The organism is Azospirillum humicireducens (assembly GCF_001639105.2).
GTDB classification, from domain to species: Bacteria; Pseudomonadota; Alphaproteobacteria; order Azospirillales; family Azospirillaceae; genus Azospirillum; species Azospirillum humicireducens.
This window is the reverse complement of sequence record NZ_CP028902.1, coordinates 657,959-702,691: the sequence shown is the minus strand read 5'-3', so window position 1 is coordinate 702,691 and position 44,733 is coordinate 657,959. Positions and strand designations below refer to the sequence as shown.

Below are 44,733 nucleotides of genomic sequence, written 5' to 3'. Positions count from 1 at the left end.
ATACCGTTGCCGGCGATCAGGTTCTTGCCGCCATAGCCGCTGTCGGCGGCCATCTTGTCGATCTGGTCGCGCAGAGTGTTGAACTGGGCGGCCAGAGCCTTGCGGGTTGCGACCGAGGCGGCGTCGGTGCCGAGCGCAGCGTAGGCGGCAGTGGCCAACCCCTTGGCTTGGTCGACATAATCGGAGATCTTGGTCAGGCCCTTGTCGGCGCTCTTGATCGTGCTGATCGACTGTCCCATTGCGTCTTTCAACGAGGACAGGTCGCCGGCCCGCTGCGACAGGCCCTTGGCCGCGAAGAACTCAGTCGGCCCGTCGAGCGCGCTGTTGATCTTGTTGCCGGTCGCTAGGACCTGCTGCTTCTGGGCAATCGTCTTTTGAACGTTTTGCAGCTGAAGCAGGTTTGTCCTCATCGAGGCGCTCAGAGAGACTTCGTTTGCCATGTCTTCACCTCATTTAAGGCGTCGCAATCCAACAACGGTCATTCGTTGTTGCAGGGGGTGAAATTCACCAAGTTAACCTCATCGGTCCGACAGCAAGACGGCGCCTGTTCGTAGCGTATTTTCTGAATTCGACAGAAAACTGGCGATTTCAAAGAGTAACGCGCGACGATCATTCCAAGCGATTTCCCGATGTACTTGGGTATCTGGTCGTTCTCTTCCTTGGCGAGAGGACGGCGGCGCATCGGATGAGAGGCGCCATCTTGATCCGAGAAATAAAAATTGATGCAAATTAAATTTAAATACGCGCAAAATCGTTGTTTTTCAGAACCAGCGCCTGGAGCTTCGAAGAAGCAATAGATCGGCGCTTCCAGCAAGACATCACGCCTCACTCTGGATTATTTTGTCGCCAAACATCAACTTTCGTTGATACCCCATCAATCAGCCGCGCATTTATCTCCGATTCCGTTGTGATGATTGCCAATTCCGATGGGGAATAGCATTTACCGCTTCTGTCAATTTTGTATCGAGGGACTGTGGATGTTCTGTAGAGACCGACGAAACAGGCCACCAGCGAGAATGCTCCACGACAGCGCCGTCAGATGAATGAGTGCCGCCGCCTGCTTGATCCAGGACGCGGTCGGCCGGTAAATCCAGTCGCCGTACATATGCGTTCCCACCGCAAGGCACAGACACATGGCAAGCAAGGCCTGCCTTTCATGGCCGGGGATTCTGATGGCAACGGCGGCCTGACTGCCGACAAGAAGGGCGAGCATGACGTAGGACCCCTCTTCGACGCGGGGATTCCACAGCAGGAGGTAACAACAACCCAGATGGAGGCAGCAGACCACGGCGGTCCGTGTATCGAACCGGCGTGCCGCCAGCAGCGCCAGGATCAGGGTGGACAGGGCGGCGACAAGGCGCAGTCCGAAGAGAGGCTCCGTCGGTCCGATCAGTCCCAATCGCTTGAGCAGCGCACCGATGTCGAACCAGGTTCCGCTGTCCGGGGCCGCGGCGAAGCGCAGCTTGTCGATCATCGCCACCCATTGCGCCATCGCGTAATCAGGATGGGGATGGAGCATGCCGGCCGCCACACCGATCAGCAGGCCCGCGGCAAAGCTCGGGCCGGCTGCGGGAAGCGCCACGATGATCAGCATGGCCGGGACAAGCGCCAGAGGCTTCACGAAGACAGCCAAGGCCAGCCAGAAGCCGGCCCGTCGATGGTTGCCGTCCGCCGCGGCGACCAGCAGGATTGCGGCCATCAGCAAGGTCATCTGCCCGCGCAGCAGGTCGATCACCGCCGCGGGAATGGCGAGCGCCAGGATCATCCCGGCGACTGCGGCGCCGGCACCGGGAGCCAGCATATTGGCGTAGCGCCGCACCGCGAGAACCAGGCTGGCCGAGAGGAAGAGGCGCCATGCATGGCTGTCGAGCGGCTGGGGGAGCAGGGCGAACGGCCCATACACCAGAGTGCCGGTGGGAAAATACAGGAACCCGTGCAGTCCGGGCGCGTAAAGCGGGGATGCCGTTGCCCAGGCTTCGGCTGCCTGCCGATAGATCCAGGAAATGCAGCGGTGCGGTTGAATGACCGCGATGATCGAGATCACCGCGGTCATCATCGCCCACAGCCAGAGCCCGAGCCCGAGGCGGGGCGTGGTGCGATCGGCTGCGACGGGCGGGTCCAGGGTATCGGGATCGGACAAGCACAAGGGCAGCTGTAAAGGTTGTAGCGAGGCGAACCGTTTCAGCATGATGGTCGTCGAGGCTTCCCGGCCGGGAAGAGGCTTTGCCCCGCCCCCTGCATCGGGCGGAACCGAAGCCGAGATCCCGGGCGTTCGATTGGTGAAGGGTGGTCGTGAGCGGTTGCGCCGCGGGGATCAGGCCGCAGACGGATCCATCGCGCTTGCCAGGATGAAGACGCCCAGGGCGATGACGGCGATGCCGAGCAGCGCAGACGGAGCCAGGACTTCGCCGAACAGCCACCAGCCGCCGATGGCGGCACCGGCCATGCCGAACCCTGCCCAGACCGAATAGACGAGCGAGATGGGGAAACGTTGGAGGGACACGGACAAAAGCCAGAAGGACAGGGCATAGCCGATGGCAACGATCACCATCGGGCCGATCCGCGTCATCCCTTCCGCGGCTTTCAGCGCGATCGTGGCGGTGATTTCCGCCAGGATCGCGAGGCCGAGAACCCCATAAGCGCCGGCCGCGGTCATGCCGCCACCGAAGCCGGCTGAACCGAAAGCTCCTGCACCGCAGGGGCTTCGTCGAACATGCCGAGATCGTCGGCGAACTGGTCGAGAATCGAGAGGTTGGCAGGAGCCGAGAGGCAGGCGGGCAGATAGTCCGAAAGCGTCGGCGGCAGGGAAAAGCCCTCCGCGGTCAGCCGCTCGTTGGCGAAGACGACGCCGAGCGTGCTGAACTGGTAATAGGCGCGCATCGCCCGCAGCATCGCCAGCTTGATCGGCTGGTCGAGGCCGAAGACCGCCTGGAACCGTGCCCGCAGCGTCTTCCAATCGCCATCGTCGAACCGGCTGTAGCAACGGGGGCCGCCCTGGGGATCGCACCGCTCGAACGCGACGGCCAGGCTGTCCCAGGTCGTGCGTTTCGCCTCGCCGGCCGAAAGATGATAGACGTCATGGGCCAGCGTCGGCTTGGCCAGAAGCCCGACCAGGACCTCGGCGGTCCAATCGACCGGAACCACGTCGATGCCGCCCGCCAGCTCGCCCGTCACCAGACGCAGCCGGTCGCCGGCACGGAACATCCAGAAGATGCTGCTGCTGGGGATGCAGCCGAGCGTCCGGTGCCCGGTGACGATCGACGGGCGCACCATCACGACGGGCAGGTCGGCAAACTCGTGCCTGAGCATCGCCTCGGCGGCGACCTTGGTGCGGGTGTAGGGAACGAGATGCTGGGCCGCTTCGGCCGGCGCGTCGGATTCCGTGACCACGGGCGGTGGGTTGCCGCCGCAGATCATCGCCGTTCCGCCATAGAGGAAGCGCTGCAGATGCGGCATGCGCCGCGCCCGCAAGGCCAGCGCCCTGGTGCCCTCGACATTGATCAGATGGCAAAGCTCCTGGGCACGGAAGGAGGTGTCGGCGGCGAGATGCAGGATGTGGGTCACGGCATCCAGACGCCCGTCTTCGAGGCTTGCCGGATCGGTGATGTCGCCGACGACGATCTCGACCCGCCGAATGGCCTTGCGGGCCGCATCGACGCCCAAGAAGCGGCCCAGGTTCTCGGCAAGCCGGGCACGGGCCTGCTCCTCCCCTTTGCCCCGCACAAGACAGATCCAATGCCAATCCAGATCGTGGGAGAGGCCGTGAGCGAGAACGGCGCCGCCGATGAAGCCAGTCGCGCCGGTCAAAAGAACAGTGGTCATCTGTATCGAGTCCTTGAGGGAAAGAAGCTGCGTCGCACCGCGGCGACCGTGGCTTGCCCAAAACCTTCCATCGCTCTGTGCAGATTTCATGGAGCTTCGATCAAGGCCCGGTCGGCTCCCGCATTTCACCCGCCGTTCCGCCGCCTCTGCACAATCTCGACAATCGATGGATGGTCCCTCCACGACTGGATGGCACTTGGTTCGGGCACAAAGCCCTGGGGACATTTCATGGTTTCGCTTGCTCGACAAAATCTTGTGCATGAATGGAGGCGGTTCGCCGCGGCGATCCTGACGCTGGCCTTCTCCGGTCTGTTGATCCTGGTCCAGGTCGGCTTGCTGCTGGGCCAGCTCGACGCCTTCACCCTCCCGCTCACGCGGTCCAAGGCCGATTTGTGGATCACCGCCCCGAACATTCAGAGTTGGGACCAGTCGACGGTCGTTCCGGCCCGTGTCGAAGGGCTGTTCTGGTCGCACCCCGCTGTTCTGGACGTTCACGAGATGAGCCTCGGATACACCGACTGGCGGACCGGGGATGGCGCGCGGCAGAACGTCATGATCGTCGGCGTCAACATCCGGCCGGGCGCGCTCAGCGGGCTTGACGGCATTACGGCGGACACGCTGGCGGTTCTGTCCAATCCCGAGACGGTGCTGGTGGACCAGGCCGACGCGGCCAAGCTGGGGGCAACCATCGGCGGCACCGCGGAGATCGCCGGCAGGCGGGTGACGGTCGGCGGTTTCGTTCACGGATTCCGCAGCAATCTCATGCCGCTCATCTTCACCTCAGCCGAGTCGCTCCGGCGGATCAACGCGGACTGGACCAGCAGCGGGCCCCCGTACTTCCTGTTGAAGCTCGACCCCCGCTTCGATGTCGAACAGGTCCGGCACGACCTGGAAACCGCCGGCGGGGTGCAGACCTATGGCGTCGCGACGCCGGAGGAGCTGACCACCAAGTCCGCTCTGTTCTGGCTGGAGGAGTCGGGGGCGGGAACCTCGTTCGGCTTCTCCATGCTGCTGGCGCTTCTGGTCGGCGTCGGCGTAACGGGCCAGACCCTGCGCGGAGCGGTGATCGCCTCGCTGAAGGAATATGCGACTCTGCGCGCCCTCGGCGTCACTGTCGGCCAGCTGCGCGCCATCGTTGTCGAACAATCCCTGTGGGTCGCTCTTGTCGGCAACCTCCTGATGTTCGTCATCGCCGCCCTCCTCAGCGGGCTGGCCTGGTTCTTGGGAATCCCGCTGGTGCTGACCTGGTGGCTCGGCGGCATCACCACCCTGTTCGTCACCGCCATCGCCTGTCTGTCGGGACTGGTCGCCCTGTCGGTGCTGTACCGCAGCGAACCGGCCGATCTGCTGCGATAGGAGAACAACGATGCTCGTTTCCTCGGACACGCCGGCGCTCTCCGCCCGGAGCCTTTACAAATCCTACAGCAGCGGCGGCAGCCGGATGGACATCCTGAAGGGGATCGACCTGTCGGCCCAGTGCGGCGAGCTGACCCTGCTGATGGGACCGTCCGGCTCCGGCAAATCCACGCTGATGGCCGTGCTGGCCGGCCTGTCACGTCCCGACCGCGGCACGGTCAGCATTCTGGGCCAACCGATCGCCGATCTCGGCGAGGCCGACCTGACTGCCGTGCGCCTGCGGCATTGCGGCTTCATCTTCCAGAGTCCAAACCTCTTCGGCGCTCTCAGCGCCCTGGATCAGGTGCGGCTGGTTCTTCAGCTGACCGGCGCCCCGGCGGCGGACATCGACAGCCGCGCATGGGAGAGCCTGAAGGAGGTCGGGTTGAGCGACCGGGCCCATCTCAAGCCATCGGCCATGTCCGGCGGCGAGAAGCAGCGGGTGGCCATCGCCCGTGCCCTGGTCAAGCAGCCGACCCTGCTGTTCGCCGATGAACCGACCTCCGCCCTGGATCGCACCAACGGCGATCTGGTGATCCGCATCCTCCGCAGGATCGCCCACCGCAATGGGGCGGCGGTCCTCTGTGTAACCCACGACAGCCGCCTGATCGGCCACGCCGACCGGATCGTCACCATCGATGACGGGCGGATCGTGAGCGACGAACGGCCCGAAACCCATGACACCTTCCATCAACGGGACATTGAAAATGCCGCGTCCTAAGCGCCTGATGCTGAGCGGATTGGCGGTGATCGCCATTGCATCCTCCATCGGGCTGGCCGTCTCCACCGCAATGACGGACGAGCTGTCCGGTGCCGGTTCGGGAGACCGCGAGATTCTGTCGGTGGAGGCGCCGGTCGCTGCGGCCGGGCGCGGCCGGATCGACGTCGAAGGCGGCATGATCCAGATCGCCGCCCAGCGGGACGGTGTGATCTCCGCGATCTTCGTGTCGGAAGGCGCCGATGTGCGCGCCGGCGATCTGCTGGCGCGGCAGGACGACCGGGCGGCCCGCGCCGCGCTGGACGAAGCCCGTGCAGCACTGGCCGAAACGCAGGCCCGCGGTGCCGTTCTGCGGGTCCGTGCCGCCGCCGCCCGCCGTGAACACAACCGGCTCGACCGCCTGCGCCGGGACGGGGCCGAAGCGGTCAAGCTGATCGACGAGGCTCAAAGCCGCCTGGAGGAAACCGAGGCGGACCTGAAGGCCCACGACGCGGCGATCCGCCTCGCCCAGGCGCGTCTGGCGACCGCCGAGATGGAGATCGCCCAGCGCGAGATCCGGGCCCCGGTCGATGGACGGATCGTGCGGCTTCAGGCCCGGCCGGGCAGCGGCGCCTCGACCCTCAGCGTCTCCACCCTGTTCACGCTGGTGCCCAACGAGCGCTTCATCTTCCGCGTCGACGTCGAGGAACGGCTGATGCGGCAGGTCCATTCCGGCCAGCCGGTGACGGTCACGCTGGACAGCACGCCCGAGCCGCTGTCCGGCGAGGTTCTGCGCATCGGCGAGATCCTCGGGCAGCGGAAGATCGACCCGAGCGATGCCACGCAGCGCGTCGACGAGCGCGTGGTGGAGGCGGTCGTCGCCCTTTCCCCCCGCAACGGCCAGCGCTTCCTGATCGGCCAGCGTGGACTTGCGAAGTTCCTCACCATCCAGCAACGTCCCGGTGAAGCATCGCCGGAAACGTCGTCGCCCCAGTTTCCGAAGGAGTCCCGGGGATGACCGCCCGGTCGAAGACTCATCGCCGGCCGGCGACCTTCGCCGCCGTCTGTGCCATTGCCCTGTTGTCTGGCTGTTCGCTGGCCCCCCTCTACGAGCGGCCCGCCGCGCCGATCCCCGCCGGCTATCCGGTCGCCACCACATCGCTTGCCGATCTGCGGACAGTGGGGGGAGAGGCCGCACCCGCCATCCGGAGCACGGCGTGGTGCACGCAATTTCCCGACCCCGCGCTGAGGCGCCTTGTCGCGGCGGCGCTGGAGCACAACCGCGATCTGAAGCTGGCGGCGGCACGGGTCGAGGAGGCGCGTGCCCTGCACGGAGTACAGTCGGCATCCCGCCTTCCCACCGTCGCCCTCGAAGGCACGACCACCCATCCGGCGAGAAACAACGAGTCCGCCCATCAGGCGGGAGTCTCCCTGGCTGCGTATGAGCTGGATTTCTTCGGCAAGGCCAAGAACCTGTCCGATGCGGCCCTGCACGAGTATCTGGCGACGGAGCAGGCGCAGAGGGCGGCGAGGATCAGCGTGGTGGCCGAAGTGGTGAGGGGCTATGTGCTGGAGCGCGCGGCGGCGGCCCGTGTCGACCTTGCGCGGCGTGCCGTCGCCTCGCGGACGGCCGCCGTCGCCTTGCTGAACCGGCGCGTCGCGGCCGGCGTTTCCTCCCCGCTGGAGATGGAACAGGCCAGATCGCTGGTCGGGTCGGCCGACACCGACCTGATCGAGCAGAAACTGGTCCACGCGCGCGCCGAACATGCCCTGGCCCTGCTGACCGGCTACGGCGACAGGGCGGGAACGAAGGATGCGCCGCCCTTCACCTCCCCCGCCTTCGGTTCGGGATGGGGGGTGGCACGCGCCGGCCTGCCGTCCGAACTGCTGACGGCGCGTCCCGACATCGTCGCGGCGGAGCAGCGGCTCCAGGCCGCCAATGCCCAGATCGGCGCCGCCCGCGCCGCCTTCTTTCCGTCGATCCGGTTGACGGCAATGGGGGGTGTCGCCTCCGGTGAACTCGGCAAACTCTTCACCCCCGGCAGCGGTGCGTTGCAATTCGTTCCCCAGGTGAGCCTGCCGATCTTCGATGGCGGGCGGAACCAAGCCAATCTGGATCTGGCGCGGGCGCGCGAAAACTCGGCCGTCATCGAGTATGAACGGGCCATTCAAACGGCGTTCCGCGAGGTGTCCGATGCCCTGGCCGGGCAGGCCTCGCTGGAGCGCGATGTCGCGGCCCGGACCGCCCTGCGCGAGGTGGAGGCGCGCCGTCGGACGATGACGATGAACCGGTATCTGGCCGGTGCGGTCGGCTATCTGGAGGTTCTGGACGTCGAACGCAGCCTGTTCGCCGCCGACCAGGCACTGCTGGACGCCAGGAGGGCAAGGCTGGAGAATGCCGCCGCCCTCTATCGNTCAGGATCAAGAGCCGCTGGTATAAGGCCGGCCCGTCATTCCGCTGACGGCGCGACAGTCTCTGCACGTTCTCCATGGAACGTCCATAAAGCGGCGTTACCATGAGCCTCGTGGCCGAAATCTGGAGTTGGAAATGAGCGTGTTGGTGTTGGTTGTGGAGGACGAGCCCGATGTCGCCCGGATCATCACGGGGTATCTCGACCGTGAGGGGCTGCGGACGGTCCGTGCCGAGAACGGGCAGATCGCCCTCGATCTGCATCATCAGCTGCAGCCCGACATCGTGCTCCTCGATGTCAAGATCCCCAAGCTCGACGGCTACGAGGTTCTGTCGGCGATTCGACGGCGCGGCGATACCCCGGTCATCATGGTCACGGCGCTCGACGAGGATCTCGACAAACTCCAGGCGCTGCGAATCGGCGCCGACGACTACATCGTCAAGCCGTTCAACCCGCTTGAGGTGGTTGCCAGGGTGAAGGCGGTCCTGCGTCGCGCCATGGGCCGGAGCGACATCGCGGTGCTGCGGGTCGGCCCGCTGGAGATCGACCTGACGGCCCATGCCGTCGTCGTCGAAGGTTCCAACGGCCGGACCCGCATCGACCTGACGGCGACGGAGTTCCGCATCCTGTCGCATATGGCGCGGCAACCGACCCGCGTTTTCAGCCGCGCCGACCTGATCGACGCCTGCCTGCCGGAAGGCAACACGCTGGAACGGACCATCGACACCCACGCCAGCAACATCCGGCGCAAACTCCATGCCGCCGGAAACGTGACTCTTTTCGAAAGCATCAGGGGCGTCGGCTATCGGCTGTCGACCGTTCCATGAAGTCGGCCAAGTCACTGAACCGGCAGCTGGTTGCGTCCATGGCGGGGGTGACCGGGCTGGCGCTCTTCATCATGTGCGCCGGGTTCTTCCTGTTCTACGAGTTCGTCTATTTCCGGTTTTGGGCACCCGAGGGGTTGGAGGGCCTTCCCGAACCGGACAGCTACTGGCCGACGCCGCCGGAATGGATCGCCTACCTCGTGCTGTGGACCATGGGACTGGGAGGGGCGATCGTTGCGGCGACACGTTTCGCCCGCCGGCTCATCCAGCCGCTGGAGGCGGTCGCGACGGCAGCGCGACGGGTTGCAGCCGGCGATCTGAGCGCGCGCGCCGCGCCGACGAAAGCGTCCTTCGCCGAAACCCGCCAGTTGATCGAGGATTTCAACCACATGGCCGGGCAGCTGAACCGGGCGGAAACGGAAATGCGGGCGTGGCACGCCGCCATCGCCCATGAGTTGCGCACGCCCCTGACCATTCTGCGCGGCCAGATCCAGGGCTACGTCGATGGCGTGTTCACACCCGACACCCCGTCGCTTCAGGGGCTCCTTGTCCAGGTCGAGGGGCTGAGCCGGATCGTCGACGATCTGAAGGTCCTGACCCTGGCGCAGAACGGGCGTCTCGAGCTGAGGCTGGAGACCATCGACCTTGCCCGGGAAGTCGCCTCGGTGGTGGCCGTCACCACGCCCATGCTGCAACTGGCCGGCGTGTCGATCCATATGGACCTGGGGTCCGTGGTGATCCGCGGCGATGGCGCCCGCATGCGGCAGGTCCTGACCGCCCTGCTCGACAACGTCCGGCGCTACGCCGCTCCGTGTGACGTTCGCATCGAAACCCGTGTGACGCGCGACCATGCCATTCTGCGGGTCTGCGATCACGGTCCCGGATTGCCGAAGGGGGCCGAGGCTAAGGTCTTCGACGCCTTCTGGCGGAGCGACGCGTCCCGGTCGCGGGAGAGCGGCGGCAGTGGCCTGGGCCTGGCGGTGGTGCAGGCCATCGCGCAAGCCCATGGCGGGATCGCGGTGGCGATGGCGTCGGAACCCCAGGGCGTGACGTTCGAAATCCGCTTGCCGAAACTCTGACCATCAACCCGCAAGCATGCTGCCCGGCCATCGGCAGGTCCGATATCGGATGACCTGCCTTACGCCCGTGCGCACCGCCTTCGGGTCAAGCATTCGCGGTCTGGAAAGACGTTGCGATGGCGCTCCTCTTTGCAGCGGCCATCATCGTTCGGCTCGGCGCCAGGCAAAACCCATCGTTCGATCAGAGATGACCTATGGTGAATGAAAACGGGGAATTCAAGGATTCCTCTTACGACGAGCTTGCCGAGAAGCACGTTTCTGTGCGTCGCGTGCTCGGTCTGTTCAAGGCCTATGCCACCCGCCTGGTCTTGCTGCTCATCCTGATCGTTGCATCATCGGCTTTGGGCGTCGCCTCGCCTTTCCTGTTGCGCGCCATCATCGATGATGCGCTGCCGAACGGCAATCTTGGGCTTCTGGCACGTCTCGCTGGCAGCCTGATCGTTCTTGCCTGCCTTGGGGCCGCAATGGGCGCCCTTCAGGTGGCGATCACGTCAAGGGTCGGACAGGCGATCATGCATGACTTGCGGGTGAGTGTTTACGCACATCTGCAAACCCTGTCCCTCGGCTTTTTCACGACGACCCGGACGGGCGAGGTGCAGTCCCGCATCGCCAGCGACATCGGCGGCCTGCAGGCGCTCGTCACCCACACCGCAAGCGAGCTGACGCGCAACGTCAGTACGGTCGTGATGACGATGGTCGCTATGCTGGCGCTGGACTGGCGACTGGCCCTGTTCTCATTTCTGGTTCTGCCGGTCGCGATCTGGATCAGCCATCGTGTCGGGATATTGCGCGAGGAGATCACCTACGAGCAGCAGCTCCGGATCGCCGACATGTCGTCCATGGTGCAGGAATCCCTGTCGATCTCCGGCATCATCCTCGCACGCACGATGGGGCGCACCGACCATCTGACGCGGCGGTTCGTCCGCAGCTCCGAGGGAGTGGCGGCGCTCGAGGTACGATCCCACACCGCCGGTCAGTGGCAATGGGCGGTGATCGACCTGGTGCTGCAGGCACTGCCGGCGTCAACCTTGCTGCTCGGCGGCATTCTCATGGGCCAGGGGACATCGGTGGTGACCATCGGCACGCTGGTCGCCATGATCGCCCTGCAGGAGCAACTGCTCTGGCCGCTGGAGGAGGTTCTGAGGTCCAGCGTCGAGATCAGAACGACGCGTGCCCTGTTTGCGCGCATCTTCGATTATCTCGACCGGCCGGTCGAGATCCGTGAACGGCCCGACCCAACCATTCCCGATCAGGACAGCATCCGCGGCGCGATCCGCCTCCATGAGGTCAGCTTCGCCTACGCCGGGTCTCAGCGGCCGACGATAGACGGGGTCTCGATCGATATTCCTGCCGGATCGCATGTGGCGATCGTGGGCGCGACCGGATCCGGGAAGACAACGCTCGGCCACCTTCTTGCCCGGCTCTACGATGTGGACGCGGGCTCGATCAGCTACGACGGCGTCGATGTTCGCGATCTGAGTTTGCAGTCGTTGACGGACCTGCTCGGTGTCGTCACCCAGGAACCCTACCTGCTCAACGCGACCATCGCCGACAATCTCCGTTTTGCCAAACCGGATGCCTCGGATGACGATCTGGTCGCGGCCGCGAAGGTCGCGCAGGTCCACGATATGATATCGGCGCTTCCCAACGGCTACGACACGCTGGTCGGTGAGCGTGGCTATCGCTTTTCCGGCGGCGAGAAGCAGCGCATCGCACTGGCGCGCACCATACTGCGGCGTCCCCGTGTGCTGCTGATGGATGAAGCGACCAGCGCGTTGGATCCCGTCACGGAGCGGGCGATGTCGCAGGCGCTTGAATCGATTGCCAGGGAGTGCACCACGATCACCATCGCCCACCGGCTCTCCACGGTCCGGCATGCCGATCGGATCGTTGTGATGGACAAAGGGCAGATCGTCGAGCAAGGCAGACATGATGAATTGGTTGCACGCGGCGGGGTCTATGCCGAAATGGTCCGCTCGACGCTCTGACCGGCCACATGGATTGTTGCGGCACGGACCATGCGGCCGTCGGCGCGGACCTTGCCGTTGCGGGCGAACAGGTCCTCTATGGGCATGGTCTTCAGCTGGTTGACCACGGTCAGGACCTTGTCGGTGCCGCTGGCGTCGATGGCCTTCAGGTGGCTCAGGACCGCCGAATAGACGCCGGCCTGCACCATGCAAGGCCTCCTGATGGAGCTATCCCATGACCGTCCTTTTCATCGCCATCGCCTTGTCGCTCCTCGGCATAGCACTGCTGGTCGGAGTCGGCTTCCGCATCGATCCGCCCTCCGAAATGGTGGGGGGGAACGGCCGTTCGCTGTTCCGGCAGACGGCTCGGCGAAGACATCATGGGATAGCGGTGGGGCGGAATTGGCCTCCGGCGCCCTTCCGGCTGGCCGGGACGGCCCAGAGGGATATGGCCGCCGAACTGCTTCAGCTTCTCCTGGGTGGCGCCGCCGCTGATCTGCAACGGGGGCCAGATCGGGCCGGGGGCCACGCCGTTGACCCGGATGCCCCTGACCAGTCCAACAGGCCGCGAAACCCCGTCGTTGTCAAGTCAGTTTGTTTGCCATTCGTTCTCTTCGTGCGGGAGCGCAAAACGGCGCGACCGTCAAGCCGCGCCGTTCGGAACCGCCTTATGAGCTATTGAAGCTAACGGCAGGCATCGTCAGATTTTAGCTGGCGTTCCTCAGCAATCATTCATACCAACACATCGTAAAACAAAATGCCTTCACCCGCACATGCCGCCGCAACAGGAGCCGTTGCGCCGCGCCAGCAGCCGCTCATAGGCGATGCTGACCGTGCCGGCCGGCGGGATCACGCCCTGCAGCAGCGACAGCACGTCGGCCTGCAGCGTGCCCGGCGGGCAGTCCGTCACCTCGCAGACCGAGGCGCCGCTGCCGTCCGGCCCCAGTCGCGCATCGTCGGCTGCGACAGCCACGTCACCGTTGCGGGCGATGCGCACGCGCAGGCTGGTCGCCGCCGCCCCTTCCGGACGGGCGATGCGAACCTGCCAGACCTCGGGACCCTGCTGCAGATACTCCCAGGAGAAGCCGGCGCCGAACAGGCTGAGGAGCTGGTGGTGCAGCGGGCGCGGGTCATGGTCGTTGACCAGCGAGAAGCCGTCGCCTGGGTTCAGATCCTGCACCGACTGGAAGATCAGCTGGTGGCGCTGGTAGGGCGGAATGGCGCGAAGGTCCAGGACCGGTTCGGCCTGCGTGGTCCGGGTGCCATGGAGGGTGGTGGTCGGCATCGTCGTCCGTCTGGCTGAGGGGGGAGGGGCAGGATCGCCATGCACCGCTGTACCCCGGATCGCCGCCGCCTTCTTTGCTCCAGGACAAACGCCGAAGACGCGGGGGTGGAAGACGGGCAGACCGGCGGTGCATGCAACGGGCGCGGCCCGATGACGGCTTTCGCTCAGGTTCCCGCCATCGCCCCGGCGAAGGTGCGGTCGTCGTCCGCCGGCAGCAGGGCGTCGAGCCGGTCCAGCAGGTCGAGCACGCGGTGGTGGTCGTCATGCAGGATGCGGCCGGTCAGGCTGTCGGTGTGCATCACCGGATCTCCAGGGAAAGGAAAAGCCGGCCATCTGCGGCGGCGAGATCGTCCAGCAGGGCGCCCAACTCCAGCCCATAGGCCTCGGCCGCTTCCCGCAAGGTCATGAAAGGGGCCATGGCACAGCCGGGACAAGCAAGCCCGCGGCGAAGCAGGACCGGCACCACCGCGGGGCGGTCACGCATGAGATCGGCCATGGTCATGTCGGCGAGCGCCGTCCTGGCCGTCGTCCGGGCCATGGAGGAAGGGGAGGCCATGGCTGCGTGCTCCGGCGCTGGGGACAGGCAACCACCTTAGCCGTCCGGTGACGAGCAGTCTTTGCGCCACCGCAAGCCCCCCGCACTCAGCCGCGCGGCGTTGGCGGCGGCAGATCCTCCGCGATGGCGACCAGCCCGTGGGGCTTGCGGATCACCACCTGCTGCCGGCCGCTTTCGACGATCCCCTGGCTTTCCCAAGCCGACAGGGTGCGGCTGACAGTGTGCAGCGTGGTGCCGGTCATCTCCGCCACGTCCTGGCGCGACAGCGGAAAATCGATCTCCACACCCGCCTCCACCCGCCGGCCGGCCTGTCGCACCAGACGCAGCAGGGCATGCGCGATGCGGCGCTCCACCCGTTCGGTCGCGACCTCGCGCAGGCGGTTCTGCACCTCCCGCAACCGACTGCCGACGATGGACAGCGCGTTGCGGGCGATGGCGGGATGCCGGTCCATCAACTCCGTCATCGCGGCGGCCGGCCAGGACAGCTGGACGCAATCGGCAACCGCGACGGCATCGGCCGGATAGAGCCCGTCGGTGAAGATCGCCAGCGTCCCGAACATCTCGCCGGGACCGATGAAGCGCATCACCACCTGCTGGCCGTCGGGGCCGGTCTGCACGATCTTCACCCGCCCGTCGATCAGCGCATGGCCGGCCGCTGCCGGCTCCCCTTGCGTGAACAGGGCGCCGCCACGCGCATGCCGGCGGGGACGGGCGAGCGCCACAACCTCCGCCAGCGCATCGGCCTCCAGCCCGGCGAACAGCGGCATGCCGCGCAGAACTGCGGGATCGGGGGGCGGAGGCATGGCGGTCGTCCTGGCTCGGTCCGGGTCTGGCCCAACACTGTAGCGGTCAAACCATACCCAGTCGTAAGCGAATTTGTTGCCGGTCAAAGCACGTCTGTCCGCCATCGGCCAGACTGGTTGGACCGGACCACCGAAGAGCCCGCCGACCCATGCATGCCTCCGCCCCCGTCCCCTCCGTCACCAGCATACACCGGCTGATCTACCCGGCAGCCGCCTTCCATGCCGCACTGGCCGTGCCGCTGTGGCTGGCGGCGGTCGGCGGCCTGCTGCCGGTGGAATGGTCGCCGGCTCTGCATGCCCACGAGATGACGTTGGGCTATGCGCTGGCGGTGGTCGGCGGCTTCCTGATGACGCGGCTGTCGCGGCGGATGGTGGCGGTGGCCTTCCTGTCCTGGCTGGCCGGGCGGCTGGCGCTGCTGGGCGGACTGCCCGCGGCGGTGGCCATCCCGGTCGGGCTCGCCTATCCGTTGCTGCTGTTCGTGGTCGCCGGCCTGCCGTTCCTGCGCACCAGCCGCAGCGGCCACAACGCGGTGTTCGGTCCGCTGATCGGCGCCTTCCTGCTGGCGGAGGCGCTGTTCTGGGCATCGGAGCTCGGCCTCGGTCCGGCCAACGGGCTGCCGGTCGGGCTGCTGCTGATCGCGACCTTGCTGCTGACGATGGGCGGGCGCGTCATCCCGGCGGCGACGGCCGGCGCCCTGCGCCGCCGCGGCATCGCCCTGGCACAGCGGGTGCAGCCGCGGCTGGAGGCGATGGGGGTGGTTGGTGCCCTACTCTGCCTGGTCTCGGCGGCGACCGGCCTGCTGCCGCCGCTGGGGGCCGCCGGTGCGGCGATGGCGGGGGCGAGCGCGCTGCTGCGGCTGGCCCGCTGGAAGCCGCTTCTCCTGCTGCGGCAGCCGGAGATCGCCGCGCTGCATCTGGGCTATCTCTGCCTCGGCGTCGGCTGGCTGCTGACCGCTTCCACGGCGCTTCTGGACCTGCCGCCGGCTGCCGCCTGGCATATGCTGGGGGTGGGCGCACTCGGCATCCTCGCCAGCGCCATGATGATCCGTACCACCCTGCAGCGGGAGGCGGAGCCCGAGCGCTTCCCGCCCGCCGCCACCATTGCCGTCACGCTGATGGCCGCCGCCGCCGTCCTGCGGCTGGCGGCGGTGTGGTCGCCCTCGATGGCGCTGCTGGCGGCGGCGGGAGCCTGCTGGACGCTCTCCCAGCTTCTGACCGCCGCCGTCCTGCTCACCCGGCCGAGGCGGGGAAAGCGATGATCCCTCACCCCCGCTGCCAGATCCCCTTGCCCGGCAGCCGGTCGCGGTCATGGCTGCGGTCGAAGTCCAGCGCCGGCCCCTTCGGCACGATCAGGGTCGGGTTGATGGCGGGATTGGTGTAGTATCCCGCCTTGATGTGGTCGAGCCTTACCGTGTCGCGGATGCCCGGCCACTGGTACAGCTCGCGCAAATAGGCGGACAGGTTCGGGTAGTCCTCGATCCGGCGCAGGTTGCATTTGAAGGCGCCATGGTAGGCGGCGTCGAAGCGCACCAGCGTGACGAACAGGCGCCAGTCGGCCTCGGTCAGATGCTCCCCCGCCAGATAGCGGCTGGCCGAAAGACGATCCTCCAGCCGGTCCAGCATGGCGAACAGCCCGTCGAACGCCTCGTCGTAGCTGGCCTGCGACTTGGCGAAGCCGCAGCGGTACACGCCGTTGTTGACGCTGTCATAGACCAGCCCGTTCCAGCGGTCGATCTCCGGCCGCAGCGGCTCGGGATAAAGGTCCAGCAGGTTTCCGGTCAGACGGTCGAAGGCGCTGTTCAGGATGCGGATGATGTCGGCCGACTCGTTGTTGACGATGCGGCGCTCCTGCCGGTCCCACAGCACCGGCACCGAGACCTTGCCGGTATAGGCGGGATCGCTCGCGGTATAGAGCCGGTGATGGTGGCGGAAGGGGCCGATGCCCTCGCCGGCGTGCTGATCCTCGGCATAGACCCAGCCGTCCTCGCCCAGCACCGGTTCGGCGGCGGACAGGCCGATCACCCCCTCCAGCCCCTTCAGCACGCGGACGATCAGCGTCCGCGAGGCCCACGGGCACAGGTAGGAGACATAGAGGTGATAGCGTCCGGCCACCGCCGGCAGGGTCGGGCGCCCCTCGGTGTCCGGTGCGCCGTCCGGCGTGATCCAGTCGCGGAAGCGGGTCGGCTCGCGGTGGAAGGCGCCGTTCCTGATCTCGCTGGCCGCGATGTCGCCCTTCTCCCAAACACCATTCACAAGCTGCGGCATCGCGGCCTCCAATCGGCAGGGGGTGGAAACGGGGGGCAGAAACGGGAAGGGACCGGCGAACCGGTCCCCTCCACACTGCAACAGACCGGTACGGTCCTTCGGTCAGGACTTGACCGCCTCGATCTCGATCAGCAGCTGGATGTCGTCGCCGACGGCCGGGGCGCCGTACTTCATGCCGAAATCGGTGCGCTTCACCGTGCCGCGGGCGGAGAAGCCGGCGGTCTCCAGCTTGCTGGCCGGGCTGACGCCGTCCTTGTTGAAGGTGACGTCCAGAACCACCGGCTTGGTCACGCCCAGCATGGTCAGGTCGCCGTGCAGCTTGCCGGTCTTGTCGCCGGTCTTCTCGATCTTGGTGCTCTTGAAGGTCAGCTTCGGGAACTCCTTCGCGTTGAAGAAGTCGGGGGAGCGCAGATGCTCGTCACGCTTGGCGTGGTTGGTGTCGATGCTGGCGGCGTCGATGGTGACGTTCACCGTGCTCTTTTCCACCGCGTCCTTGTCGAAGCTGATGTCGCCGCCGACCGTGTTGAAGCGGCCGATCACGTTGGAGAAGCCGATGTGGTTGACGATGAAGGCGACGGCCGTGTGCGCCGGATCGATCTTGTAGCTGACCGGGGCGGCGAAGGCGGGAGTCAGGCTGCCGGCGGCGGTGGCGACGAACAGGGCGGCGGCGAACAGGGTCTTCTTCATGAACGGAGCTCCGGGGATTGGGTTCGGATGATGGGGATGGAGGATCAGTAGGGCGACGCTTCGCCGCCGGTCAGCGCATAGGCCGCACCGATGGCGACCAGCGCCGGGAGGACCGCGACCACCGTGACGGCGGCCGACGAGGCGGCCCGGCCGACCGGGCCGTGGCCCTGGGGAACGAAACGGCTGACATGACCGGCCAGCAGCGCCGGCAGCGCCAGCAGCAGGACGGCGGTCTGCGCCTGGGTGAAGAGGGTCAGCACGCAGGCCAGCAGCACAGCGATGCCGGTCGCGACCCGGCCCGACAGGCCCCAGCCATGGCGCTCGACCGGCCAGTTCCACAGCAGGAAGCCGCCGGCCGACGCGGCCAGCGCCAAAGCCATCTGGGCGATGGAGGCCGAGGAGCCGATCAGTGCGGTGCCGCCGACGGCCAGCGCCAGCGCCAGCAGCGAGGCGGCCGGCGCGGTCGGGCTTTCGCCCCTCGCCGATCCATGCGTCTGCGACGCGCGGGCAAAGGCGATCCACGCGGCGGTGGCGAGCAGGATCGCGAAGCTGACGACGGCCGCCACGGAGTCCAGGGCGGGCAGGGCGATCCACAGCAGTGAACCGGCCAGCCACGCCGCCAACCCGGCCGAGGCCGCCCGGCCGCGCAAGCCAGCGGCATCGGCGGCGACGCCGAGCAGCAGACCGATGGCGGACGACCAGAACAGCTTGCCCATGCTCGACGGCGGGGGCAGGGCCGGCAGGCCGACCACCATCGCGAAGACAACCAGGAACCCGGCCGCGATCCCGGCCGCCGCCAGCGGACGCCGCAGCAGGTGCAGTGCGCCGACGAGGATCAGGCTGACTGCCAAGGGCAGGGCGCTGGACTGGACGAAGGGATCTTGAAGCAGCTCGGACATGCGGACAGCCGGAATGGGATGGCATTGCGCAGGATGCGCTTGGTACGGACCCTAACCTGTGCTCTGGTGAGCGCAAATTGGCGAGTTTTGCAAAAAGCATATGCGGGAATGAGCGGGAATAAATGGGAAATGGTAACAATTGGGACGATCTGCGTTACCTGCTGGCCGTGGCGCGGCACGGCTCCCTGTCCGCCGCCGCCCGCGTCCTGGGGGTGAACCACAGCACGGTTCTGCGCCGGGTGACGGCGCTGGAGCAGGCGCTGGGCGCCCGGCTGTTCGACAAGCTGCCCGGCGGCTATGTGCTGACCGCGGCGGGCGACGAGATGCACCGGGTGGCGCAGAAGATGGAGGAGGATCTGGCCGCCGCCAACCGCCTGCTGTCCGGCCGCGACACCCGGATCGGCGGCAGCCTGCGCGTGACCACCGTCGACATCCTGACGCTCTACATCCTGCCGCGCCACATCGCCGCCTTCCGCCGGCTGCATCCCGAGCTGCGCGTCGATCTGGTGGCGGCGGAGGCATCGCTCAGCCTGACCCGCCGCGAAGCCGACGTGGCGATCCGCGCCACCAGCCGGCCGCCGGAGAACCTCGTTGGGCGCGCCGTCTCCGGACTGGCCTTCGCGGTCTACGGGGCGTCCTCCTACCTGGAGCGGGCCGGGGATGCCGGCGACCTGGACCGCCACCCGTGGGTGGGGCTGGACGAGTCCTTCGAGCACACCTCCCTCGCCCAGTGGATGAAGCGGACTGTGCCGGCGGCCTCCATCGGCTACCGGGTCAATTCGGTCGCCGGGGCGGTGGAGGCGGTGCGGGCCGGAATCGGCCTCGGCCTGCTGCCCTGCGGGGTGGTGGACCGCGACCCCGGCTTCCGCCGCATCGGCGATCCGGTGCCGGAGGCCGACGCCAAGCTCTGGCTGCTGACGCACGAGGATCTCCGCCACATGGGCCGCGTCCGCGCCTTCCTGGACTTCATGGCCGACGCGCTGACCCGCGAGCGCGACCTGCTGGAGGGGCGCTGTCCGGGGGGTATCCCTCTCTCCGCCCAAATCACCCTCTCCCCCGCGGGGAGAGGGTGACGCGCGACGAGGATTCTCGGGAAGGCAAGCGGTGCATCCCCCTCACCCTAACCCTCTCCACGGGGGGGAGAGGGGATTCCGCCGGCGCCGCGAGCCGCAGGCATCCCATAACCCGCCCGGTGCGCCCCCCGCCGCCGCGTGGACCATCGGAACTGCGGGTCGTCGGCGATCAGGTGGCGGTGGTCGGACAGCCGGTTGCGCTCCAGCCAGCCGACGGCCGCCTCCAGCTCCGACAGCGTCATTTCGGAGCGCGCCTTCTTCATCAGCCGCTTCAGCACTGCGTTGTAGATGTGGTAGCCGGTCGGCCCCTCGGCGACGAGGTTGTTGTCCTCGTCCTCGATCACCTGCGCCGCGACCAGCTGGCCGATGCGCTGGCGCAGGTGATGCTCGGCGGCGCTCGGCGTCAGCGGCAGCTCTCCCGGATCGCGCGAGTGGGAGCCGAAGTCCGGGCCGGGCGCCACCACGGCGAAGCTGAGCGCGGTGGCGTTGGATTCCAGCGGAATGATCTCCGGCTCGCGCTCCGTGCTGCGCTCGAAGGGAAGCTCCTGCTGGGGGCGGCGGGTCTTCACCATGGCGCGGGTGCCCTGCTGGGTCTCCACCATGGTGCGGAACTGCTCGAACAGCGCGTCGGAGGGGTGGTAGATCAGCGCCCGCTGCCGGTCATAGGGACCGCCATGCGGGTCCACCCTTGTCGCCCGCGCGATGGCCTGCTCCAGCCAGGGGCGGGAGCGGATGTGGGTCAGGCAGGCGACATGGGTGATGGACGGCGCATCCAGCCCCTCATAGGCCATGGCGACGGAGACCAGAACCGCCGGCTCGGCCCGCAGCCGGAATGCGGCAACCACCTCCTGCGCGTCGCGGCAGTCGGAAATGGCGAGCCGCGCCATGCGCCCGGCCTGTTCCCTCGGCATCCAGCCCTGCAGCGTCTCCAGATAGAAGCGCGCCGTCCCCTGGTCGGGCGCGATCACCAGCAGCTTGCCCAGTCCCGCATCGTCGCGCCCGCGCGGCAGCTTCAGCTCCGCCCGCCGCTTCGCCCGATGCTCCCGACAAGAGCGGTAGGCCTCGCGCAGCATCGCCTGGGCGAAGCCGGTGCGGAGCGCAGTGAACAGGGCGTCGCGCGTGTTCTCCCCCGCCTTGGACAGGGCATCGACCCAGCGGTTGGTGCGCTCGGCATCCAGCCAGGAGGCCGAGCCGTCCATCGCCCCGAAGGTGACGGGCAGGATCGCCTTCTCGGCCAGCGCCTGCCGGCGGGAATAGCCGACCACCGCCCAGCCCGGCGCCTTGAAGTCGATTTCCCGCACCTTGCGTGTTCCCTGCGGCGCGCGATAGGGCAGCCACAGGATCGGACGGCCGTCGGCGCGCTCCAGCGTCCCGCTCATCAGCAGCCGGGCCGACGCATTCTCCAGAAGCGGCAGGATCGACCGGCTCCAGGCGGTTTCCTCCTCGACCGCCGCCATGCGGTCGGTGTCGAACACCGCCGGCAGATGGTGCAGTTCGTCCACCGCCAGCAGATAGCGGTGACGGCGGAACTCCTGCAAATGCAGGTCCGGCGCGGCGGCCACCGCCTGATAGGTCGTGATGTAGCCTTGCAGGCCACGGCAGAGGTCCCGCCCGTTCTCCGCCGCGCGCAGGGCGAGATTGTGTCCCAACACCTCGCGCCAGCGCGGATCGACGAAGGCCTCCTCCGCCTGCTGGCGCAGGCTGTCGCGCGGCACGATCCAGCACACCCGGTCGATCCGCCCCGCCTTGTGCAGTGCTGCCGCCATGATGACCGGCAGCAGCGATTTCCCCCCGCCGGGCGTCACCGCCGCAAGAACGTCGCGAACCTCCGTCTGCTGCTGGCCGATGGCGTCGGCGATGGCGCTGACCAGTTGCTGATGGGTTCTCAGCTGCGGCATTCGACCTTGCTCTCGCTGTGGACGAGGGAGGAGCAAGCCTAAATTCCCGCGAGTCCCCCGGTCATGGGTGCAATCGGAGGCGAGGAACCCCATCGGGAGTAGTTCCGTCTCCGGTCGGGGGCAGCGAACCGCGCCGCCCAAGCCCTATGATGGCGACCGGCTGCCGCATACTGACGTACGCACCTGAAAGCTGCCACAGGATAATCCGCCCAGCATCGGCATGGATAATCCAAACGGCAGAGAGCCGTGCTCGCCTCAACAATTGAGTTGCGTACCTCAAAGTGCGGGAATATGGTTTGCGGCATGAACAATCAAATCAACGACGCACCTCTGACCCTGCGCGACGTGGCGGCGGCGGCCGGGGTCAGCCTTGCGACGGCCGACCGGGTCATCAACGGACGGCCGGGCGTCAGCGCCAAGACCGCGCTCAAGGTGCATGAGGCGGTGCAGCGGCTGGGGTTCCGCCCGCTGGCGGCGGCGGCGGAGCTGGCGCGGTCGCGCTCCTGGCGCTTCGCCGTGGTCCTGCCCGGCGGCGGCAACCGCTTCATGCTGGACATCGCCGACAACATCCGCGCCCAGGCCGACTGGTTCCGCGCCCGGCGCATTGCGGTGGAGATCGTCGAGACCGACGTGTTCGATGCCGATACCCTGGCGGCGGAGCTGTCCATGCTGCCGGGCCGTTTCGATGCGGTGGCGCTGGTGGCGTTGGACCATCCGCGGATCCGCGCCGCCATCGACGATCTGGTCGAAGGCGGCATGGCGGTGGTGACGCTGGTGTCGGACGCCCCGTCGTCGCGGCGCCAGCATTATGTCGGCATCGACAACATCGCCGCCGGCCGCACCGCGGGTTCGCTGGTCGGCCGCTTCCTCGGCCCGCCTCGCATTGGCGAGGCGGGAAAGGTGGAACCGGGCGGCGCCGTCGGCATCGTCACCGGATCGGGCAGCCTGCGCGACCATGCCGAACGGCGCTTCGGCTTCGGGCAGGTGCTGGCGGAGGAATATCCCCACCTGATCCGCCTGCCGCCGGTCGAGGGCCGCGACGACCCCGACCGCAACCGCGATCTGGTCCGCCGCATGCTGGCCGACAGCCCCGATCTGGTGGCGATCTACAACACCGGCGAGGGCTCCGTCGGCATTGGGGAGGCGCTGGCAGAGGCCGGGCTCGCCCGCAAAATCCTCTGCGTCGGCCACGAGCTGACGCCCGCCACCCGCCGCATGCTGCTGGACGGCACCTTCGCCGCCCTGGTCGCCCAGGATCCGGGGCACGAGGTGCGCTCGATGGCGCGGGTGCTCCACGCCCTGGTTACGGGCCAAGAGATCGTCGCGGCGCAGGAACACATCCGGGTTCAGGTCATCCTGCGCGACAACCTGCCCTGAAGGGGCATCAGAAAAGGTCGACCGTCATGTTTCTGGGGATCGACATCGGCACATCCAGCGTCAAGGCGGTGCTGACCGACGCCGACGGGGCTGTCGCCGCCAGCGCGTCCCGCCCCTGCACCGTCTCCCGCCCCCACCCCCTGTGGTCGGAGCAGGAGCCGGAGGATTGGGTCGCCGCCGCCGTCGCCGCGGTGGACGAGCTGGCCGAACGGCAGCCTGCCGCGCTCGCCGCCGTGCTCGGCATCGGCTTCTCCGGCCAGATGCATGGCGCGGTCCTGCTTGGGGCCGACAACCGGGTGCTGCGCCCGGCCATCCTGTGGAACGACGGCCGTTCCCACCGCCAATGCGCGACGCTGGAGGAAAGGCTCCCGACGCTCCGCACCATCAGCGGAAACATCGCCATGCCCGGCTTCACCGCGCCGAAGCTGCTGTGGGTGGCGGAGGAGGAGCCGGACATCTTCGCCGCGCTGGCCAAGGTGCTGCTGCCGAAGGCCTATGTCCGCTGGCGCTTCACCGGCGCCATGGTGGAGGAGATGTCGGACGCGTCGGGCACGCTGTGGCTCGACGTGGCCCGGCGCGACTGGTCGGACGACCTGCTCGCCGCCACCCGGATGACCCGTGCCCACATGCCGGATCTGGCCGAAGGCTCCGACGCCGTCGCCCGGCTGTCGCCCGATCTCGCCCGCCGTTGGGGCATGCGGGAACCGCCGGTGGTGGCGGGCGGGGCAGGGGACTGCGCCGCCAGCGCGGTCGGGCTCGGCGCCATCGCGCCGGGCGACGGCTTCCTCAGCCTCGGCACCTCCGGCGTGCTGTGGCGGACGACCGACCGTTTCCTGCCCAATCCGGCGATGGCGGTCCATGCCTTCTGCCACGCGCTGCCCGGCGTTTGGCACCAGATGGGCGTCATGCTGTCGTCCGCCGCCTCGCTTGCCTGGGCCGCCTCCATCTTCGGCACGCCGGAGGCGGAGCTGCTGGCCCCGCTCGGCGATGCGGTGGACGGCCCGTCGCCGGTCGCCTTCCTGCCCTACCTGTCGGGCGAGCGCACCCCGCACAACGACGCCACCGTGCGCGGCCTGTTCGCCGGCCTGTCGGCGGAGACCGGGCGCGACGCGTTGATCCAGGCGGTGCTGGAAGGCGTCGCCTTCGCCGCCCGCGACAATCTGGTGGCGCTGGGGGCGGGCGCTCCTACGGCATTCGACCTTGCCGGCGGCGGCTCCCGCTCGCGGCTGTGGGCGCGGATCTGCGCCGACGCGCTGGGCGTCACCATCCACCGCATCGAGGACGGCGAGGTCGGTGCGGCGCTGGGTGCCGCCCATCTCGGCCGCATGGCCGCGACCGGCGAGCCTGCGGCGACCGTCTGCCGCAAGCCCCGCCGTCTTGAAACCTTCACCCCCGATCCGGCCCGCGCCGACGCGTACAGCCAGGCCTGGCTGCGCTGGCGCCGGCTCTACCCCCTTGCCAAGGAGTTCGCGTCTTGAGCACCGCCTCTTTCTTCGGCGACCTGTCCCCCGTGGCCTATCGCGGGCCGGATAGCCGCGACCCGCTGTCCTACCGCTGGTACGACAAGGACCGCGTGGTGCTGGGCAAGCGGATGGAGGACCATCTGCGGCTGGCCGCCTGCTACTGGCACAGCTTCTGCTGGCCGGGCGGCGACCCCTTCGGCGGCGAGACCTTCCAGCGCCCGTGGATGCGCCCCGGCCAGGATCCGATGGCGGCGGCCCGTGCCAAGGCCGATGTCGCCTTCGAGATGTTCCGTCTGCTCGACATCCCCTTCTTCTGCTTCCACGACCTCGACGCCGCGCCGGAGGGCGCCACGCTGATCGAGAGCGTCGACAATCTGAAGGCGATCACCGAGCTGTTCGCGGCGAAGATGGAGACGGCCAAGGTCCGGCTGCTGTGGGGCACCGCCAATTTGTTCTCCCACCGCCGCTACATGGCCGGTGCGGCGACCAACCCCGACCCGGACGTCTTCCTCTATGCCTGCGGGCAGGTGCGCGCGGCGCTGGAGGCCACCCATGCGCTGGGCGGCGCCAACTACGTCATGTGGGGCGGGCGCGAGGGCTATGAGACGCTGCTGAACACCGACCTGAGGCGTGAGCTGGACCAGATGGGCCGCTTCCTGGCGATGGTGGTGGAGCATAAGCACAAGATCGGCTTCGACGGCCCGATCCTGATCGAACCGAAGCCGCGCGAGCCGACCAAGCACCAGTACGATTTCGACGTCGCCACCGTCTACGGCTTCCTGGAACGCTACGACCTGCTGGCCGACGTGCGGGTGAACATCGAGCAGAACCACGCCATCCTCGCCGGCCACAGCTTCCAGCACGAGGTGGCGCTGGCGCTGGCGCTCGGCATCTTCGGCTCGCTCGACATGAACCGCGGCGATCCTCTGCTGGGCTGGGACACCGACCAGTTCGCCAACGACATCGGCGAACTGACCGTGGTCATGCACGACATCCTGAAGGGCGGCGGATTCACCACCGGCGGCCTGAATTTCGACGCCAAGATCCGCCGCCAGTCGCTCGACCCGGAGGATCTGCTGCACGGCCACATCGGCGGCGTCGACACCTGCGCCCGCGCCCTGCTGCAGGCGGCGCAGATGCTGGAGGACGGCGCCCTGACCAAGCCGCTGTCCGAGCGCTACGCCGGTTGGGACGGAGCGGAGGGTCAGGCGATCCTGTCCGGCAAGCGCGATCTCGCCACGCTCGCCGAACGGGCGCTGACCGGCAACCTCAACCCGCAACCCCGCTCCGGCCGTCAGGAGTATCTGGAGAACATCGTNTCCCGGGGCGGGAGAGGGAGGTGATCCCCGCTCCACTGCTTCCGTCGATCAACAAGGCCGCCACGACCGGACGGCCACACAGGGAGGAAACACGATGAAGCACCGCCTCACCGCCACCGCCGCCGGCCTGTTCCTGACGCTGGCCGCCGCGACCACCATGACCTCGACGGCGGCGCTGGCCGCCGGCGCCACCGTCGGCGTGTCCTGGTCCAACTTCCAGGAAGAGCGCTGGAAGACCGACGAGGCGGCGATCAAGGCCGTGATCGAGAAGGCAGGCGGCAAGTACCTGTCAGCCGACGCCCAGTCCTCGCCGGCCAAGCAGCTGTCGGACATCGAATCGCTGATCTCGCGCGGCGCCAACGCGCTGATCATCCTGGCCCAGGACAGCGACGCCATCCGCCCGGCGGTGGAGAAGGCAGCAGCGGAGGGCATCCCGGTCGTCGGCTATGACCGGCTGATCGAAATCCCGTCGGCCTTCTACATCACCTTCGACAACAAGGAGGTCGGCCGGCTCCAGGCGCGCAGCGTCTTCGCGATGAAGCCGAAGGGCAACTACGCCTTCATCAAGGGCAGCTCCACCGATCCCAACGCCGACTTCCTGTTCGCCGGCCAGATGGAGGTTCTGAAGGCCGCCATGGACCGCGGCGACGTGAAGAATGTCGGCGAGGCCTACACCGACAAGTGGCTGCCGGCCATCGCCCAGCAGAACATGGAACAGATCCTGACCAAGAACGGCAACAAGGTCGATGCCGTGGTCGCCTCCAACGACGGCACCGCCGGTGGTGCGGTCGCGGCGCTGGCGGCGCAGGGTCTGGCCGGGACGGTGCCGGTGTCGGGCCAGGACGGCGACAAGGCGGCGCTGAACCGCATCGCGCTCGGCACGCAGACGGTGTCGGTGTGGAAGGACGCCCGTGAACTCGGCCGCCGCGCCGCCGAGATCGCCATGGAGCTGGCCGGCGGCAAGAAGATGACCGACATCGCCGGGGCCGCGACCTTCGACGGCGGTCCGAAGAAGCAGAAGATGACCTCGCTGTTCCTCACCCCGATCGCCATCACCAAGGACAATCTCGGCACGGTGATCGACGCCGGCTGGGTGACAAAGGACGTGGTGTGCCAGGGCGTGAAGCCCGGCAGCGTCAAGGCCTGCAACTGATGACGGAACCGTCCACCACCCTGTCCCCCCCGGCGCCTTCCTCGGAAGCGCCGGCCGGACGGCGGGCCGGCATCGGCGACGCCCTGCGCGCGCTGGAGCTGGACACCCGCATGGTCGGGATGATCGGGGCGCTGGCCATCGTCTGGATCGGCTTCGACATCCTGACCGGCGGCGCCTTCCTGACCCCGCGCAACCTGTGGAACCTGTCGGTGCAGACCGCGTCCGTCGGCGTGATGGCGACGGGCATGGTGCTGGTCATCGTCACCCGCAACATCGACCTGTCGGTGGGCTCCATCCTGGGCTTCACCGGCATGGTGGTCGGCGTGCTCCAGGCCCGCATCCTGCCGGAGATCTGGGGCTTCGACCATCCGCTGACCTGGGTGGTGGCGGTGCTGGCGGCGGTCGCCGTCGGCGGGGCGGTGGGGGCGGTGCAGGGCGCCGTCATCGCCTATCTCGGCGTGTCGTCCTTCATCGTCACGCTGGGCGGCCTGCTGGTCTGGCGCGGGGCGGCGTGGTGGGTGACGACCGGCCAGACGGTGGCGCCGATGGACGGGCTGTTCAAGCGGTTGGGCGGCGGCTTCGAGGGCGCCATCGGCGCCGGCCCCAGCTGGGCGGTCGGCATCGCCGCCGTCCTGCTGTCGGTCGCCGCCATCCTGGTAACGCGGCGGAGGCGGGCCGGCTTCGGCTTTCCCGTCCGGCCCTTGTGGGCGGAGGGGGTGGTGATCCTGCTGGTCGCCGCCGCCATCGTCGGCGCCGTGCTGGTGGTCAACAGCTACCCGCTTCCCGTCCCGGTGGTGCGCCGGATGATGGAGGCGCAAGGGCTGTCCACCGACCGCGGGCTGCCCTTCGTCGCCCACGGCTTCGCCATTCCGGTGCTGATCGCGCTGGCGGTGGGGGTGGGGATGACCTTCCTGTCGCGGCGCACCCGCTTCGGCCGCTACGTCTTCGCCATCGGCGGCAACCCGGAGGCGGCGGAGCTGTCGGGCATCAACACCCGGCGGGTGATGGTGATGGTGTTCGGGCTGATGGGGGCGCTGTGCGGCCTGTCCGCCTGCATCGCCACCGCCCGGCTGAACGCCGCCACCAACGCCAACGGCACGCTGGACGAGCTGTACGTCATCGCCGCGGCGATCATCGGCGGCACCTCGATGGCCGGCGGCGTCGGCACCATCCTCGGCGCGATGCTGGGCGCCATGGTGATGCAGTCGCTGCAATCCGGCATGGTGCTGCTGGGGGTGGACGCGCCGATGCAGAACATCGTCGTCGGCCTCGTGCTGGTCGCCGCGGTCTATGTCGACACGCTCTATCGCAGGGGCCTGAAATGATGGGGGCTGAAATGAGCGCTCTCGCTACGGCGGCTCCACACGCCGCAACGGCACCGCTGGTGGAGATGCGCGACGTCTCCATCGCCTTCGGCGGCATCAAGGCGGTGGACGGCGTCAGCATCGACCTCTATCCCGGCGAGGTGGTCGGGCTGCTCGGCCACAACGGCGCCGGCAAATCGACGCTGATCAAGATCCTGTCCGGCGCCTATGCCGCCGACCATGGCGAGATCCGGGTGAACGGCGAACCGGTCCAGATCACCAGCCCGCGCGACGCCAAGCGCTGCGGCATCGAGACGATCTACCAGACGCTGGCGCTGGCCGACAATGTGGACGCCGCCGCCAACATCTTCCTCGGCCGGGAAAAGCTGACCCGCTGGGGCACCCTGGACGACCACGCGATGGAGGCGGAGGCGCGCAAGGTGATGGGCCGCCTCAACCCGCATTTCCGCCGCTTCAAGGAACCGGTCAAGGCCCTGTCCGGCGGCCAGCGCCAGTCGGTCGCCATCGCCCGCGCCATCCATTTCGACGCCCGCGTCCTGATCATGGACGAACCGACCGCCGCCCTCGGTCCCGCCGAGACCCGTCAGGTGGGCGAGCTGGTGAAGCAGCTGAAGCAGGAGGGGATCGGCATCTTCCTGATCTCGCACGACATCCACGACGTGTTCGATCTGGCCGACCGCATCCATGTGATGAAGAACGGCAAGCTGGTCGGCACCGCCCGCGTGTCCGACGTGACCAAGGACGAGGTGCTGGGGATGATCATCCTTGGCAAATGCCCGCCGGGTGCGGTTCCCGGACCGGGGGCCGCCTGATACCAGCGGCTATTGATCCTGACCTTCGAGGATCAATAGCTCCGGCGGCAATGGCTGCCGCCGGCAGTCATATCAATCCGGAAAGTCGCCTCGCTCCGTTCAGGTCCGATTCAGCAAGCGATGGCAGGGTCCGCCGCGACCCCCTTCTGGATAAGGCCCACATCACCATGATGGTTACATCGTTCAGCCGCGGAGCGGTCCTGGCGGCCACCCTCTGCACTGCATTGGCGGGCACCGCCACGCGGGCGGCGGCGGATGACGAGGGAAGCAAACCCTCCAAGGACTGGACATTCATGCTCGGCGGCGGCGCCATCTACGCGCCGGATTACGAAGGGTCCAACGATTACAAGGCGATGCCGGTCCCTATCGTCGAGGTGTCCTGGCGCGACCGGGTTCGGCTAACCACCAGGGGCGGAGCGGGGATCGTCGCCACGCCCTTCGCGACCGATGCCCTGAAGGTCGATGTCGGCATCGGCTATCATGCCGGACGCAAGGAAAGCGACAACGACGCCCTGAAAGGGCTCGGCAACCTGGACGGCGGCGCTGTGGCGACCGCCCGGCTCGGCTATCGGATGGGTCCCGTCGGGGTCGGACTGCAGGTCGCCCGCGACCTTGGCGGCGACCGTGACGGCCTTTCGGCCACCGTCGAGGCGGAGTATGCGATCCGACTGTTCGGCGACCGGGCCCGTCTCAGCCTGTCGCCCCATGTCACCTGGGCCGACGACAATTACATGAGCAGCAGCTTCGGCATCACCGCGGCCCAATCCGCCCGCTCCGTACACCACCTGGCCCGTTACGACGCCGGGGCGGGGTTCAAGGATGCAGGTCTGTCGATCGGCGTCAGCTATGCCGTGACCGACTCGATCCAGGCCGTGAGCCGGCTGGGCTATACCCGCATACTCGGCGATGCCGCCGACAGTCCGCTGGTCAAGCAGGAGGGAAGCGCCGACCAGTTCAGCACCCTCGCCGGCCTCAGCTATCGCTGGTAGGTCCACCCCCGGCAAACCCGCCGGCTCCCTGCCGGGAATAGGCGTCCCAGCCCTGGCGTTGCAGCTCCTCGAGCAGCCAGCGGGCGCCGATTCCCAGCGGGCGCTTGCGGTCGTGAACGGCGAACAGCCCGACCGATCCAGGCAGCACCGCCGGATCGTCGATGGCCAAGCGCACCAGACGACCGCTTTCCAGGGCCTCCTCCACGAGATGATGCGGCATCGTCCCCCAACCGAAACCGGCCAGCAGAAACTCCAGACGGCGGGCGATGTCGACGAACCGCCATACGCGCGGGCTGACGACGCTGAAGCTGGGACCGGGGCGTTGCAGCGGATCGGTCAGGATCAATTGGACATGCTCGGACAGAATATCCCGCGTCAGGGGGCGCGTCTCGCATGCCAGGGGATGGGTGGGCGCCACCACCGGCACCAACGCGACCTGCATCAGCGCAGCGGCCTGCAAATCCTGCGCAATGGACGGCAGCAGCGCACACAGCCCCAGCGTGGCGCTGCCGTCACGCACGCGCCGCTCAGCCGCCCCGAGTCCCTCGGTGAACAGCGTCACTGTCAGATCGGGAAATCTGTGCTGCAGATTGGCCAGTCCCCGGATCACCGGCCCAGTCGGCACGAAACTGTCGACCGCGATCGAAAGTTCCGGCTCCAATCCCGCCGCGATGGAGTGCGCGGTGCGTTCGAACGCCTCGGCCTGGCGCAGAATCTGCTGCGCTTGGGTGGCCAGCACGCGGCCAGCGTCGGTAAAGCGCGGCGTCCGGCCGCTGCGGTCGAACAGCTGCACGCCCTGCGTGTCCTCAAGCGTCTGGATCGCATGGCTGATGGCCGATTGCACACGGCGAAGCTCTCGTCCGGCGGCCGAGAAGCTGCCGGTCTTCTCAATGGCGACCAGCACACGCAGCTGGTCCAACGTCAGCGCACCGATCACGATCCATCTCCAATTTCGATGGTTTTCATCGAAATCATATCACTTCCATGGATGCTTGGCGACCGGCACCTTGGATCCAGGCAACGATGCCCGCCGATATCATCCATCCGAAGGACCCTTCCCATGAGCACTGCGACCCTTGCTCCCCGCCGCCACCTCCTTGGTCTCGGACTGTGGACAGTCCAGACCCTGCTGGCGCTGTTCTTCATCTATGCCGGTTTTACCAAGCTGGCCACGCCGGCGGACCAGCTCGCCGCGATGATGCCGTGGACGGCGGATCATCCGCGATTGGTGCCCGTGACCGGCATCGCCGATCTGCTCGGCGGCATCGGCATCCTGCTGCCGTCCCTGACCCGCATCCAGCCGCGTCTGACGGTTCTCGCCGCGGCCGGCATCATTCTGTTGCAGGTTCTGGCTCTGCTGTTCCACCTGACCCGCGGCGAAGCGGCCGTCGTTCCGATGAACATGGTTCTGGTGACTCTGACGGCCTTCGTTCTGTGGGGACGTGGTCGCGCCCTGCCTGTTCAGCCCCGCTGACGGTGGCCGGTCTCCCTCTCGCTCCCCGAAAACGCACCCCAATAAGCCCGGTCGATCGTCATGCGCATGCCAACTCACTTCCTGTGCCATGGCGGCGGCCCCTGGCCGCGGATGCAGGATCCGCTGCGCGTTACCGCCCAATGGCCGATCCGTCCCAGCGCCATCCTGGTGATATCGGCCCGTTGGGAAGAACAAGCCCTCACGGTCACGAGCGCCGCCCGCGGCTACGATCATGGTCGCAACGTGCCGGATGGATCGATCCGGCGCCCTGCATCGACCGTGACCGGCTGATGGGCTTCGTCACGGTCTCCAGCTACCGCTTCGGCGGCTGACTTTCAAAAGGTATCTCCGCGATGACTTCCCCTGCCATGACCCCGACCCTGAACGAACCGCGCGAGGCGGCGTCCGGCCGGCCGCCGGCCGGCGATGGCGTGGTGTCGCGCCTGCTGACCCGGCTGCTGTTCCGACAGGCCGAAATCGTCGAGAACCGCGAACTGGCTTCGGGGCTGCATCTGCTGACGTTGGAAGGACCGGCGTTGCGCGATCTCGCCTGGATGCCCGGCGACAAGATTCAGGTCAAACTCGGCTCCGGGATGTCCACGCGCACCTACACCCCCATCGACTGGGAGGCACAACAGGGGCGTACCCGGTTCATCGCCCATGCGCTGACCACTGGACCCGGCAGCCTGTGGGTGCGCAACGCCCGGCCCGGCGAGCCTGTTCGGCTGTTCGGACCGCGCAAATCGCTGGATCTGTCGCGACTCGACACGCAAACAAGGGTGCTCGTCGGCGACGAAACGGCAATCGGTCTCGCCGCCGCATGGCATCCCACCCATACCGTTTTCGAGGTCGGCGATCGGACCGCGGCGCAGAGCGTCACCGACCGGTTGGATCTGCCAGCCACACTGATCGCCCGGCAGCAGGACGACGGCCATCTGGAGACGCTGGCCGACATCCTGCTCCGCCTGCCGGGCCGCGACACTGGCTTCGTCCTGGCCGGGCGCGCCCGGACGATCCAGCATCTGCTGAAGGCTTTGCGAAAGAATGGCGTCAGCACCGACCGCATCCTGACCAAGGCGTATTGGGCCGAAGGCAAGGTCGGGCTGGACTGATCCAAAATCGACCGGCGCGTACGAAGCGATGCGGAAACGCCCTCCTCCGGACAGGGCGGTTCAGATTGGCTTCAGGATTTCCCGGTAAGTCTACAGCCAATCGACCGGGAACCAGTGATGCGCATTCTGCTTATAGAAGACGATCCCCTGATCGGCGACGCCATCCGGGCGAGGCTGACCAGGAATGGCATGACCGTCGATTGGCTGGAGGACGCGGCAGGTCTCGACGGGATAACGACCCTGGACGGGTTCGACCTGCTGATTCTGGACCTGGGCCTGCCGGACCGCGACGGACTGGACATCCTGCGCGAAAGGCGGGCCGATGGGCAGAAGGTCCCGATCCTGATCCTGAGCGCGCGCTATGAACTCGACAGCCGGGTACGCGGACTCGATCTGGGCGCCGACGACTATCTGGTCAAGCCCTTCGAAATGGACGAGCTGATGGCCCGATGCCGGGCACTGGCCCGCCGGCGCGGCAACCACGTCTCCAAACTCCGGCAATACCGGAATTTGCGGATCGATCCCACCTCGTTCACGGTCCAGCGCGGCAACGAGAGCATCACACTCACCCCGAAGGTGTTCGCGCTGCTGCTCCGCTTCATCGATAACCAGGGCCGGGTCCTCACCCGCAACGCACTGGAGGAGCATCTCTACGGCTGGAACGGCGAAGCCGAGAGCAACACGCTGGAGGTGTTCGTCTCCCAGATCCGTCGCAAGCTGGGGGCCGACCTGATCCAGACGATCCGCGGGGTCGGCTACATGCTGCCGAGGGAATGACATGCCGTCGATCCGCGCGCGCCTGCGCCGCCGGCTGGTCTGGCTGACTGCAGTCGTCTGGATATCGGCCTCCGTCCTGATCGTCGCGGCAGTGGCGATGGAATATCGGCAGTCGCACCACAGCCGTGCTGCCCAAATCGCAAGACTGCTGCTGGCCTTCACCTCGACCCAGCCCGCCGCGCTCATCACGATGCCGTTTCCGGATCAGCCCTGGGAACCGGACTTCCACGCGGACGAATATCTGGTCGTGATCAGTCGCAAGGGCGTGCTTTTCTACAGTTCAGAGGCGCTACCGCCGGACCAACTGCTGACTCTGCCCCTGCACGGCAAGGCCAAGACCGGCGACAGGACACGCATCTTCCACGGTCTGGAGGACGAGCGCAGCGGCACGCGGGTGGTAATCGGGGTCGACATGTTCGATCCGCTGTTCTCCTCGATCCATGTCGCCGGACTGCTGGCCGCCTATGTGCTGGCCGCAACGGTTCTGATCATTGGCATCCTGATCATCGGCATCCGGTCAGGGCTGGCGCCGCTCGGCGCCTTTGCCAGACAGGTGGGCGAGCGCAGCGAGGACAATCTTGCGCCGCTGGACAAAACCGAAGTGCCGGAGGAGCTGCAGGGGGTGGCCCATGCGCTGAACGGCCTCATGGCAAGGCTCAACCTGGTTCTCGCACACGAGCGTGACTTCGTTTCCAACGCGGCACACGAGTTGCGCACTCCGCTGACTGCGATCCGTGCGCAGGTCGAAGCCCTCGGCGAGGATCTGCCAGACCGCAGCCACGCCCGCTTCGCCAACATCCTTCGGGCCACCGACCGGGCCGGACGGATGATCTCGCAGCTGCTCGACGTCACCCGCTCCCAATCGGTCGATCTGATCCAGACGCCCGCCGACCGGATCGATCTCGTGGGGTTGGTCCAGTCCGTCATCGCCGATCTGGTGCCGCTGGCGAACAGGTGCGGAGTCGAGGTCGTCCTGGAATCGCCCCGTTCCCTTCACGTCACGGCGCGCCCGGAACTGCTGGCCATCATGTTGCGCAACATCGTCGAGAACGCGATGAAATATGCCGGAACACCGGGGCGCGTCGCTGTCACGGTCGTTACGGCTACCGGCCCGGCCACCATCGATCTGTTGGTGGAGGATGACGGTCCCGGCCTGACCGCGGAAGAGTTCCAGCGCTCCTTCGCGCGGTTCCAGCGGCTTGGCCAGTCCGGCGGCGATGGTGTGGGGCTAGGACTGTCTATCGTCGGCGAATTGTCCCAGCGCATGGGGATTCCCGTGGAATGGATGGAGCCGGGAACATTGGGCGGGTTGCGCATCCGCCTGCGGTTGGCGGATACGCCTCCCAACGGAGCGACGGACGTCAGTCGTCAGCCTTCACCCTGACCGGAGCGTGCGCCCAGCAGGGTGCCGCGGCGGCGGCGAACCTCGACGCTCTGGCCGGGGGTGATGGGCAGGAACTCCTTCGGGCGCTCGTCGCTGCCGGCAATGGCTCGGTAGGTGGCGGCGTTGGCCTCCTGCACGTCATTGCCACGGCGGACCTGATCCAGGAATTTCTGGCTCGGCATCATGATGTATTCGATGTCGTTGATGCGCCGGCCGTCCTTCGACACCGTCTTCTCCACCCGGTCGAGGATGCCCTCCTCGACCAGGGAATCGACCGCCAGGGTCACCGTGCGCAGCGTGTCGCGCCGCCGGCTCCACTCGTTCATGCCGCTGTTGTTGATGATGTCGTCGGCGGACAGGGTCATCGGCGGCACGCTGTGCATCCCGTCCGGCAGGCGGGCCAGATCGAGGTCGCCATATTCGATCGACAGCCGGTTGTAGAGCCAGCGCGCCACCGGGCTCTTCAGCCGCATGATCCACTGGTAGGAGATCGGCTTGAATTCCAGGTTGCGGATGGCCGAGGCGACCAGCGCGTTGAACTCCAGATAGGTATCGTTCTCGTCCTCCTCGCCGCCCTCGCCGGTGCGCGGGCGGATGTAGAGCGTGGGGAAGACCGAGGATTCCAGAACCGGACGCGCAGACTTGCGTCCGTTCTCCGGCACCTTGCTGATGATCATGCGGGTACGGGCCAGGATCTCCAGCGCCTCGCGGATCTCCGCCGTGTCCATGGTGCGGTTGACCGCGCGCAACTCCCGCCGAATCTCATAAAGCGAAAAATGGACGCGCACCCGGTCCTGCTTGTCCCCCATCAGCGACAGGCGCGACCGGTCCATGGCGAGGCGGCGCACCACCTGCTCGACGATCTGTTCGCGCTCCGACGGGAACACCTCATACTCGACCATGCGCTTGTCGGCCGGATCGTCGCCGGGGGCGGGCTTGGCCGGGCGATAGATGCGGGCGGGCTGCAGGGTCAGCGTGAACAGGGCGTCCTTGAAGGGAAACTCCTTGTGCACCGACTGGACGAACGCGTTGGCGGCCGGCAGCTCCGGCTCGGTCCCCCGGCCTTTCGACACGAAGACAAAGCGCGGCGCCGTGTCGTAAAGCGCGATCATATGGGACTGACTGCGGTCCTCCATCTCGAACAGAGTCAGCTGGACCGCGTTCGCCTTGCTCATGGCTCATCCCTCCTCGCCAAACGGCACGATAGGGGCTGGCATCGGATGGTGGCAACCGGCAGGGCCGAGTCCGTCTGCAGGCCTGTGTCCCGTTTGGCCGCGCTTGTGTAGGAAATGCCCGCAGCTGTGTCCCGAATGCCCGCGCTTCGTCCTTGGGCAATCGGATGGCGCCGCCCCGCAGGCGTCCGCTGGGGTGGATCGCTGCGAATCGCACCGCGGTTCGGCGAAGCGCGAGCAAATGGGATAGAGACTCGGGGGCGCGGATTCCCGTCATGGGGCCACGAAGCGCGAGCAAACGGGACAGTCCCGGCGCCGGAGGGCTCCCAAACGCGAGCATTAGGGACACATCGAATTCCGTGATGCGGCCAGCCGAACCGCGAAGCGCGGGCAAATGGGACAGATCCGGCCGGCGAGGCTGGCCAGCAGCCGCCTTCCGCGAAGCGGACCGCGGACCATGGCCGCGAATCGCGGGCAAGCGGGACAGCCCACGGCGGCGCGGATAGCGCCGGTCCCCGGCAAAGTGCGGGCAAACGGGATAGAATCCGATTCGCAAGCCAAACGCGGCCAAAGGGGACATATCCGCGACCAAGGGGGACACAGGCGCGGGCCGATGGGACACAACCGCGGGCGAAGGGGACACAACCGAATCAGTCCCTTTTGCCCGCGATTCGACGACCGCAGCAGCCGGCGGAATCCTTCGTGCAAGTTCGCCGGCCCCATCCATGCCGGCCCCCAAGCCTCGCGGAGTTTTCCCCATGCCCACACCGACACCGTCCGCAGCAGCGGCAAATCCCCCCGATACCGGACGGTGGGGACGGATTCCCGCCTGGTGGCTGGACCATCCCGGCCTGGACGCCGACGGCTTCGCCGTTCTGGCGGCGCTTGCCACCTTCGCCGACGAGGACGGCCTGTGCTGGCCGTCGCAATCGACGCTGGCCGCCAAGCTGAAGCGGTCGCGCCCCACAATCAACCGCATCATCCAGGGCCTGAGCGACATTGGCCTGGTCGGAGTCGAACACCGCCGCGGCCGCGACGGCGCCCGCCTGTCCTGCCTCTACCGCCTGCGCTTCACACCGGCCGATACCGTCGATGGGTCCGACAGGGATTGCGTCTCCGCCCGCCCTGTCCGGCCGGCCGACAGGGATGACTCGGACATGCACAGCCCCTGTCCGCCGACGAGTCAGGAACAGGTCCATTCCAAACAGATTCCAGACTCGCACGCTTCGGGCGGGCACGACCGGGCGCAAACGGTTCCGCAAGACTGGATGCCGACTGCCGACGATCTCGCCTGGGCAAAGGCGCGCCATGCCGAGATCGACCTTGGCCGCCATGTCGAGGGGTTCATCCTGCGCTGTCGGGCCCACGGCTATCGCTACCGTGACATCTCATCGGCTTGGCGGGCATGGCTGGCGCAGGATGCCGCGGCGGGCAAGGCACCCGTCGTCCGCAACCGCCCGTCCGCGATAGCGAGCACCACGACTGCCCATCCATCCGCAGCCGAACAGCGCCTGGGTGCCTGGGCCGCCGCTGCCTCGGAACTGCGCCAGCGCACAGCCACGCCTTCCTGGTCGTAAAAAGGGGAGACCGATGACCGTCCACAAGCGAAGCGCCACCATCACCGCCCTCCCGCGCTGCCCGGTTCCGTCTTCCCCGACGGAGGCCTTCGACCCGGCGCTGCCGGCCCCTCTTCGGCAGGCCCGCCTGACCGCCGCGCTGCCGCCCATGCTCCAGCGGCTTCTCGCCCAGGGCCGGATCGACCGCCGTCCGCGCTTCGGTGACGACGGCTTCGACGGCATGATCGAACTGTGGTCCGCGCCCGACGGCGTAACCGCCGCCGAGGCCGCGCTCGCCCGCCAGAGTCTTGAGGAGCTGTACGCCACAGTGCTGGCCCCGGCCGACAGCGACCATCTGCTCGGCCGTGTGCTGACCCTGCTCAGCCATTTCCCGGCCAAGGGACTGTCGCCGGAGGTGGAACGCATGATGGCGCTCGACTGGGCCGAGGATCTGGGCGAATACCCGGCTTGGGTGATCGACGCCGCCGCCCGCAACTGGCGCCGGAGCCGGAAATGGCGACCCTCCATCGCCGAGATGCGTGCCCTGTGCGAGGATCTGTGCGCACCCGAACGCGCGCTGGCCGACCGGTTGGGCACGCTCGCCGCGGCTGTCCCGCGCGATGCCGGCGGCACCGATCTGCGGGCGGTCGCGACCGGGGCGCTGCGCCGGATGGGCGGGATGGGATGAGTCCCCTCGGCCCATCCGGTGGACGGTGCCTGCCAGCGGTCCATATCAAGGAACCCGTCCGCTTCACGTTGCCGACCGATGCCCGACAGCTCTCATATCCCATCCCCGTCCGTTCCCCGCTTCGGCTGGTGCTGCCAGTATATTCCGCCCGATGGCGACGCCGGACTTGCCAAGCGCATGAATCCCGGCACCGTCACCATCGCGACACTGAGCAAGCTGGGCCCCGCCCGCGCCGAGGAAAAACTGACCGAGGTGCTGCGTCGCAACCTGCTGGCCCTCCAGCTGCAACTGGACGAGGTCGCCCGGCAACCGGCCTACCGTCGCCTGCTGCGCGTCAACAGTGGGCTGCTGCCGGCCTACACCCACGAGATCGGACGGCCGCTCTACCGCCAGCCCGGCATCCGGTCGCTGGTGCAGAGCGGGCTGGAGCATGCCGGCCGCAAGGCGATGGAGGCGGGCATCCGCATCGGGCTGCACCCGGACCAGTATTGCGTGCTGAACAGCGCCAATCCATCCACCCTCGACAATGCGGTGGCGGAGCTGGAATACCATGCCGACATCCTGCGGATGATGGGGCTGGCCGGCGGCTGGCACCCGCAAGGTGCGCATGTCAACATCCATGGCGGCGGGCGCGGGGAGGGCATCGCCGGTTTCCGCCGCGGCCTCGCCCTGCTGTCGGAGGATGCCCGCAACCTGCTGACCGTCGAGAACGACGAGATGTCCTTCGGCCTGGACGACCTGCTGCCGCTGACCGATGCCGTGCCGATCGTGCTCGACATCCACCATCACTGGGTCCGCACGCAAGGGGAGTATCTGCGTCCCGACGATCCGCGAATCGCCACTGTCATCGGCTCCTGGCGCGGGGTGCGCCCGGTCGCCCATATCAGCGTATCGCGCGAGGATCTGCTGGCGGACTGGCCGTCCGACAGCCTGCCGGACTATGCCGCGCTGGCGGCGCGCGGGCTGACGACGAAGGATCTGCGGGCCCATTCGCAACGGATGTGGAACCGTGCCGTGAACCGGCTGGTGGCGGACCATCTCTCCTGGGCAGATTTCGAGGTGGAGGCCAAGGCCAAGAACCTCGCGGTCGACGATCTGGAACTGGACGCCCTCGGCAGCGTGGCTGTGGCCGCGTCGCCCGATCTGCAGCCTTGACCAACGGTTGCACTCAACTACTCTGTGGGTGGAGACGAATGACAGACAATTGATTTCACAAGAGGGTTTCGACGTGGCCGACGACATCCGGGATGGGAACCTGGACGCGCTTTCTCAGCTGCAGGCGATGCTGGACACCGTGCCCGATGGAATCGTCATCATCGACGACCGCGGCCGGATCAAGACCTTCAACCCAGCCTGCGAGCGGTTGTTCGGCTGGACCGCCGCCGAGGTGATCGGCCGCAACGTCAAGATGCTGATGCCGTCGCCTTACCAGGAGGAGCATGACGGCTATCTGGAGCGCTACCACCGGACGGGCGAGCGCCGAATCATCGGCATCGGCCGCCAAGTGACAGGCCTGCGCAAGGACGGCTCCTGCTTCCCGATGGATCTGTCGATCGGCGAGGCCAGCCAGGACGGCGCTCCCGTCTATATCGGGATCATCCGTGATCTGACCGCGGCCAAACGGGCGGAGGCGGAGCTGCGCGAGCGCGAGGCCCGCCTCACCTCCATCCTGGAGACGGTGCCGGAAGCCATCATCGTCATCGACGAGAAGGGGCTGATCGAATCCTTCAGCCCGGCGGCCGAACGGCTGTTCGGCTATGCGGCGGCGGAGGCGATCGGTTGCAACATCAGCATGCTGATGCCGTCGCCCTACCGGGAGCAGCATGACGGCTATCTGGAGCGCTACGGCAGGACGGGCGAACGCCGCATCATCGGCATCGGCCGCGTCGTCTCCGGCCAGCGGCGCGACGGGTCGGTGTTCCCGATGGAACTGGCGGTGGGCGAGGTGTTGCTGGCGGGCCAGCGCCGCTTCACCGGTTTCGTCCGCGATCTGACCGAACGTCAGGCCACCGAACGGCGCCTGCAGGAGCTCCAGTCGGAGCTGCTGCATGTCAGCCGGGTCAGCGCCATGGGCCAGATGGCCTCGACGCTGGCCCACGAGCTGAACCAGCCGCTGACCGCCGTCATCAACTACGCCAAGGCGGCCAAGCGGCTGATGGAGCGGCCGGAAACGGTGGTCAAGGCGATGGACATGGTCGACAAGGCGAGCGCCCAGGCGACCCGCGCCGGCCAGATCATCCGCCACCTGCGCAGCTTCATCGAGAAGGGCAAGACCCACCGCTCGGTCGAGCCGCTCAACAAGGTGGTGGAGGAGGCGAGCGCCCTCGCCCTGGTCGGCGCGAAGGAGCGGGAGCTGCATGTGCGCTTCGACTTCGACGCCGCCGATCCGCAGGTGCTGATCGACAAGGTGCAGGTCCAGCAGGTGATCCTCAATCTCGTCCGCAACGCCATCGAGGCAATGGCGCAGGGAAGCCCGGCCGGGGCGCAGCGGGTGCTGACCGTCCATACCGGCTCGGAACCGGGCGAGCCGGCCTTCCGCCGCGTCGCCGTCAGCGACAGCGGTCCCGGCGTGCCGGAGACGGTGCGCGCCCAGCTGTTCCAGCCCTTCGTCACCACCAAGAGCAGCGGTATGGGGCTCGGCCTGTCGATCTGCCGCTCGATCATCGAGGCCCATGGCGGCCGGCTGTGGCTGGAGCCGGCGGCGCTTCCCCCCGGCACGGGCGCCAGCTTTGCCTTCACCGTTCCGCTGTCCGCAACGGATGCCGGTGCGGATGCCAGCCAGGAGACCGGCGATGCCCGCTGACGCAATGCCCATTGCCGAGTCCGACCTCACCGTCTTCATCGTCGACGACGACGACGCGATCCGCGACTCCCTGGAGGTCCTGCTGGATTGCGCCGGCTTCCGGGCGGAAAGTTTCTCCACCCCGCTCGCCTTCCTGGAGTCCGGTGCGCCGTCGCGGCCAGGATGCCTGCTGGTCGATGTGCGGATGCCGCAGATGAGCGGCCTGGACGTGCAGGAGCGGCTGACCCGCGGCGGCCATGCCATGCCGGTGGTGGTGATGACCGGCCATGGCGACGTGCCGCTCGCCGTGCGCGCCATGAAGGCGGGGGCGGTCGATTTCGTCGAGAAGCCGTTCGAGGAGGAGGCGCTGCTCGCCGCCGTGCGCTCTGCCCTTACCCTTGCCCGCGCGGCGGACAGCCGGACGGCGGAGACAGCGCAGCCTGTGCCGGAACAGCCTGCTCCGCCGCCTGCCGCATCCGCCCCGCCGGAGGTTCTGGACCGTCTCGCCGCCCTGACGCCGCGGGAGTTGGACGTGCTGCGCTGGCTGGTGGCCGGCAAGTCGAACAAGGTCATCGCCTTCGAACTGTCGATCAGCCCGCGCACGGTGGAGATCCACCGAGCGCGCGTGATGGAGAAGATGCGCGCCGACAGCCTGCCGACCCTGGTGCGCATGGCCATCGCCGCGGGTGTGGTCCCCGGCGGCGGGTGATCTGCATCAAAAGCGCGCCGCATACGCATTGGTCCGTATATCGGCGCCTCCCGCCGCATTTTATCTTCCATGACGCGCCGCACCGTCGGCGCCATCGTGTTTGCATGGAAGTTCGGAGGCGGTCATGGATCATTTGGACAGCGGGCCGGGCGGGATGCCGGGTGCCGGGGTCGTCCACATCGTCGACGACGATGAGCCGGTCCGCGACTCCCTGAAGGCCCTGCTGGAAGCCTTTTCCTTCGACGTGCGGGACTTCCCGTCCTGCCAGGACTTCCTCGACACCTTCGACGGCAATCCGCAGGGCTGCCTCGTTCTCGACCTGCATATGCCGGTGATGAGCGGGCTGGAGTTCCTGGAGCGCCATGGCGGCGACCTGCACGGCATGCCGGTGATCATGGTGTCCGGCCGCGGCGACCCCTCCACCTTCGCCCGCGCCAAGGAGGCCGGCGTGGTGGCGGTGCTGGAGAAGCCGTTCGACGAGGATCAGCTGATCGACATGCTGAACCGCCTGCTGCCGGCGCCCGCCGCCGCCTGAGTTCCGGCGGTATCATCTCCCTCTCCCGGGACGGAAGAGGGGGATTCGTCGCAGCCCCATACGGTCCCCTACGTAGGTACACTTACGTACGCAAACTTCCTTAGGTACATCACCGAACTGCACAGGGCGGCGGGGGATCGATAGCTTCGGGCCATCAGATGCACCCCGGAACGAACCGGAGCGCACCGCACCGCAAAGGTCGAGGCCACCATGTCCACGCACGCCGCCATTGCCGCCCACGCCAACCGCGCCGTTCCTGGTTATCTGGTCTCCGCCCTGGCGATGGCGCCGACCGCCGGGGTGGGCGCCGCCATCCAGCCGCGCAATCCCGCCGACCCGCTCGCCAGCCTGGGCCACGCCAAGGTCTATGAGCGCGAGACGACGCTGTTCAGCGAAGGCGATGCGGCCGGCTCGGTGTTCCGGGTGATGAGCGGCATGGTCCGTCTCTACAAGATGCTGCCCGACGGCCGGCGCCAGATCATCGGCTTTCTGCAGGCCGGCGACATGATGGGTCTGGCCTTCGCCGCCCAGTATCTCTACACCGCCGAAACCGTCACCGCGACCACCATCCAGCGCATCCCTCGGCTGGAGCTGGATGCCCTGATGGACGCGCAGCCGGCTTTCGCCCGCAAGCTGCTGTCGGCGACCACCTCGGAGCTGATGGCGGCGCAGGATCAGATGGTGCTGCTGGGCCGCAAGACCGCCGCCGAGAAGGTCGCCACCTTCCTGCTGCGCCTCAGCGACCGCAAGGGCGGTGAGCAGATCATCGACCTGCCGATGGGCCGCAGCGACATCGCCGACCATCTCGGCCTGACCACCGAAACCGTGTCGCGCACCCTGACCAAGCTGAAGTCGACCCGCCTGATCCGTATCCTCGTCGGCGGCAAGCTGGACCTGCTGGACCGCGATGCCCTGGCCGACCTCGCCGGCGGCTTTTGAGAGTTTTCGAGTTCTTGTGAGTGCTGCTGAGAGACGTTTGAAGTTTGAACNTTTGATGACGCTCGAAGCCAAGGACATCCCTCGTCGAGTGTCATCCCCGCACAGGCGGGGATCCAGTGTTTCCCAAGCGAAATCAATGGGTTAGACTGGATCCCCGCCTCCGCGGGGATGACGACCAAAAAAACCCATAAGAACTCACAAGTTCTGACCCTTACCGCTTCCTTTCAAAATTCTGGCCGTGGTCCGGGCGCATCGGCGTCCGGAACCGCATCGGCGCACCCGAACGGCGCCCCCCGGACAGCAAGTGGATGATGACCATGACCGTCACGACCCTCACCGACCTGAACGCCCTGATTGCGCGGGTGAAGGCTGCGCAGGCGCGCTTTGCCGAGTATCCGCAGGAGAAAGTGGACCTGATCTTCCGCAGCGCGGCGCTTGCCGCCGCCGACGCCCGCATCCCGCTCGCCAAGATGGCGGTGGCGGAGACCGGGATGGGCGTGATGGAGGACAAGGTCATCAAGAACCACTTCGCCGCCGAATACATCTACAACAAGTACAAGGACGACAAGACCTGCGGCGTGCTGTCGGAAGACGATGACGCCGGCATCCTCACCATCGCCGAGCCGGTCGGCCTGATCTGCGGCATCGTCCCCACCACCAACCCGACCTCCACCGCCATCTTCAAGGCGCTGATCGCGCTGAAGACCCGCAACGGGCTGGTCCTCTCTCCCCATCCCCGCGCCCGCAAATCCACCTGCGAGGCCGCCCGCCTGGTGCTCGCCGCCGCGGTCGAGGCCGGCGCGCCCGACGACATCATCGGCTGGATCGACGAGCCCTCGCTGGAGCTCTCCAACGCCGTCATGCACCATCCCGACATCAACCTGATCCTCGCCACCGGCGGGCCGGGCATGGTCAAGGCCGCCTATTCGTCGGGCAAGCCCGCCATCGGCGTCGGCGCCGGCAACACCCCGGCCGTCATCGACGAGTTCGCCGACATCAAGCGCGCGGTGGCCTCCATCCTGATGTCCAAGACCTTCGACAACGGCGTGGTCTGCGCGTCCGAACAGTCGGCGGTGGTGGTCGATGCCGTCTATGACGCCGTGCGCGACCGCTTCGCCCATCATGGCGGCTACATCCTGTCGGCTCGCGAGGCCGACGCCGTGCGCAAGGTGCTGCTGACCGACGGCCACCTGAATGCCGACATCGTCGGCCAGCCCGCCCATGCCATCGCCGCCATGGCCGGCCTGACCGTGCCGCATGCCACCAAGGTGCTGATCGCCGAAGTCACCGACATCGACGACAGCGAACCCTTCGCCCACGAGAAGCTGTCGCCCACCCTGGCGCTCTACCGCGCCAAGGACTTCCCCGAGGCTTGCGACAAGGCCGCCGCCCTGGTGGCGCTGGGCGGAATCGGCCACACCTCGGTCCTCTACACCGACCAGGACCAGCAGGCCGACCGCATCCGCCATTTCGGCGACCGGATGAAGACCGCCCGCATCCTGATCA

General features: G+C 67.5%; 42 protein-coding genes and 3 pseudogenes. 28 read left to right on the top strand and 17 right to left on the bottom strand.

Annotated elements, in window-relative coordinates; all coding sequences use genetic code 11:
- The 5 genes from A6A40_RS17765 to A6A40_RS17750 form a co-directional block, all read right to left on the bottom strand.
- Window positions 1–440: flagellin (locus A6A40_RS17765; RefSeq protein ID WP_418208617.1), on the bottom strand; the 440-nt coding region annotated here is incomplete at its 3' end.
- A gap of 38 nt (window positions 441–478) precedes the next feature.
- Window positions 479–829, bottom strand: a complete 351-nt coding sequence (locus A6A40_RS30450; protein WP_211112039.1) for a hypothetical protein — start codon at window positions 827–829, stop codon at window positions 479–481.
- A 123-nt stretch (window positions 830–952) separates the two neighbouring features.
- A complete protein-coding gene (locus A6A40_RS17760) occupies window positions 953–2,188 on the bottom strand; it encodes a glycosyltransferase family 87 protein (RefSeq protein ID WP_108547219.1) in 1,236 nt (411 codons plus the stop codon).
- 126 nt (window positions 2,189–2,314) lie between these two features.
- Window positions 2,315–2,656: a DMT family transporter gene (locus A6A40_RS17755; RefSeq protein ID WP_108547218.1), complete on the bottom strand. Its 342-nt coding sequence runs from the start codon at window positions 2,654–2,656 to the stop codon at window positions 2,315–2,317.
- Entirely contained in the window at window positions 2,653–3,822 is a 1,170-nt protein-coding gene (locus A6A40_RS17750; protein WP_108547217.1) for an SDR family oxidoreductase, read from the bottom strand. Before A6A40_RS17750 ends, A6A40_RS17755 begins: the two co-directional genes overlap by 4 nt.
- A gap of 228 nt (window positions 3,823–4,050) precedes the next feature.
- Here A6A40_RS17750 and A6A40_RS17745 point away from each other — a divergent pair, with 228 nt between their 5' ends.
- The 7 genes and pseudogenes from A6A40_RS17745 to A6A40_RS17715 all read left to right on the top strand — a co-directional run bounded on the left by A6A40_RS17745 (window position 4,051) and on the right by A6A40_RS17715 (window position 12,216).
- Window positions 4,051–5,178 (top strand): ABC transporter permease, encoded by a 1,128-nt coding sequence (locus A6A40_RS17745; protein ID WP_108547216.1) that lies wholly within the window; start codon window positions 4,051–4,053, stop codon window positions 5,176–5,178.
- A gap of 10 nt (window positions 5,179–5,188) precedes the next feature.
- Window positions 5,189–5,938 (top strand): ABC transporter ATP-binding protein, encoded by a 750-nt coding sequence (locus A6A40_RS17740; RefSeq protein WP_108547215.1) that lies wholly within the window; start codon window positions 5,189–5,191, stop codon window positions 5,936–5,938.
- A complete protein-coding gene (locus tag A6A40_RS17735; RefSeq protein WP_108547214.1) occupies window positions 5,925–6,932 on the top strand; it encodes an HlyD family secretion protein in 1,008 nt (335 codons plus the stop codon). Before A6A40_RS17740 ends, A6A40_RS17735 begins: the two co-directional genes overlap by 14 nt.
- Window positions 6,929–8,328 (top strand): annotated as a pseudogene (locus A6A40_RS17730) (efflux transporter outer membrane subunit); the annotation flags it as partial. The gene A6A40_RS17735 and the pseudogene A6A40_RS17730, both read left to right, overlap by 4 nt.
- Window positions 8,329–8,462: 134 nt before the next feature.
- The gene (locus A6A40_RS17725; RefSeq protein ID WP_108547212.1) at window positions 8,463–9,152 is read left to right on the top strand and encodes a response regulator; all 690 of its coding nucleotides are present in this window, start codon (window positions 8,463–8,465) and stop codon (window positions 9,150–9,152) included.
- Window positions 9,149–10,228, top strand: a complete 1,080-nt coding sequence (locus A6A40_RS17720; RefSeq protein ID WP_108547211.1) for an ATP-binding protein — start codon at window positions 9,149–9,151, stop codon at window positions 10,226–10,228. Before A6A40_RS17725 ends, A6A40_RS17720 begins: the two co-directional genes overlap by 4 nt.
- Window positions 10,229–10,422: 194 nt before the next feature.
- Window positions 10,423–12,216 (top strand): ABC transporter ATP-binding protein, encoded by a 1,794-nt coding sequence (locus A6A40_RS17715; protein ID WP_108547210.1) that lies wholly within the window; start codon window positions 10,423–10,425, stop codon window positions 12,214–12,216.
- Here A6A40_RS17715 and A6A40_RS17710 read toward each other — a convergent pair.
- The 6 genes and pseudogenes from A6A40_RS17710 to A6A40_RS17690 all read right to left on the bottom strand — a co-directional run bounded on the left by A6A40_RS17710 (window position 12,186) and on the right by A6A40_RS17690 (window position 14,839).
- Window positions 12,186–12,404, bottom strand: a complete 219-nt coding sequence (locus tag A6A40_RS17710; protein WP_108547209.1) for an ABC transporter substrate-binding protein — start codon at window positions 12,402–12,404, stop codon at window positions 12,186–12,188. The genes A6A40_RS17715 and A6A40_RS17710 overlap by 31 nt on opposite strands.
- 212 nt (window positions 12,405–12,616) lie before the next feature.
- Window positions 12,617–12,745: pseudogene (locus tag A6A40_RS32435) on the bottom strand (SDR family oxidoreductase); the annotation flags it as partial.
- A gap of 213 nt (window positions 12,746–12,958) precedes the next feature.
- Window positions 12,959–13,480 carry a DUF2249 domain-containing protein gene (locus A6A40_RS17700; protein ID WP_108547207.1) on the bottom strand — a complete coding sequence of 174 codons (522 nt, stop codon included), beginning with the start codon at window positions 13,478–13,480 and terminating at the stop codon, window positions 12,959–12,961.
- Between the two features lie 164 nt (window positions 13,481–13,644).
- Window positions 13,645–13,779 carry a hypothetical protein gene (locus A6A40_RS32125; RefSeq protein ID WP_257792293.1) on the bottom strand — a complete coding sequence of 45 codons (135 nt, stop codon included), beginning with the start codon at window positions 13,777–13,779 and terminating at the stop codon, window positions 13,645–13,647.
- A complete protein-coding gene (locus A6A40_RS17695; protein ID WP_108547206.1) occupies window positions 13,779–14,036 on the bottom strand; it encodes a DUF1858 domain-containing protein in 258 nt (85 codons plus the stop codon). The genes A6A40_RS32125 and A6A40_RS17695 overlap by 1 nt, the downstream gene beginning before the upstream one ends.
- An 86-nt stretch (window positions 14,037–14,122) precedes the next feature.
- The gene (locus A6A40_RS17690; RefSeq protein WP_108547205.1) at window positions 14,123–14,839 is read right to left on the bottom strand and encodes a Crp/Fnr family transcriptional regulator; all 717 of its coding nucleotides are present in this window, start codon (window positions 14,837–14,839) and stop codon (window positions 14,123–14,125) included.
- A gap of 149 nt (window positions 14,840–14,988) precedes the next feature.
- Between A6A40_RS17690 and A6A40_RS17685 the strand changes: the two genes are divergently transcribed.
- On the top strand, window positions 14,989–16,098 hold the full coding sequence (locus A6A40_RS17685; RefSeq protein WP_108547204.1) for an NnrS family protein: 1,110 nt from the start codon (window positions 14,989–14,991) through the stop codon (window positions 16,096–16,098).
- Between the two features lie 4 nt (window positions 16,099–16,102).
- On the opposite strand, the gene A6A40_RS17680 is transcribed toward A6A40_RS17685, so the two are convergent.
- The 3 genes from A6A40_RS17680 to A6A40_RS17670 all read right to left on the bottom strand — a co-directional run bounded on the left by A6A40_RS17680 (window position 16,103) and on the right by A6A40_RS17670 (window position 18,690).
- Window positions 16,103–17,104 (bottom strand): glutathione S-transferase family protein, encoded by a 1,002-nt coding sequence (locus tag A6A40_RS17680; protein ID WP_108547203.1) that lies wholly within the window; start codon window positions 17,102–17,104, stop codon window positions 16,103–16,105.
- Window positions 17,105–17,206: 102 nt separating this feature from the next.
- On the bottom strand, window positions 17,207–17,791 hold the full coding sequence (locus A6A40_RS17675; protein ID WP_108547202.1) for a YceI family protein: 585 nt from the start codon (window positions 17,789–17,791) through the stop codon (window positions 17,207–17,209).
- A 44-nt stretch (window positions 17,792–17,835) separates the two neighbouring features.
- The gene (locus A6A40_RS17670) at window positions 17,836–18,690 is read right to left on the bottom strand and encodes a hypothetical protein (RefSeq protein ID WP_108547201.1); all 855 of its coding nucleotides are present in this window, start codon (window positions 18,688–18,690) and stop codon (window positions 17,836–17,838) included.
- Window positions 18,691–18,812: 122 nt separating this feature from the next.
- Here A6A40_RS17670 and A6A40_RS17665 point away from each other — a divergent pair, with 122 nt between their 5' ends.
- Window positions 18,813–19,763, top strand: coding sequence for a LysR family transcriptional regulator (locus A6A40_RS17665; RefSeq protein WP_108547200.1), 951 nt, complete (start codon window positions 18,813–18,815; stop codon window positions 19,761–19,763).
- Window positions 19,764–19,810: 47 nt separating this feature from the next.
- On the opposite strand, the gene A6A40_RS17660 is transcribed toward A6A40_RS17665, so the two are convergent.
- Complete coding sequence (locus tag A6A40_RS17660) at window positions 19,811–21,661, bottom strand: DEAD/DEAH box helicase (RefSeq protein ID WP_236783858.1); 1,851 nt, start codon at window positions 21,659–21,661, stop codon at window positions 19,811–19,813.
- A 303-nt stretch (window positions 21,662–21,964) separates the two neighbouring features.
- On the opposite strand from A6A40_RS17660, the gene A6A40_RS17655 reads away from it, so the two are divergent.
- The 7 genes and pseudogenes from A6A40_RS17655 (at window position 21,965) to A6A40_RS17625 (ending at window position 30,099) form a co-directional block, all read left to right on the top strand.
- On the top strand, window positions 21,965–23,038 hold the full coding sequence (locus A6A40_RS17655; protein ID WP_108547199.1) for a LacI family DNA-binding transcriptional regulator: 1,074 nt from the start codon (window positions 21,965–21,967) through the stop codon (window positions 23,036–23,038).
- 26 nt (window positions 23,039–23,064) lie between these two features.
- Window positions 23,065–24,516 (top strand): xylulokinase, encoded by a 1,452-nt coding sequence (xylB, locus tag A6A40_RS17650; protein ID WP_108547198.1) that lies wholly within the window; start codon window positions 23,065–23,067, stop codon window positions 24,514–24,516.
- Window positions 24,513–25,819: pseudogene (gene xylA, locus A6A40_RS17645) on the top strand (xylose isomerase); the annotation flags it as partial. The gene xylB and the pseudogene xylA, both read left to right, overlap by 4 nt.
- A gap of 158 nt (window positions 25,820–25,977) precedes the next feature.
- Complete coding sequence (gene xylF / locus A6A40_RS17640) at window positions 25,978–26,973, top strand: D-xylose ABC transporter substrate-binding protein (RefSeq protein WP_108547281.1); 996 nt, start codon at window positions 25,978–25,980, stop codon at window positions 26,971–26,973.
- Window positions 26,973–28,298 (top strand): sugar ABC transporter permease, encoded by a 1,326-nt coding sequence (locus A6A40_RS17635; RefSeq protein ID WP_108547196.1) that lies wholly within the window; start codon window positions 26,973–26,975, stop codon window positions 28,296–28,298. The genes xylF and A6A40_RS17635 overlap by 1 nt, the downstream gene beginning before the upstream one ends.
- Window positions 28,299–28,309: 11 nt before the next feature.
- Complete coding sequence (locus A6A40_RS17630) at window positions 28,310–29,110, top strand: ATP-binding cassette domain-containing protein (protein WP_108547195.1); 801 nt, start codon at window positions 28,310–28,312, stop codon at window positions 29,108–29,110.
- A gap of 167 nt (window positions 29,111–29,277) precedes the next feature.
- Complete coding sequence (locus A6A40_RS17625) at window positions 29,278–30,099, top strand: MipA/OmpV family protein (protein ID WP_158279309.1); 822 nt, start codon at window positions 29,278–29,280, stop codon at window positions 30,097–30,099.
- On the opposite strand, the gene A6A40_RS17620 is transcribed toward A6A40_RS17625, so the two are convergent.
- Complete coding sequence (locus tag A6A40_RS17620; RefSeq protein WP_108547193.1) at window positions 30,083–31,036, bottom strand: LysR family transcriptional regulator; 954 nt, start codon at window positions 31,034–31,036, stop codon at window positions 30,083–30,085. The two genes, A6A40_RS17625 and A6A40_RS17620, sit on opposite strands and share 17 nt — an antisense overlap.
- Window positions 31,037–31,159: 123 nt before the next feature.
- On the opposite strand from A6A40_RS17620, the gene A6A40_RS17615 reads away from it, so the two are divergent.
- The 4 genes from A6A40_RS17615 (at window position 31,160) to A6A40_RS17595 (ending at window position 34,846) form a co-directional block, all read left to right on the top strand.
- Window positions 31,160–31,573: a DoxX family protein gene (locus tag A6A40_RS17615; RefSeq protein ID WP_108547192.1), complete on the top strand. Its 414-nt coding sequence runs from the start codon at window positions 31,160–31,162 to the stop codon at window positions 31,571–31,573.
- Window positions 31,574–31,926: 353 nt separating this feature from the next.
- Window positions 31,927–32,685: a siderophore-interacting protein gene (locus A6A40_RS17605; protein WP_108547190.1), complete on the top strand. Its 759-nt coding sequence runs from the start codon at window positions 31,927–31,929 to the stop codon at window positions 32,683–32,685.
- A 117-nt stretch (window positions 32,686–32,802) separates the two neighbouring features.
- The gene (locus A6A40_RS17600) at window positions 32,803–33,462 is read left to right on the top strand and encodes a response regulator transcription factor (protein WP_108547189.1); all 660 of its coding nucleotides are present in this window, start codon (window positions 32,803–32,805) and stop codon (window positions 33,460–33,462) included.
- Between the two features lies 1 nt (window position 33,463).
- Entirely contained in the window at window positions 33,464–34,846 is a 1,383-nt protein-coding gene (locus A6A40_RS17595) for a sensor histidine kinase (protein WP_108547188.1), read from the top strand.
- On the opposite strand, the gene A6A40_RS17590 is transcribed toward A6A40_RS17595, so the two are convergent.
- Complete coding sequence (locus A6A40_RS17590; protein ID WP_108547187.1) at window positions 34,831–36,021, bottom strand: plasmid replication protein; 1,191 nt, start codon at window positions 36,019–36,021, stop codon at window positions 34,831–34,833. The genes A6A40_RS17595 and A6A40_RS17590 overlap by 16 nt on opposite strands.
- A gap of 755 nt (window positions 36,022–36,776) precedes the next feature.
- On the opposite strand from A6A40_RS17590, the gene A6A40_RS17585 reads away from it, so the two are divergent.
- The 8 genes from A6A40_RS17585 to A6A40_RS31455 all read left to right on the top strand — a co-directional run.
- Window positions 36,777–37,595 carry a helix-turn-helix domain-containing protein gene (locus A6A40_RS17585; protein ID WP_108547186.1) on the top strand — a complete coding sequence of 273 codons (819 nt, stop codon included), beginning with the start codon at window positions 36,777–36,779 and terminating at the stop codon, window positions 37,593–37,595.
- Window positions 37,596–37,608: 13 nt separating this feature from the next.
- On the top strand, window positions 37,609–38,262 hold the full coding sequence (locus A6A40_RS17580; RefSeq protein ID WP_108547185.1) for a hypothetical protein: 654 nt from the start codon (window positions 37,609–37,611) through the stop codon (window positions 38,260–38,262).
- Between the two features lie 78 nt (window positions 38,263–38,340).
- The gene (locus A6A40_RS17575) at window positions 38,341–39,417 is read left to right on the top strand and encodes an apurinic/apyrimidinic endonuclease family protein (protein WP_108547184.1); all 1,077 of its coding nucleotides are present in this window, start codon (window positions 38,341–38,343) and stop codon (window positions 39,415–39,417) included.
- A 127-nt stretch (window positions 39,418–39,544) separates the two neighbouring features.
- Complete coding sequence (locus A6A40_RS17570) at window positions 39,545–41,065, top strand: PAS domain-containing sensor histidine kinase (RefSeq protein WP_236783873.1); 1,521 nt, start codon at window positions 39,545–39,547, stop codon at window positions 41,063–41,065.
- The gene (locus tag A6A40_RS17565) at window positions 41,055–41,753 is read left to right on the top strand and encodes a response regulator transcription factor (RefSeq protein WP_236783857.1); all 699 of its coding nucleotides are present in this window, start codon (window positions 41,055–41,057) and stop codon (window positions 41,751–41,753) included. The genes A6A40_RS17570 and A6A40_RS17565 overlap by 11 nt, the downstream gene beginning before the upstream one ends.
- Window positions 41,754–41,877: 124 nt before the next feature.
- Window positions 41,878–42,288, top strand: coding sequence for a response regulator transcription factor (locus tag A6A40_RS17560; protein WP_108547181.1), 411 nt, complete (start codon window positions 41,878–41,880; stop codon window positions 42,286–42,288).
- A 210-nt stretch (window positions 42,289–42,498) separates the two neighbouring features.
- Window positions 42,499–43,227, top strand: coding sequence for a helix-turn-helix domain-containing protein (locus A6A40_RS17555; RefSeq protein ID WP_108547180.1), 729 nt, complete (start codon window positions 42,499–42,501; stop codon window positions 43,225–43,227).
- 317 nt (window positions 43,228–43,544) lie between these two features.
- Window positions 43,545–44,733, top strand: a 1,189-nt coding sequence (locus A6A40_RS31455) for an aldehyde dehydrogenase family protein (protein WP_236783856.1), incomplete at its 3' end; no start/stop codon positions are given.

Coding starts and splice junctions, on each gene's coding strand:
- A6A40_RS17675 (WP_108547202.1), bottom strand. CDS start 17,791: ATGAAGAAGACCCTGTTCGCCGCCGCCCTGTTCGTCGCCACCGCCGCC.
- A6A40_RS17615 (WP_108547192.1), top strand. CDS start 31,160: ATGAGCACTGCGACCCTTGCTCCCCGCCGCCACCTCCTTGGTCTCGGA.
- A6A40_RS17555 (WP_108547180.1), top strand. CDS start 42,499: ATGTCCACGCACGCCGCCATTGCCGCCCACGCCAACCGCGCCGTTCCT.
- A6A40_RS17670 (WP_108547201.1), bottom strand. CDS start 18,690: ATGTCCGAGCTGCTTCAAGATCCCTTCGTCCAGTCCAGCGCCCTGCCC.
- A6A40_RS17685 (WP_108547204.1), top strand. CDS start 14,989: ATGCATGCCTCCGCCCCCGTCCCCTCCGTCACCAGCATACACCGGCTG.
- A6A40_RS17710 (WP_108547209.1), bottom strand. CDS start 12,404: ATGGTGCAGGCCGGCGTCTATTCGGCGGTCCTGAGCCACCTGAAGGCC.
- A6A40_RS17655 (WP_108547199.1), top strand. CDS start 21,965: ATGAACAATCAAATCAACGACGCACCTCTGACCCTGCGCGACGTGGCG.
- A6A40_RS17735 (WP_108547214.1), top strand. CDS start 5,925: ATGCCGCGTCCTAAGCGCCTGATGCTGAGCGGATTGGCGGTGATCGCC.
- A6A40_RS17630 (WP_108547195.1), top strand. CDS start 28,310: ATGAGCGCTCTCGCTACGGCGGCTCCACACGCCGCAACGGCACCGCTG.
- A6A40_RS17605 (WP_108547190.1), top strand. CDS start 31,927: ATGACTTCCCCTGCCATGACCCCGACCCTGAACGAACCGCGCGAGGCG.
- A6A40_RS17580 (WP_108547185.1), top strand. CDS start 37,609: ATGACCGTCCACAAGCGAAGCGCCACCATCACCGCCCTCCCGCGCTGC.
- A6A40_RS17660 (WP_236783858.1), bottom strand. CDS start 21,661: ATGCCGCAGCTGAGAACCCATCAGCAACTGGTCAGCGCCATCGCCGAC.
- A6A40_RS17575 (WP_108547184.1), top strand. CDS start 38,341: ATGCCCGACAGCTCTCATATCCCATCCCCGTCCGTTCCCCGCTTCGGC.
- A6A40_RS17665 (WP_108547200.1), top strand. CDS start 18,813: ATGGGAAATGGTAACAATTGGGACGATCTGCGTTACCTGCTGGCCGTG.
- A6A40_RS17635 (WP_108547196.1), top strand. CDS start 26,973: ATGACGGAACCGTCCACCACCCTGTCCCCCCCGGCGCCTTCCTCGGAA.
- A6A40_RS17585 (WP_108547186.1), top strand. CDS start 36,777: ATGCCCACACCGACACCGTCCGCAGCAGCGGCAAATCCCCCCGATACC.
- A6A40_RS17760 (WP_108547219.1), bottom strand. CDS start 2,188: ATGCTGAAACGGTTCGCCTCGCTACAACCTTTACAGCTGCCCTTGTGC.
- A6A40_RS17565 (WP_236783857.1), top strand. CDS start 41,055: ATGCCCGCTGACGCAATGCCCATTGCCGAGTCCGACCTCACCGTCTTC.
- A6A40_RS17755 (WP_108547218.1), bottom strand. CDS start 2,656: ATGACCGCGGCCGGCGCTTATGGGGTTCTCGGCCTCGCGATCCTGGCG.
- xylF (WP_108547281.1), top strand. CDS start 25,978: ATGACCTCGACGGCGGCGCTGGCCGCCGGCGCCACCGTCGGCGTGTCC.
- A6A40_RS17725 (WP_108547212.1), top strand. CDS start 8,463: ATGAGCGTGTTGGTGTTGGTTGTGGAGGACGAGCCCGATGTCGCCCGG.
- A6A40_RS17720 (WP_108547211.1), top strand. CDS start 9,149: ATGAAGTCGGCCAAGTCACTGAACCGGCAGCTGGTTGCGTCCATGGCG.
- A6A40_RS17600 (WP_108547189.1), top strand. CDS start 32,803: ATGCGCATTCTGCTTATAGAAGACGATCCCCTGATCGGCGACGCCATC.
- A6A40_RS17590 (WP_108547187.1), bottom strand. CDS start 36,021: ATGAGCAAGGCGAACGCGGTCCAGCTGACTCTGTTCGAGATGGAGGAC.
- A6A40_RS17595 (WP_108547188.1), top strand. CDS start 33,464: ATGCCGTCGATCCGCGCGCGCCTGCGCCGCCGGCTGGTCTGGCTGACT.
- A6A40_RS32125 (WP_257792293.1), bottom strand. CDS start 13,779: ATGCACACCGACAGCCTGACCGGCCGCATCCTGCATGACGACCACCAC.
- xylB (WP_108547198.1), top strand. CDS start 23,065: ATGTTTCTGGGGATCGACATCGGCACATCCAGCGTCAAGGCGGTGCTG.
- A6A40_RS17750 (WP_108547217.1), bottom strand. CDS start 3,822: ATGACCACTGTTCTTTTGACCGGCGCGACTGGCTTCATCGGCGGCGCC.
- A6A40_RS17560 (WP_108547181.1), top strand. CDS start 41,878: ATGGATCATTTGGACAGCGGGCCGGGCGGGATGCCGGGTGCCGGGGTC.
- A6A40_RS17625 (WP_158279309.1), top strand. CDS start 29,278: ATGATGGTTACATCGTTCAGCCGCGGAGCGGTCCTGGCGGCCACCCTC.
- A6A40_RS17695 (WP_108547206.1), bottom strand. CDS start 14,036: ATGGCCTCCCCTTCCTCCATGGCCCGGACGACGGCCAGGACGGCGCTC.
- A6A40_RS17740 (WP_108547215.1), top strand. CDS start 5,189: ATGCTCGTTTCCTCGGACACGCCGGCGCTCTCCGCCCGGAGCCTTTAC.
- A6A40_RS17680 (WP_108547203.1), bottom strand. CDS start 17,104: ATGCCGCAGCTTGTGAATGGTGTTTGGGAGAAGGGCGACATCGCGGCC.
- A6A40_RS17570 (WP_236783873.1), top strand. CDS start 39,545: ATGCTGGACACCGTGCCCGATGGAATCGTCATCATCGACGACCGCGGC.
- A6A40_RS17690 (WP_108547205.1), bottom strand. CDS start 14,839: ATGCCTCCGCCCCCCGATCCCGCAGTTCTGCGCGGCATGCCGCTGTTC.
- A6A40_RS17715 (WP_108547210.1), top strand. CDS start 10,423: ATGGTGAATGAAAACGGGGAATTCAAGGATTCCTCTTACGACGAGCTT.
- A6A40_RS17745 (WP_108547216.1), top strand. CDS start 4,051: ATGGTTTCGCTTGCTCGACAAAATCTTGTGCATGAATGGAGGCGGTTC.
- A6A40_RS17700 (WP_108547207.1), bottom strand. CDS start 13,480: ATGCCGACCACCACCCTCCATGGCACCCGGACCACGCAGGCCGAACCG.